Genomic DNA, 57671 nt, shown 5'->3' with positions numbered 1-57671 from the left:
GTTGTACGCTTCCAAATCATCAGGTTCCAGCCGCCAGCGCTGAATAAATGCTTTTTTGGTTACTTTTTGATCATTCGCACCAAAATCAATCTTGCGGTTAGAAAAATAACCTACTCTCTGATTATCATAACGTGGCTGCATAGGTACCTTTGGTAATAATACCATGGAAGTATTGAGTCCGAAAGTCATCGCTCCGACTGTCTTATCTGCAGGCAGATCAGGTGTTTTAAAGGTTTTAACAGTCCTTACCTCCACATTCTCCGGAAAAGCTTTGACTGTATCAATATAAGAACGGGAAGCATCTATACCTGCGATTTTATATGTTTTCTTCAGGTTCTCCGGCAATTGCATCCCCGGAATATCCCCGTTGTAGAAATCCGTTACATCAATCACTACATTGCGCCCCCCTTCATTAAACGCTTTTATATCAAAAGCAGCCAGAATAGGCATAGCATTGGAATTGGCCAATGCCTGATTGATGTCTGTATTTCCTGTAGCCATGTAGGCATAGCTCGGTACGCGGATATAGATTGTATTTTCTCTTCGGTGCCATTGCCAAAGCTGATCATTGATCATCTCCCCTCCATACTGTGAACGGAATTCTTTAAGGCCGACAGGCGTCTGTGTAAAGCGTGTGACCACTAACATGTCTCTGTTCAGCAGACTATCCGGAATCTCCATATAATACTTATCGCCAACACGGTAACTATTAAAGAGCCCCTTACTTTTAACAGCATCTTTACTGATCAGTTCATCAAATTTTTTGATCTTATCTTTTTTTGGTTTATCATCTTCCTTCTTTGAAGTATCTGATTTATCTGTCAGTTTCACCAGACCGGACCATTTGCCTGATTGGGCATAAAGAGATCCTGTCCCCATAGTCATCATCGCCAATGCGATGGTTATCTTACTTATATATCTCATTTCTGTCTTTATGTATATAGATTACCAACCCGGATTCTGCGGTTGAAGATTTGTATTGACACCCAGCTCTGTCAGCGGGATAGGCATCCAGTAATTTTTGTCCGTAAACACCCGTGTTCCGGCAGATTTTGCTACATATTTAAATGTCCCATCGGTATTCTTCGTAATCGTCACGCCATTTACAGACTTATTCAGTACCACATCTGCTGTTTTCCAGCGTCTCAGATCCTGATAGCGGATATTATCTTCAAAAGCAAGTTCTATCCTTCTCTCTTTCTGTATACGTTGACGCATTTTGTCTTTATCCAGACCTTTGGGCAATTCTGGCATTGCCACCCTTTTACGTATCGCATTTACAGCATCATATACACTCTGTACAGGCCCTTCTACTTCATTCTTTGCTTCTGCAAAATTCAACAGGACTTCAGCGTAACGCATAATTACCCAGTTGGTGCTGCTCCCTATACTTGCATCTTTATTGTAGTCGAATTTTTCATCAATAAATTTCTTCATATAGTATCCTGTCGGACTTGGATTTGTTCTTGGCATATCTTTACCACCGGTAAAAGCTTCTACTGCCCGATCCTTAAACATACTTCCATTATACAGGATAGATTTTTCAAATCTCGGATCTCTTCCTTTATAAGGATTTGATTTATCGTAACCTGATCCGGTTTCATCAATAGCCTTTCCATTGGCCATTTCATACATATCAATCAGATCCTGGGTAGGACAATTGATACCCTTGCCACCGTAACCAGTAGGGCTATTGTTTTTATCAAATGCATGTTGTTTTTCACCTTTCAAACCATTATATCTGAATTCGAGAATTACTTCCGGGCGCGTCATTACGTTTTTAACCAGGAATACGTCATTATATTCTTTCTGCAGTTGAAAAGCGTTACTGCTGATAACCGCCTCAGCTGCATCAGCAGCTACTTTCCAGCGGTTCATATTTTGTTCTGTGTTATTAAGCGGACTGGCTGCCCAAAGCAGTACTCTTGTCCGGAATGCCAAAGCTGCATCTTTTGTAATTCGTCCCCACTCCTCTTTGGAATAAGTAGCAGGCAATTCCGAAGCTGCTTTTTCAAGTTCTGAAGCGACAAATGCCATTCCTTCTTCATGCGACATTTTATGTGGTTTCTCTTCTGCTTCTTCTATAGGCTGAGCCTTTAATAAAAGGGGAACATCTTTAAAAGAAGAAAACATTTGAAAATATAAATAGGCACGCATAAAACGGGCCTGTCCCAATAACAGGCGTCTGTCATCCTCATTCAGTACTTTTGCCGTTTCAGCTCTGCCGATAAAATAATTAATCTTACGGATCTGAACATAGGCGTCTTTCCAGAGATTACGTTCCGGAAATGTGCTGTTGAAAAAATCACCCGTCAGGTAAGCTGTTATCTTTTTTTCTTCTGTACCGATCAACTGCAAATCATCTGTTACTGCAGCAGGTACATACGTATTGGTAAATCCGGTATTTAAAAATGTATAGAATTCATTGACCGAAAGTTTGATCAGCGCCGGATCTGACCATACGGTCTCTTCAGACACCAGATTGAGCGGCTTGCGATCTAAAAAATCCTTCTGACAGGATGAGAATCCTATCAGTCCTGATAATAATAAAATACGAAGTATAGTGTTGTTATTTTTCATGGATCAAATGCATTAAATGTTAAAGACCTACGCGAACTCCCATAGAGAAGATGCGTTGTGGAGGATATAAGTTGGCTGTTGCACCGGTAGATTCCGGATCATATCTTCTGTTTTTACTGATCGTAAACAGGTTTTGCCCCTGCACAGTGATACTCATAGATCTCAGACCTGCAGCTTTGATCCAGTCTTTTGGAATATCATAAGCCAGCTGTGCTGTTCTCAATTTGATATAGTTTCCGTTTTTCACATAAAAAGTAGATGGAAGTCTGTTATTCTCATGATTAGACAATAATCTTGGATAACTGGCGTCCGGATTATCCGGAGTCCATCTGTCTAAATGAAGTTCATAGAAATTAGCAATATCATTGGCAGCTGTATAATTGATAAATACATCTGTCGATGCCTGGAAAAATGCATCTACAGATAAACCTTTCCATGCTGCACCCAGATTGATTCCGTATACAGTCGGTGGATTGATATAGCGTGCCTCAAATGCACGATCCGGACTGCCACTATACAATTCGACTACCCCATCACCGTTCATATCTTCATACTTGATATCTCCCGGCTTCGGAGTAACAGGAGTGCCATTAGGACTGCTCAGATATTTAGGCCAGTTAGCTACATCTGCCTCATCTCTGAAGATACCTTTTGCATTCAGAATACGAACCATTCCAATGGCAGATCCTTCCTGACGTAAACCCGGTAATACCGCATCATTTTCTCCATAATCTACTGCACGGCTTTTCGTATACGTCATATTGATCCGGGCATTGATCTGTACATCTTTTATACGGCTTCTATGCGACAATGCCGCTTCATAGCCGTAGTATCTTTCTTTTGCAAAATTCTGCAAAGCAGGAGTCATACCAAATGACAATGGCACATCATATGATCTGGAACGCAGAATATCAAACTTATTCTTGTTATAGTAATCCAGTTCGAATCCCAGCTTACCTTTCCATAGAATGGCATCCACTCCGATATCAAAAGCATCTACTTTTTCCCAGGTAATATTCGTATTAGGAACAGTAAGATTTGAAATTCTGGTCAGTGGAGTAATCGCATTATTTGTCCCGAATACATATCCAGCTGGCATGATGGCATAATTATAAAAATAGGTATACAAGCTACCTCCATCATTCCCTAACCGTCCAAATGAAGATCTGATTTTCAGATTGTCAACAAATGAGAATCGCTCTTTGAAAAAGTCTTCTTCAGACACAATCCAGGCTGCTGATACTGCCGGGAAAAGTGCATTACGCTTTCCTTTGGGATAGTAAGGTGAACTGTCATATCTGAAACTTCCTTCTACCACATAACGCTGATCATAGCTGTATACAAGACGGCCAACGACACTTTGTCTTGCATTTTCTGTAGAAGAACCTAAGTTTTTCTGGGTACTGGCGTCTCCAAGGAAAAGCTGATCTAAGCTCGCTACAGGAAAGTTGCTTCTGTCGGCGGAGAACATTTCACTTTTAAACTCATTTTGCTCATAAAGTGCCATCGCATCGACATGGTGGTCTCCAAACTTTTGCTTGTAGTTTAATTTCACCTGTACATTGACATTGTTATTCTGGTTGTAAGACTGACTCAGGTAAGGTTTTTCCGAGCCATTCTGTAACGTATATTCTTCTCTGTCCTGTGCTAATGTATATTGCGGAACAGGTGTAGTAAATCCTTTCTGAAAAGCGTTGTTACGGTCTACAGTTACTGCAGCACTTGCGGATAATCCCTTGATAAAAGGAATCTGCTGTGTCAATCGGAATGAACCTGTAAATACGTTTCTTGTGGTCCGGTTATAGCCACTTTCGGCTAATACATCTGAATAGGGATTACCTGAAAATCCGGAATAAGCGTAATATCCGTTAGAGAACCTGGCCGGAGCTATAGATCCCAATGAAGCCAGTCTGCTAAAGATCGTCTCTGCATATGCGGCCGGATTATTTGCCGTTTCACTGATATAGTTAATACCTACAGATAAATTTGTATTTGGTGTGACATCATATTCCGTATTACTGACAAGGCCATATCTTTTCAATCCGGAGGTTTTCATCAGACCATCCTGATCTGTATATGTTCCGCTCACGAAGTAACGGGCATTTTTGCTGCCTCCGTTTACATTTACATTATGACGTTGCAGCATTGCGGTATTATTAAGCACTTCTTTATACCAGTCTGTATTCGGATAACGATCCGGATCGGTGCCATCTCTGAATTTCTGCAACTCCTCATTTGTATACTTACTCCGTGGTGAAGAACCTCTTTCAGCAACATCATTATCGTACATTTCATTATTCAGCATTGCATACTGATAAGAATCCAGAAAACGGGGTAATCTGGTACTCTGCTGAAAACCAAACTGTCCGCTATACTGAATATCCAGGCGTTCTTTATTACCTTTTTTCGTGGTAATGAGGATTACACCATTTGCACCGCGTGTACCGTACACTGCGGCGGCAGCATCTTTAAGCACAGTAACACTTTCAATGGAATTCGGATCCAACTTATCCATTTCCATACCAATGATTCCCTGACCTTCTCTGGCCACTCCGTCAATGACGATCAGCGCCTCACCCATTCCGCGTATTTTGATAGTAGCACGGTCACGGTCAGGAGCTCCCGAAGTCATCGTAGATGATATTCCGGGAGCCCTTCCCATTAAGGTGTTAGATAGATTGACTGCCGGAGATTTTGCAAGCTCATCCCCTTTGATCGTATTGATAGCTCCCGCGACCAATTTCTTTTGCTGGGCACCATACCCCACTACAACAATATCGTTCAGTTCAGTTATTGCTTTAGAAAGCACAACTGCAGCATTTTCATTATTTTTGACTTTGTACTCTGCCCTTTGATATCCAAGAAAACTGCATTCAAGAACATCACCTGCCTGTGCACGGATGCTGAACTCTCCTTCATTATTGGTAGAAACAATAAGCCCGCTTCGTTTATTACGGATAGTTGCACCAGGCAGTACAATACCCTGATCATTACGAATAATGCCTTTAATGACTTCTTCCTGCAACGTCAGGGTAGTGACCGCCACACCCAATTCTTTCTTTTTCTTAAGGACTATATTTTTATCAGTCACGACATATGTAATGTCTGTTTCATTGAAAATAGCATCCAAAGCCTGTTTGACAGATGCATTGACAATATGTACATTTTTAACATTTGTACGTTCGAGAAGCTGATCATCAAACAAAAAGTTATATCCTGATTGTTTTTGAATTTCTTTGATTAAATTTTCAATCCGCAGATGACTACCCCGGATATTAATGGTCTGTGCCTCACCCTTAAAGGATACCAGGACAAAAGCTACAGCCAGCATGAAGACAGTAATTTTCATTACCCATAATAATTTCAGGAGAACAGTACGCAGTCCTCCCAATCCCACATTATAATTCATATATTTGAAGAGTTTAGGTTTAAGCGAAGGGATAAGGTATTACTTTCGAAGGGTCTTACTTATTCACATCGCTTTTAATTTCATTAGCCTAGGTCAACCAGAAGTATTAATGCTTCTGGTTTTTTGATTAGTAGAGGTTATTTCATCAGGTAAACCCTCCTTTCTGTGATTTCAAACCTGATGGTTTCAGTGATTTTAAATAGATTTAATATTTCAGACAGTTTACTATTGCGGGATAATGAGCCGCTAAATGTTTTTTTCTTTAATTCTTCTGATCCGGGCTGAATAACAAAGTCAACATTATACCATCTTTCGAGCTTACGTATAATATCTTCCAGAGGTTCTTTTACAAATACAAATTTGGCATCTTTCCATGCCACAGCTGGCTCTACATCTACCTGCTTACTTTGAAGTTGCTGATCATTCGCAACACTCTGCATCCCCGGCGTCAATGCCACCTGTTTTCCAAATGCCGATACATTTACTTTGCCGGAAACCAAGGTCGTGACAGTAGGTTCATCCGGATATGCGGATACATTAAACCAGGTACCTAATACTTCTATCTGTTGTTCTGCACTCTTGACAATAAATGGTTTGGATGCATCCTTTGTCACTTCAAAATACGCTTCACCCTGCAGCTGAACCTGACGTTGCTGAGCTGCAAATTCGACCGGAAACTTCATTTTAGAGTCAGCATTCAACCATACTTTTGTTCCGTCGGACAAAATAACCGTATACTGACCTCCTTTCGGCACCTCTATACTCTGCCATGTTTCTCTGGACTGGCCATTTAACAGCATATTCCCTGCCCCGTCTTCCAGCCTGTCTCCGTTTACAATAAGTTCGCCCTGTGGACCGAGTTTCATTTCACTCCCGTCTTCCAGCTTTAAAATGGCTTTATTTCCTCCGGGAGCAACATCTGATTTAGCAAGATCTGCAATGCGATCTTGTGGAGCTGTCTGTGATGTATACTGATAAATTCCATACGAGGCAATACTTAAAAGGGCGGCTGCCGCTACGTATTTCCATTGTCTGAAAATGCGGAATATACTTTTATTGAGGGATAACGAAGGTGTGTCTGAAGAGGTATCTTCTGTATCAATTAATCTTTCAAATCTATGAAAAGCCTGCTTCGCTGCCTCGGGATCTTCCGGAACGCTGTAGCTCTCAAAAGTACGTCCGATCAGTTCAGTCAGGTATTGCTCATTTTCCGGATGCTGAAATACCTCTACCCATTCCAGCAGTTCTTCTGCGGAAAGAGATCCTTCTATATATTTGGCATACAGTATTTCGAACGCTTTTTTGTCCTTCATCAAAAGATTAATAAATGCTTTACATAACTATAGACGTAATCTGATCTTCGGGGAAGACAAAAAAAATCATTTTGTTTGGGATATGATTTTTTCTAACAATAATGCTGCTAACACCAGTACCTGGAGGTCTGTGTTTTTTGACATGTAGTGTCTTAATAATTTCAGCGCTCTGACGACATAGGTCTTTGAAGATGTGACAGATATATCCAGCCTTGCAGCAATTTCTTCGTGCGAGAGACCATCTATACGACTCATCACAAATACTTCTTTTACTTTGGAAGGTAATGTGGCAATACCTCTGGATATTATATTTTCCAACTCTTTATATTCCATGCGCTGCACCGGAGTGAGTGCGTGATCAGTAAAATAATGAATCATTTGCTCCAGATTTTCGGTAACGAGTACCTTTTTACGCAAATGGTCCAGCGTTGTATTCCGGGCAATAGTATAGAGATAGGCTTTAATGTTTTTAACTTCTCCCAAATCCTCTCTGCGGTTCCATACCTTAACAAATATCTCTTGTGAAATATCTTCTGCCTGTTCCTGTGATTTAACAAGTAGCTTGACTACGGCAAATACATGAGTCCAGTATCTGGAAAAAAGAAGTTCATAAGCATTCTGAGATCCTTCAGAAAGATGCTTCACAAACTCTTCTTCATGTTGTAAAGGATACATTATGCTCCGTTAGTTTAGTTGAGGATAGGTATAGACATATTTGCAGGTTTATGCCCTTAAAAGGCGTTACTTTTCAAAACCTTACGTGCAAAAGTAACTATTTATTTAGAAAATTACCGGAGAAACCCTTATTTCTTGACAATATCCAAACATGATCACAACAAAATAGTCTGAAAAAATACATAAACAGTAGAAAAAGAAGGAAAAACCCCGGTCTGTTTTTAAAAGACCGGGGCTCCGAATATATTTACCGTACGAATATTAATTAATAACCAGGATTTTGAACCAGATTTGGATTTCTGTTCAATTCGCTCTGTGGAATAGGAAGCCAGACTCTGTTATCATTCATACCATAATTCATTAATGTACCATTACCTCCACAGATGAGACGGTATTCTTTAAGATTGTCCATGGTGGATTGCAACATACCTGTCCGCTGCAAAGAATACCAGCGATCCCCTTCAAATGCAAACTCTAACCTCCTTTCATTCAGTATCGCACGCAACAAAGCATCTTTATTCTGAATATCTAGAGCCGGCAGATCTACCCGGTCTCTGATCTTATTCAACGGAGACAAAGCTTCTCCAAACCTTCCCAGAGCATTGAGAGCTTCCGCTTTGAGCAACAAAATATCATCAAATCTCAGAATGTAAATATGGTCTCCGCTCATCCAACCGCTGGCATGTCTGAATTTGTAGGCAAAAGGTATCTCTCCTGTTGTCGGACAAGGTTTCCAGAACTCATCAGACCAGCCTGCATCGTCAAATAAGATACTGGCATCCTTCCGGATATGATCTCCGGCATCATCAAACGCTTTTACAAGATCTTTGGATGGTGTAATGTATTTGCGCCAGTCATCTCCTGAGAGTGATGAAGGAAGCAACATCTGTGGTCCCCAGTTGGATTGATTTGTGCCTTCCTTGAATTGTATCAGCAATATGCTTTCTTTATTATCGTAGTGTGTTCCATCAAACAACTCATCAAAACTGCCATGTAAATCGTAGCCGAGACGTTCTACTTCATCTGTATATTGCAGCACTTTATTGTAATCACGATCCGGACGCTGAGCCCAGACTTTTGCCAGTAAAGCATAAACGGCACCTTTGGTCGCTTTAGACTGACTTAATGAAGAAGAACTGTAGGTAGCGGGTAATATCGCAGCTTCTTCCAGATCTTTAACAATAAAATTATAGACTTCCAGTTCTGTAGATTTTTTAATATTGGCCTCTTCCGGATTAATCTTTGCATAGGCTGTCACTATAGGCACTTCTCTAAATTGTCTGACCAGCTCATAATAAAACAGAGCTCTCAGGAACTTAGCTTCAGCAATTAGGTATTCCCTGCGGTTGTTGACATCTAAAGCCGGATCCTGAACCTCGGCTGCTTTGCCGATGACCAGATTGGCACGGGATATACCATTGTACAATTGCTGCCATGTGCCCAGTATACGAGAATTGAGCGGAGAAATATCGAGGTCGTCATACTGGTATATTTCATCCGCATCTCCGCCGGCATAGGCATTGTCCGAACGGACATCAGATACTACAAAATATTCCCAAATAAAGTATTCCGTATAGAATGTCTGGTAAGCACCGACCAGTGCCGCATCCAGATCACTTGCTGTACGGTAGGCATTGCCTGAAGTCGCTTCCGACATGGGGGCATTGTCCAGGAATTTCTCACAGGAAGAAAGTCCGGGGATCATCATCAAGATGAATATGATTTGTGTAAAATAATTCGTTCTCATTGCTTCAGGAGGTTAAAAGGTTAGATTCACACCAAAAATAAATTGTCTGGCCTGTGGATAAGTACCGAAATCGATACCGAAGGCTCCGTTAGAACCGTAGGCGCTGGATTCGGGATCATATCCGGAATACTTTGTTACGGTAAAGATATTCTCACCGGTCAGATAGCAACTCAATTCCGTTATTTTCAATTTGCTAAGCCAGGCAGATGGAAAACTATAACTAAGCGTCGCAGATTTCAACCGCATGTAAGATCCGTTTTCTACAAATCGGGAAGAAATATCTGAATTAGTAACATCTCCATAGATCGCTTTCGGGATATCGGTCTGCTGTCCTGCTGTTGTCCATCTGTTCAGGACTTTAACAGACTGATTTTTGAAATCATTCATTCCTTCAGTTTCAATTCGTGTAGCATTGAATACATCGTTGCCGGAAATACCCTGCAAAAAGAAAGACAGTCCGAAATTTTTATACCGGAAGTTGTTATTCAGACCGAATGCAAATTTGGGATTGGGATTACCGATGATCATTTTATCGGCGTCATCTATACTTCCGTCATTATTCAGGTCTTCATACTTCATCATCCCTGTAGCAGGATCTACTCCAAGTGAACGATATCCCCAGAATACACCTAAAGGCAACCCCTCACGAATCAATGATACCTCCTGGCGTAAAGGAATGTATCCGTCGAGGATATCCTGTCCTCCTATATATCCGACCTTATTTCTATTGAGTGAGAAATTAAAATCCGTATTCCAGATCAGCTTATCTTTCAGGTTTTTGGAAGATATTGTCAGCTCTAATCCTTTATTTTCCAGATCTCCGATATTCTGTAATGCTCCTGTAAAACCACTGGAAAGAGCCAGCGGTTTATTTAACAACAGATTCTTTGTCTTCTTTTGATATACATCAAAGGCAAATGTCAGCCTGTTGTCTAAGATAGTTACATCTAGTCCCAGGTTATTCTGTGTTGAAGCTTCCCACTTCAGACTTGTATTTTCCGGAGTGGATGGTCCCGTACCGGCTACGACCTGACCACCCTGAATCATATTGATTCCGGGTGATACGATTCCGTACCAACTGTAGGCGCCGATTGCATCATTACCTACCTGTCCCCATGAATACCTGATCTTCAGGTCGTTGATAGCCGACACGTCTTTAAGAAAATTCTCTTCAGACAGACGCCATCCTGCTGAGAAGGAAGGAAAATATCCCCAGCGATTGTCCGGACCGAATACAGAAGAAGCATCCGCTCTGAAATTACTGGACAGCAGATATTTGTCGTCAAATGAATAGCGTATACGGCCAATAATGGAGATGTTACTCCGCTGACTCTTAGCTGTTATCGGATTTGTAAATATTGTTCCGCCGTTGACCGTTTGTACAGCGGTACTGTTGAATCCTTTAGATTCAATACTGCTGGATTCTCCATATTTACGCTGACTGGTCACTCCTCCCAATACTTCGAGATTATGTTTATCCTGAAATGTCTGTTTATATTCTAATGTATTCTCTGACAACCAGTATTCACTCTGCTCATTGGAAAGATTGGCAATACCACGATTTACTCTTCCCCAATCTGTTTTAAACGGATCTAAAAAATAATTGTATTTACTGTTATAATTATCATATCCAAACATGGATCTGAATCTCAGATTTTTCAGCAAATCTATATTTGCAAAAATATTCCCGTAGAAACGGTTATTATTATATCCGTTTACGGAACCGTCTATATAGGCTACAGGATTGTTGAAAGATAGCCGAAGAGGATTAGCCGTAAATGTACCATCCTCATTGTAGATACCGATAACCGGAGAACTGGTCAGCACGTTCATAATCACGCCGGCATTGCCTGATCCCGAATTATCGATTATATTTTTATCAAACCAACGTGCGTAGCTGATACTTGTACCAACACTCAACCAGTCATTTACCTTCTGGTCCAGGTTCATTTTGACTGTTCCCCTTTTGATATGATTTGTTTTCACTACTCCGTTTTCATTTGAGTATGCTCCGGAAAGATAATATTTGGTTTTTGCATTGCCACCTTCTACAGTCATCTGATAATTCTGAAGCCGGGCTACCCGAAATACTTCGTCACTCCAGTTTGTATTGGCGGTATATTTACTCCAATCAGCAACCTGCCCGATTTCATTCATCAGAGATATATACTGATCTCTGTCCAGCACATCCATTTTCTTTGCGATCCGGCTGAAACCGGTATAACCGGAGAGTTTTAATCTGGAAGTTCCTTCTTTTCCACGCTTAGTTGTGATCAGAATCACCCCGTTTGCTCCGGAAGCACCATAGATAGCTGCTGATGCAGCATCTTTAAGAACAGACACACTTTCTATATCATTTGGATTAATATCGTATATCAACTGAGTCGGCACACCATCCACGATGTATAAGGGATTGCTGCCGGCAGTAATAGAGTTTGTACCACGTACACGTACGCTCATCCCATTCTGTGGTTTACCGGAAGGGCGCGTAATCATCACGCCGGCTGATTTACCTTCCATAGAATAGCCCAGATTGGTAGATGGTCTGTCATCAAAATCTTCTGATGTAACCGTACTGATTGCTCCAAGTACATCTTTTCTCTTTTGCTCCCCATATCCCACCACGACGACTTCATCCAGTGCACTATTGGATATATCAAGTACCACAGTCAGGTATCCCCGGCCTTGTACAGACACTTCCTGAGCTACGAATCCGACAGAACTTACCATGAGAAGATCACCAGGATTAGCTGTAATCTCAAATTCACCGTTATCCTTTGTAGCTGTGGCTTCACGTGTATTTTTCACCTGTACTGTGGCGCCTTTAATTGCCTGCCCGTCTTTTCCGCTGACCTTACCTTTTATTGTCGTTTGTACATCTGTCGTATTTTCGGCCTTGCTCATTTTTGCAACTGAAGATCGTCTTATAACAATAGCTTTATCTTCAATCACGAAATCTAATGCAAACGGAGCTAATAGCTGTGAAAGTCCCTTATCCAAAGACACTCTATTCAGATCGACTTCCTCCACCCGAAGACGACCAACGATACCGGATTCACTGATCACATCGTATCTGGTCTGTTTTTTTATTTCTTTTAAAATATCGGTGAGTCGCGCATTTTTTCCTTTGAGCGTGACTAACTGCGCATGTGTAAGAGCCTGTACCTGACAGAGCGCCGCCACCATGAATAATGTAATGAGTTTCATCACAATCAGTATTTTTCGGACAGAAGAGTATCTGCAATAGCCTTCCTTCCCATAATTAGAGGTTATTTTCATTATATTTGATTAGTGTAAGGTTTTACATTGGTAATACTTGTAGTCAGTACAATGTAGAATATATACTATCTCTGCTAGAGAAGCCTTCAACCTTCTCTAGCTTATTTTATATATATGCTAGCTGTTAATGGTTATTTTGGACTCATATATATCCTCCTTCCTTCTATTCGGTATTTTATATTTTCATTAGTTAGTTGTATCAGTTTTAAGACCTTATCAATCTGCTCAGATTTAGATATAGATCCCCAGATCAGTATTTTTGCGATCTCAGGATCGACAATTATATCTGCATCATACCAGCGGCCTACTTTAAGCATGACCTGATCCAGACGCTCATTGTTAAATATAAATTCTCCATTCTTCCATGCGATGCTTTCTTCTGTATTAAAAGATTCCACATTTATCGAATTGGAGGTGTTAACAGTCTGCTGTCCAGGCAATAGATGGGTTTTGTAGAGCCCTCTCTTAGCAAGAACTTCTACTTTTCCTTCCAATAAAGAAACACGAGATACCGGATCACCCTCATATGAATTCACATTGAAATGTGTTCCTAAAACCCGAACCTCTTCTTTTCCTGTTTTTACAATAAAAGGTTTCACCGGGTCTTTGCTGACTTCAAAATAGGCCTCTCCCTGCAATTCAACCATACGCTTATCTCCGACAAATGCTATTGGAAATCTGATCACAGACGCCGCATTCAGCCATATTCGTGTTCCGTCGCTCAATTGAATTTTATATTGCCCTCCATTCGGTGTGGATACGGTATTATCTACAATTTCATCTGGATTCAGGGCTTCAACCGAACGTACAGTATAATTAATTTCGCCTTTTCGGGTTTTGACAATTTCAACCCCGCTTCTTTTAAGAAAAATACCCGTATCAAGTTGTTCCAGATCATAGGCGTTACCATCTCCCAATTGCAGATTCCCTCTTTCTGAACCGGGAATAATAACAGCCGTTTTAGTATGTTGAAGCGGAACATTATCCTGTCTGATGTACAGAATTGCACCAGCACCTATCAGTATCAAAACAGAGGCTGCCCAATACAACATACGTTTAAAAGGATAAATTTTTGAAATTCGGGGCGGGACTGTCATTCCGGACCGAGACTGGATATCTTTATAAAGCCCGGCAGCGATATTATCCAGCTCTTCAGCAGTATGATCTGTTACAATGTGGTCTTCAAAAGAGAAATACCACTCATCAAATTCCTGCTTTTCAGCTGCTGAAATTGTTCCGTTCAGCCATTTTTCGGCCAAATACTGGAGTCTCTGCGGTTCCGGTTTCTGCTTCATAATAAAGGGTTATATAAGTAAGCCCTCTGAAACTGCAATATCCCTTAGTGGAAATTAAAAATTTTTTAAATAATGTACCAGATGTATAAATGCAAGAATGCCCAGATCATTACGGATATGCTTGCGGGCTTTGGTGAGGTGAGCTTCTACTGTTTTTTCGGATATATTGAGCTCTTTTGCTATTTCTTTCTGACTGTACTCCTTCTCCACCCGTAGTCTGAATACTAATTGACACTTTTCAGGAAGTACTCGGATAGATTGTTCCAATGATTCCAGCAGTTCCTTTGTTTCCAGTTGATTTACTGTAGAATCGTCTCTTTCAGAAACAGAAGTCCGTAATACATTCCGATACTGTTCGATATGCCCTTGTCTGGATAATGACTTCAGTACCTCATATTTAGTGGCTGTAGCAAAATACACAGCAAAGTTTTTGGTCAGTTCAAAAGAACTTCTTTTGCGCCAAAGACTGAGAAAGATATTCTGGACAATTTCATAAGCATCATCTTCATTAGACAGCCGGTTTTTCGCTGCCAGAAAGATTCCGGTCCAGTGACGTTTATAGATTTCATTAAAAGCATGCTGCTGGCTATCCTGCAATAGCGCTACCAGTTGTTCTTCCGATAAGGATGTCACATCAACCATACTATTTAATTCCATTTCTCTTGTGCATAAATGTAAGAGTTTTATTCGTATACAAGATAAATGCCTGCTACAAATATATTCTTTTGCTTTTTCACAGGCATTTCCATACCGTAGACTTTCGGTCAAAATAATTTCACCGACAGAAGCCCCGTTTTTGCCGAGTTTTTAACTGTATTGATCTAATCTCTATTCCCCACCAGCATATTCTACCCTACTTTTGATTCAAACAATAACACATAACAACAAAAACTAAAGAAACTAAATAACATGAAAAACGCAATCAAATCCATCGCAACAGCTCTGATCCTGGTTACTTCTCTAAGTGCTTTCGCAGGTGAAAACACAAACCCGGTCAAAGATAATTCTGTAAGTACTGTCAAATCATTTCTGGAGGCAACCACATCAGGCAACCTTAACTTCAGCAATCAGCTATTCGCTAAAGACTTTGAATACTATACGGCAAGTAAGCCCGATGAAAAATTTAACAAAAACCAATACACCGAGTTCCTGAAAAAGAACAAAGGATTGCAATACGACTGTATCACTTCATATCAGGTGCTGGATGAAAACAGTGATATCTGCCTGGCGAAAGCAACTATGGCTTTTAAGAATTTCACTCGTGTAGATTACATAACCCTTACCCGCAGTCAGGATGTCTGGAAAGTGAGTAAAGTGGTAACCACATACCCCTAAGAACTTGGGTATTTTTGTTTCAACCTAAAGCCTGCGTGGAGACGCGGGCTTTTTCTGTTTTATAAAATTTAAAAAAAATATAAAATCTGTTATGGAATTATAGAAAGCTCTGCATCCGTTACCAAAAATTGTACGTATTATTATAGTAGTAAGTCTTTAAAAGCGGATTATGAAAAACCTGTTATTAATTATCATTGCCTTATTCCCTCTTTTTGTAAAAGCACAAAAGAAAGAAAGCTCGCCCAAATGGAAAAAAGTAGAAGAGCTGATCAACATCAAAAACTATGAACAGACGCTACCGATACTGGCCGATATCAAGGCAGAAGCCCGCTCATCAAATAACAGTCCGGAGTGGGTTCGTGCTTTTCTGGCTGAAAACAGAGCACATACCATCAACCAGACTACGGAAGCTTCTTTTAAAGTGCTTCAGAACCATATTAAAAATAATATTAAACAGGCAAATCCTCTTGAACAACAGGTTCTCACAAATTTCTATGCAGTATTCTTATCTGCGAACATTCATCAGCTACTGGAAAAGAGTGCGATTGTCCCGGTACAGAGAGCTACCGAGCTCTATAAAATAGATTCCATATTCAGACAGTCCTTAGCAGATAAAGAGAGGCTGCTAAAGGAAAAGACTGAAGACTGGACGACACTTCTCACTTCTTCTCAGAATATAGAACTTTCGCCTACCTTATACCACTTATTAGCTTATAATTATCTGAGTTTTCTGGATGGACAGCGTGATCAAAGCATAAAAGTTGATTACTTAAAAAAAGAAATCACAGCGGTCAATACAAAATATCATTATGACAACGCAAATGCCTATCTCCAATACCTGAATGTATTAAACCAGAGTTATTGGGATATCAACAATAATTACAGCAGTATCAAAAAAAAGCTTGACTCCACTTATTCGGATTACAATGCATATGTAATAGCTTCCATTGCCCGAAATGCTCCGTCTAAAAAAGAAGCTGTAACATTATTGAAAAGCTCATTACAAAAATATCCAAACAGCCCGTGGCTAGGTAATGTAAAACAAATCCATAATGCTCTGACTAAAGCTGAAATAGATATTAGCCACCCTACATTTGCTCCTGCAAATCAATATACACCGATACAGATTAAACAGCGCAATGCAGACCAATTGTATATCCGGGTATATAACAGAACCAATACGCCCAAAAAATTCAGACAATTTAAAGTCAACAATGATTCTTTAACAAATTTAGTAACATTCGATGGACAGCTGGTTTATGAAGATAAAGTTAATCTAAAGGTATTTGATGATTACGAAAACCATACCACCACTTATAAGCTGAATCCTTTTTCAACAGGAAATTATACAGTGCTGGCATCCAATAATCCTGAATTTAAAGATGATGGCCTTTATCTTACCACTACATATTCTGAACTGACAATTAGTGATCTGTTTGTTTCAGCCACCAAAGAGAATGAGGATGAAAACAAGTCCCTATCGACTTATAAAGTATTACTGATCAACCGTATTTCGGGTATTCCTTATGCAAATAAGAAAATAGGAATATATCAGGATAAAAGAAGAGAGCTCATCCGGATAGGCGATAAGAAAACAAACTATGCGGGTGAACTTACATTTAACAGCAAGGATGATCTGAGCGATTTTCAATTATACATCCCTGAAGAAAACCAATTAGTAGATCTTCTGGAGCTTAATGATGTAGAAGATCATACCAGAAGAGGACAAGAGGAAGAAAATAACGGAGAAAAAATAAAGAGTCTGATCATGACGGATCGGTCTATTTACAGACCAGGTCAGACTGTATACCTCAAAGCCATTCTGTATAACAGTGCGGTACTCAACGGAAAAATCATGGCTAGTGAAAAAGTAAAGCTCTACCTAAAAGATGCAAATAATCAACTGATAGATTCGCTATTGCTCCATACAAATACTTTTGGCTCTGTAAATGGAGAATTCCGTTTACCGGTAAAGACTTTGAGTGGAAATTTCAGAATTGAACTTACACATAACGGACAACAGCTGGAATCCGATTATTTCAAAGTAGAAGAGTATAAGCGACCAACTTTTAAAGTATTTTTTGAACCGAATAAAGAAACATACAGCAGGACAGATACAGTAAAGTTTGAAGGAAAAACAGAAACATTATCCGGGGTTTCTTTGCCACAAACTACTATCCGCTACTCCTTGAAAGTAAGGGATCAAAATAACTGGAAGTATATTTTAACATATGACTCAACGACGGTTGCAGACCAGTCCGGCAAGTTCTATATCTCTTTTCCGTTAAGTCTGGACAGTTTAAAAAGCAGCACAAAATTTGGAATAGAGGTAACAGCTGAAGCAGTAAATACCACCGGAGAGATGCAAACTGCAAGCGCAAATTACAAATATGCGGATAAGCAAAGAGCACTCTCTCTGGAAATCGTTCCCAATGTCATGGTGGAGGGAAAATGGAAGGAAATCAAGGTTAATACAACTAATCTGAATTACCAGCCTTATGCTTTTGCGGGAGAAATTGAAATTTATCGTATCAAAAAACCTACTGTCATTCTTCCGGATTACCGATCCTACAACAATGAGCAGCCGGAATACCACCTGTTTACAGCAGATGAATATGAAAAATATTTTCCTAACACATTTGATCGGATCAAATTTGAGAATAAAAATAAGGAGCTGGTAGGAAAATATCATTTTGATACGCGTGACACCAATATTGTATTTATTGACAGCACTCGTTTTCCATATGGTCAGTATGAAGTCAAGGCATTTACAGTGGAAGGTCAGGACACGGTAAACTCTTTGTATATGGTTCAGATCTTACACCCGCAGACATTCAAGACAAGTAATTCAGATTTTTTAATCACCAAATTTGATAAGAACACATATGACCGCAATGAAAAAGTGACCTTACAGCTTCAGACAGATTTTATGGATGCAAAAGCTGCTTTTTTATGGGAAGTTATCGGCGGATCCAAGCAACCTACGAAAATCATTCCGCTAGACAAGGGTAAAGGACAATATGCTTTCCAACTTGACGGAGACCGAACCATAAATCCTACGATATTGCATATTGCACTTATTAAAGATAATAAAATACAACTCCTGACACAGAGAGTACCGGTGCTTACTTCTGACAGAAATCTGCAGATAAAACAACATACATTCAGAAACAAGATAACGCCGGGACAGAAGGAAAAATGGAGCTTCACCATTGCTCAAAAAGATAAACAGCTTCAAACAGAAGTACTCGCCACGATGTACGACAGTGCGCTTGATATGTTTACACCTCATTCTCTGCCAGGCCAGTTTAATCTTCAATATCCATATTTTTACGGATTTAGTTTTTATCATCTGAGTCAGGAATTTGGTCAGACATCAGGATCTATTCTAAGCCGTTACAACAGGAAACAAGATACATTAGTAAACGATGACATCCCTCAAATCCGTAATTACGGATTATGGAATACACGAATATTTTTCAATTATACAACAAGAAAATATACTGCCAGAAGTGTTGTTTCCAATATGATGATGTCAAATGATAGTTCTTTACAGGAAGTCGTTGTCGCCGGAGTGGCTGCCGGTGTGCAGATCAGAGGCACGTCTTCAGCCGCACCCGAAGCACAGTCTCCTCTGTATATAGTTGACGGAGAAATTATGGATGCCTTTAACTTACAAAGTCTTAAAGCTGATAAGATCGATAATATGGCTGTGCTAAAAGGAGCTGAGGCATCTGCATTATACGGATCCAGAGGAATGAATGGTGTAATTATTATTACCACAAAAGAGTTTAAAGCCAAAGAAGAAAAAATGAATACAGCTCAGGTGCGCACCAATCTGCAGGAAACAGCCTTCTTCTACCCTACTCTGTACACAGATAAAGATGGTCTCGTATCTTTCGAATTTGACAGTCCGGAAGCACTGACAAAATGGAAACTATTGTTATTTGCTCACGGACAGCATCTGGAAGCAGGATCAGCCACTTTTATGACACAGACACAGAAAGAGCTGATGGTCAGCCCTAATGTACCGCGTTATCTGAGAAATGGAGATAAAATAACGATCAAAGCTCAAATTCAGAATTTAGGCAAAAATACATTGTCCGGTGATGCAAAAATAGAAATTATCAATCCCGAAAATAATCAGGTGATATCCACAGCTTTTCTGGATGACAAAGCTTATCAGGCATTCAGTGTATCAGCCGAAAATAATACGATCGTGGAATGGAAACTAAAAGTTTCAACCGATATTCCTGTCGTACAGATCAAAATAGTAGCGGCTACAGATGCTTTCTCTGATGGAGAAGTACATGAACTACCGATACTTTCCAATAAGATCCTGATCACAGATACAGAAAAGATCATACTCAAACCGGAGCAAAGCAAAACTTATCAGGTAGCTTCATTTGGAAAAAACAATCTGTTGACCAAAATTCAGATTCAGAGCAATCCTATTGTTGAAATTATTGCAGCTTTAGATTACCTGAAAAATTATCCTTATGAATGCAGTGAACAGTTGAGCAGCAAATGGTTTGGGTTGAAAATGATCCAATATGTACAGAAGTACTACCCTGCCATATCTGATTATTTCAAAGCATTAGACCAGGAGAACAGCAAGGGTAAATTAGAAGAAAACAGCAGGCTGAGCACATTGACTCTCGAAGAAATGCCGTGGCTGCGCGATGTGAAGGGAGAGCAACAAAAACTCAAAGCACTGGCGAAGTTATTTCATTCGGATATTGCATCAGAATTAAATGATCTGGAAAAAAAGATTATCAAAAATCAATTACCAAACGGAGCATTTTCATGGTTTGAAGGTGGAAAAGAAAACACAGATATCTCGATTCGTATTCTCGAAATATTTGGAAAAGTACTCTATCTGGACAAAACATTAGTCAGCAATACGATTCAGAACAGCTCTAAAAAAATAGTGAGTTATCTGGATCAGGATAAGAATCTGATCAGTGAGAAGAATAATGTTGAACAAACACTAAGCTACCTCTTTGCCCGCCATTATTGGAATGCCTACACTCCCGGAAATAAAATCGAACTGGAAAAACTCAGTTCCAAATTGGCCAAATCAGCAGAAATTACAGCTAAAGGCTCAGCAGGATCTGCTGCTAAAGCCTGGATTGTAAATCAGTTATATGGAACAGGAACACAGGCCGACTTTATCAAAAACCGTATAAAACAGGAAGCTATCACAGATACTGCCAAAGGTATGTATTGGGAAAGTAACAGCAGACGCTATAATGCGACCAGTCTGCAGTCTTATATGACAGAAGCTTATAAACTCAATGACCCGGACAAGCTTCGTCAGATCAGTCAGTGGATCTATTATAATAAACAGGCCAACCATTGGAGAACAACCTGGATGACTGTGGATGCCATCTATGCACTGTTACTGGCAAATAACCCTGAAGAATTTTCTATGGTCAATACCACCGAAGTAATGATCAATGAACAAAAAACTGTGATGGATGAGCAGGTACTTGGGCAGATCAATAAAGAAATTCAAAAGGATGATTTAAAAGGCAATCAGCATATTACTGTTCGTAATAACAACACCAGCAGAACGGTTTACGGTGGTATATATCATCAATATTTTGTTCCTGTTGAAGAAATTAAAGCGACAGCCAACAGTCTGTCTGTTTATAAAAAATATTATGTGGAACGGGCAGGAAAATGGGTAGAAAGTACTAGTTTCAATCTTGGAGAGAGGGTAAAAGTCAGACTGACGATTATCAATGATACTGCACTGGAATATGTACATATCAAGGACAGTCGTCCATCCGGAACAGAGCCGGAATACCGGGCTTCAGGCTATCAATGGAGATCAGGTTATTATTTCACAATGAAAGATGCTTCAACAAATTATTTTTATGACATGTTGCCAAAAGGAAGACATGAGCTGGAATATGAGGTCAAAGCGAATAACATTGGTGTATTTAATGCCGGAATCAGCACAGCAGAATGTATGTATGATCCTTCTGTGAATGCCCGCTCAGAAAATCTGAAAGTAGAGATTAAGTAGCAATTCGAATAAACCGAAGTAATCTGTCCGGACAGATTGCTTCGGTTTTTACAATAAGATATGATTCAATTAGTTTTTATCTACAAATATTTACCCGATAGCTACGAATATGGATCACCTCTTTATAAGCTTCTATAGTAGTCATACATTTATTCTGACGTTATACAATACAGGAGACGCTTTCTAAATTGAACATAACTTAATATAACTTTTCAATGAAAAATCTTTTAATCTTTTTCCTGGCAGCCTTTTCGCAATATACGATTGCGCAGACCCTCACGGACTGTTCCTCTTGTGCTACGGAGATCGTTAAAGCAGATCAGATCAAGGAATTGAGTGTAGATGAATTACGTTATTTAACAAATGATCTTTTTGCCCGCAAAGGTTATGTTTTCCAGAGTTCTGAAATAGACAGCTACTATTCAAACAAAAGCTGGTACAAACCGGTTAATGCTAATTATACATTGGAATATAATAAGGTCGAAAATCAAAATATAAAGCTCTTTCAGGACAGAACTAAAGTCCTTCTGGCCGAAAGAGCACAGCTGATTGCAGAACTTAAAAAACTCAAGTCACTGGTGATGAGTAAAAATAAGGCTGCTCTTCAAACCCAGTTTGGTTACAAAACGGAAGACAACAACGATTATATCCTCAATGTTCTTGACGAAATTTTTCTGGATGATATTCATTGGTTTAAAAATGAAGGTTTGTACAAAGTCACCAAAGATAACGGAGATATAATTAAAGAATATACCTTACAGATTGTCGGTAATAGCGTCACATTCAATTTTAGTCTCCGGGGATATTCTGATATCGGCAATGGCAATACGATTTATCCTACAACATTCAGTCCGGAGTCCAGCTACATATATGTGTTCCACTTTGCTCAGGGGAAAATCAAATTTGACAAAGTAATCGTAGCAGGATAAATAAGTAATAAATTATACCATAGACAATCATATTTTAAAAAAAATAATTATGTACAAATACTCACTTTTCTTATTTATCGCTTTAGCTATGCTGAATAATTCGCAGGCGCAGACCATCAGCAACAAATCGAGGTCAAAAATAATAGCAGCCGATTTTGAACGAATAAAAGATGCTATCCCTAAAATGGAAAATCTGTATCGACCAGGGTCTATGAAGATAAAAGCGCTGCAAAGCAATGATAGTATTGCTGCTTTTCAAATTGAAGAAACAGCATATGGAGATGATTTCGTTGCAGACAATCAGAAAGAATGGAAGCAACTTATTTCACCTGCAAGAAAAGTAGAATATCCGTCCAGTATTTATATGCTTATCAGCTATACGCAGAAAGATAAAAGCTTAAGTGTGAAGCCTCCTAAAAAGGATTTTTATTTTCCAGACTATGGTGTAACATGGAACCTGACCGTTAAGAAAATAAAAGAGAAACAAACGGAATTGGTACTTACTTATGAATCTCTTTCACCGGAGTTTAAACAAAAGATAGATAAGGAATTTAAAGGTGATATATATTTCAAAAATGTGATCAATAAAATAGTCGTAAATGACAAAATGCTCCCTATCATTGAAAATTTACTGATAAAGGAGCTCCGGGTCGACAGAGAGTCCCCGGCGCCAATGGCAGTACCCCGTACATCAAATTAACCGGAGTAAAATCTATTGAACAACATATAAATTACTTCATTCATTAATATTGCATTAAAAACTAACGCTTATGCAAACCGTATTTAAATCAACAATTGTATTGGCCGCAGCCGGCCTGTTGCTTTTTGCATCCTGCAATTCGGACTCAAAAGACAATAAAAACAGAATCCGTGTCAGTGGAGAGGGAAAGATCAGAATTATGCCTGATCAGGTTACTTTAACTATAGACGCAGGTTTTACTAAACCACGTATGGTCGATGCTGTACGTGAAACTCAAAATACGGTTGACTCCGTGATTGCTATTCTTCAGAAATACGGCAGTAATAAAGAAGATATCAAGACCAGCAGTGTGTCTGCCAATAAAGCCTACGAATATATCAATAACAGCAATAAATTTGTCGGATACCAGGCGCAGCAGACTATCGATTTTGTGTTGCACGATCTGACTAAGTTTACGGAGCTGACAGGTAAATTGCTCGAAACAAAAATCAGTGGTATTTCCTCCGTTCAATTCAATCATTCCAAAGCAGACAGTATCTTACGTGAAGCTGACCTGATCGCTTATGATGATGCATTAAAATCTGCTCAAAAACTAGCCAAACGTGCCGATGTCGAAATTGGAAAACTGTTGTTTATTTCTAATGATGGCAGTGCTCCTGGTGATCCGGGAGGTTACCAGACCAGAATGCAACTGGAAACATTTAATAAAGCTTATGGAGGTGCCGGATTTAAGATTGCTCCTGAAGTACTCGAATTCAAACGTAATATCTATACCGAATTTGAACTAAAGTAAGCCAAATCTGTTACTTAAACATTTCCTTTCATGATCGTGAAAGGGAATGTTTAAGTATTTACATGTAATACCTCTCCCATTTCTCCTGTTGGAATTAATACATAAAACAGTAGATTCTACTGTATATCGCTATTTATAGCTACAGACAGCAACTGTCAGCACTCTGTATCCCGTTCATGAGCCCTCATATCCTTCAATTCAATTTGTACATTCCTTGTGAATTAAATTTTAAAACACGTATTTCGTATACGCTATATACTGAATATTAAAATATGAACAGAACTTATATTTCCAATCTGACAAAAAGTGCATTTGCAATAGTGTTTTTCCTGATTAGTATACCGATTTATGCGCAAAACACAAGTCCCTTCAGGGATGTATCTAAAGCAACATTAACCGCTATTCTGGAAAAAAACAGACATTATTATATTGATGGAAAAGTTGCCGATTATATTCCCGAACTGAGTAAGATGGATGCAAAAGCTGTGGCTATTGCGGTAGTAAATGAGAAAGGAGCTCTGATCGGAGCAGGTGATATACATAAAAAATTCACTATGCAAAGCATCTCAAAACCTATTGCACTAATGGTCGCGGTCTTGGAAAATGGGGAAGAATCTGTCTTTAAGAAAATGGGATACTTTGGTACCGATAAACCATTCAATCATTTTTCAAATCTGGAAACAATGGGCAAGCCGCTGAATCCTATGATGAATGCCGGAGCTATTCTGACTACGTCTCTTATTTCAGGCGAGGGACAAGTGCCCTTTGACAAAATATTAAACATGGTACGTTATATCACGGACAATCCTACATTGGATTACAGCAAAACTGTATATGCTTCTGAAAAAGAAACCGGGCACCGTAATCGCGGAATGTTCTATATCATGAAAAATGCGGGATTGATTTCAGGCACTGAAGACCAGCTGGACAACTATTTCCGCCAATGTTCTATTGAACTGACAACAGAAGATCTGGCCAAAATAGGCTATTTCTTTGCTCATCAATGTGTGCGTTTTGATGGTGACCAACGCTATAAAAACCCTGAAATGTCAAAATTAATCCAATCGCAGATGCTGATTGCCGGAATGTATGAATTTAGTGGTGAATATGCCCGTACAGTAGGATTGCCCAGCAAGTCGGGTGTAGGTGGCGGTATTATGATAAGCGTACCTAATGAAGCTGGTATAGCCGTCTTCAGTGCTCCTCTGGATAGTCATGGTAATTCTGTAGCAGGCTATCATATGATTCTGGATCTGGTAAAACAGTATAATCTGGGTATATTTTAGGATAGGATTCCGGACTTTTCAACTACTTATTTTATCTGTTTTTTGTACTTCAAAAATTATCGGAGAATAAATTTTAAAGTCATAAAGGAGAAATAATTCATGAACTTCCATAGGGCTTGCTGGTACTTTTTTGTATTTTAGCAAGCGCATATTTTTTCTGTATTAGTAGAATATCGATCCTGCTTTACGCGGAATTGACGATATGCTAAAACGCTAAATCATCAGATATAACCCTATGAAACAACTATTTGCTACTGTACTCTCCTTTTTAGTAATGAATATCGCTTTTTCTCAGAATACAAGGACTGAAATTTATGTAATTGGGAATATTCATGATAGTGTGCCCAATTATAATCCCGCCATATTACTTGGAATGCTAAATACGATAAAGCCGGATATCATACTGCATGAGGTGGATAGCGAAGGCATGAAAGATTATGAAAAAGGCGGCTTTTTTAAAGGAAACGAAATCCAGGCGAGTAATATGTATGTAAAACAGCATCCAAATACGTTACGGTTTCCCTTTGATTTTGAAGGCAGGAACAAATACCGTAAAGCAATGGGAATGGTTCCTGCTGATAATCTATCCGTTCAGCTTATAGATAGTCTTTATGAGGCAAAAGCACTTACAGATGAAGAAGCTGTTATCTACGAAACTTTCAATAAAATCACAAATGATCTCATAAAAATTTCGACCCTATCAGCAGAAAATTTTAATAATAAAAGAACGGATAGCATCTCAGAAATGAGGCAAAATTATCAGTATAAAGAGTTGCTCAAGATCACAAATTCAAGACCCGAATTTTCGAAAAAGTATGTCGTAAAGCCTGATGGAGACAGTATAAACTACAAAGATGGATTCAGATTAATGTCCGGTTTCTGGGATTTGCGGAATCAGACAATGGCCAAAAATATTTATAATATCGCGAAAAAGTACCCCAACAAAAAGATTGTCGTATTAACAGGTTTTCTGCACCGGTATTATTTAATAAAGGAATTGGCCAGACTAAATGACATCAACTATGTAATTAAGGAGTTTTACGAAAGTAATAACTAATATAAAATTCTTCTTTTATTTAACAATATTCTCTGAATTTCACCTTTTAATAAAAGAACTCTATAGGTTATTCCTGTGCTTCCGATCTAAGTAAAAAAGGATCTTTTCAGGTTGATTTAAATTTTAATTTGATTTTAGACTATAAGATTTCCAAAAACTTTCAGGAACCTGTACTGCACGGTAAGGTATGAAATGGCTATTTAATTCCCAGAGTACTTTACCATTTTTATCGGTGATAATAGCACTTCCGGTTTTGGAGCTGGTTTGCAGTAAATTTCCATTGGAAAGCAAAAATGCACTGCCCATTCTAGCTGTATATTGTTTTACAGGTAGAGGAGCTTGATAACTTTTTTTAGCTATCCTATTCTTTTCGTCTAATTTGAACGCAATTGCTCTGGAACGTTTCTGAAGTTTAGCTGTATCTTGAGGTGCATAATCTCCATTATCAAATAGTAAGAGATCGCCATCTTTTGTAATATATGGCATGTGCTGGAAATAAAAATAATCTTTAGAATCCATTTTAAAATCTCCATTCTTACCTAGTTTCCATATTATTTTTCCGGATTTAGGTTCTATTTTCCAAACTTGGTTTTCAATAGGAGTTGAAGTGATATAATTTCCTTGTTGATCGAAGGAAATAGTATTGAAATGAAAACGATCATGCTTGAAGCTATCCAGCCTATGGTCTTTTATTAAATCCCAGTCTTTCCATGGTGACCATTTACTTTTGATATTTCCCAAACTGTCGATCTTTACAATAGCATCTCCCCATAAGGTATCTTTTATTGAATTAGGACGATCATCGATTTTAAAGTCACGAACAATAGCATAGATTTCATTTAAATTGTTCATTTGCACATCATGATGCATTATTATGCCTTTGTCAGCAAGATTGCTACGCCAAAGAACTTTTCCGGTTTGCGAGATTTCCACCAATTGGGTTCCGCCCATAAATCCTAATCGACCACTCCTTAAGTAATAATTTTTAGGTAAAGGTTTACCTTCTTTTTTCTCGGGTTCTTTTTTAAACTCATCTTTATTTGCAGGAGCGAGCAACGCTAGAATTGTACCCCTTGGAGTGAGAGAAGCTAATCGTACGCCCAGTTTATCATCCTGCCAATACCAACGTACTGTTCCATTGCCATCTACAATAGAAATGTTGCCGGGATACCCACGATAGCATAATAAAATGAGGTCATCACCCAGTGCTTTTGGGTCATGAGGATTTCCCTCTTTAATCCAGTTGTGAACCATCCACGGAGATTGTGCCCTGGTTTCAAAAGTCAATACTTTGGAACGAACAGGAAACCATTGGTCAATGACCACTTGATATTGGTATTTTGTGGAAGGTTCCAGTAATAAAAGATGTACCAAATGGGAATCAGTTGCTTTAGCAATCGGACTTCTGAATCTTTGTTTTTCACCTTCTTTCCAATATTCAATAAAAATCGGAGCTTCTGAGTTTAATTTTACAGCGACGTCTTCTTTAATCGATTGGTTATCCGGAGAGCTAAGTTGAATTTCTAAAATCTGAACACGGTGACTGAAATAGTAGTAACCGCTGAAGGCGGCTACTACTATCAAGAACAGGAAAATAAATATTTTTGATTTCATAAATTAATTCGGAATTCTACTGGAGTTAGCACTGGACATTTCCTGATGTTGCCGGGCTTCATCAAGCGGGTATGGAAAATATCGAAGGGCTGCTGTTGCCACCGGCTTTAAGCCTCTGGATATTAAATAATCATTCGTTACTTTTTCATATTTTCCCAAACGAATTAAATCCTGACGCCGTTTGTATTCAAATACAAATTCAAATCCTCGTTCATCCACCAATGCATCTATCATTGCATCTTTTGAAGCAGGAACAGGGAAACTGGGGTGTTTACCATATTCCGGAGCACCGGCACGAGCTCTGATTTCATTTAAATAAGAAAGTGCTGCCTGAGGTCCATTCAATGCATTTTCAATTTCCGCTTTGCATAATATCACATCTGCGATTCTGAATACCTGAATCGTACGGCCATCCAAATAAGAATTATTGGTCATATCATACGAATACTTTTTTGTAGCTACGTTCTGAAGTAATTTTACGGTATCGCTGGGAGGAGTTGTCTGTCCGGCTTTAGGCATCATGTAAAAGAATCCATGCGTGGTATTTTTATCTCTGGCAGCCAATCCTTCGTAATCATAATAAAAGAATTTCTTGCGCGGGTCCAAGTCACTATACTTTCTCCAAAACTGAAGAGAAACACCATAATACTGCCATCTCTCTGGTACCTCACGATTATCAGATGGACCAAAATGATTTGTTATTTCACCACCATTTAATGTTGGTTCATGAAGGATTCCAAAAATAAGTCCCATATCAATCTTATTATTATCTGACCATTCATTTTTAAAATCAGGGTTCAGTGTATAAACCCCTTTGGACCTTAGGGCAAGAACTTCATCAATAAGAGGTTTTGCTTTGTCATATTTGTGCGAACGCATGTACATTTTCCCTAAAAGGGTCAAAGCCGCTCCTTTGCTTGCTCTACCAACACCTAAGTCCAGAGACCACTTCTCAGGAAGATTGTCAATGGCATACTGACAATCAGAAGTTATCAGGGCTTCTATCTCTTCTACTGGTGCCAATGGCAAATTATAACTTTCAGAAGGGTTTTTAACATCTGTAATTAATGGTACAGGTCCCCAAGCATCCGTTAGATCCATATAAGAAAGGGCTCTTAAAAACCGGGCTTGTGCCATTACTTGTTTTTTCTTACTATCAGCCATACTGACATTTCCAATATTCGCTAGCAACATATTAGCATTGCTGATGACCTGATACATATTTTGATAATTGAATTTGAAATAGCGATTATTATCATCATATGTCAGATTACTCATTTTTGTAGGATCACCAGCTGCTGTTGAATACCCCATATCTGTTGAATAGTCCGTAATCATGACCAGATATCCTGCATAGTATAGATATGCATCTCCGGGATATGGCGAAAGACTGGCATAAACCCCTGTCAAAGCTGCGTCAATATCACTTTCGGATGAATATGCATTTTTAGTTGTTAAGTCACTGTAAAGCTTGGGCTCTAATTTTGTACAACTACTGATAGTTGCTAAACAAAAGGAAGAAATACCGATTGCTGCAATTGTTTTATATATACTTTTGGAAAGATTTTTCATTTCATTCTTAAGTTTATGTTAGAAATTGGCACTGACACCGAAAGTAAATGAACGCATAGATGGGTAGGAATTGAAATCCAGTCCTGCTCCAGCATTTGCTGTTTGCGCATTACCACTGTATTTCACCAAACCATCATTTTCATAAGCCTTTGTATCAACTTCCGGATCCCATCCACTGTATTTGCTGATCGTAAATAGATTTTCTCCCATCGCATATATTCTCAATGAACGGATGGCTTTGGTCTTAAATGGTATGGTATAACCTAAAGTAACACTGCGAAGGCGCAGGAAAGAGGCATTCTCGATAAAATGGTCATTGATATAACCGCCATATTTCGAGAAGAAAAATCCGTTTCTTGGTATATCAGTATCTGTATTTTGTGGAGTCCAACGTTCCAGGGCATCAGCAGTACGTTTCCATTCCATATTCATCCTTGTCATATTCAATAAATCATTTCCCAGATTTCCATAAATAAAGGCTGTGAAATCAAAGTTTTTATAAGACAAATTGTTGGTGAATCCGAAAGTTAATTTAGGATATGCCGATCCAATAATTGAACGGTCTGCAGCATTAATTGTACCATCTCCATTGACATCTTTGAATTTCGGGTCTCCAGGTTTTGAGTTAGGCTGAGGTCCATAGTTTTCACCTTGTTGAATAACACCTAAATAAGTATAACCAAACAAAGAGCCCAGAGGTTGTCCTTCCCGGATGATAGCATAAGCTTCTTCAGAAACTGTTCCAATGGGTTTAGAAGAGGTTAATAAAATGTCGTTTTGACCACCTAAGGATAAAACTTTATTTCTGTTCATTGAAATATTTAATTTACTATCCCAGGAGAACGTTCCAACTAAGTTTTTGCTGCTTAAAGCAAATTCTAAACCTTTGTTTTCAACAGATCCGACATTACTTTGTCCAGAAGTATATCCTGTGTAATAGGGAAGATTAACCTTAATCAATAAATCAGAAGTTTTCTTATAGTAAGCATCCACTGTCAGCGCCAGGCGATCATTAAGAAAAGCCATGTCTATTCCTGCATTGAATTGAGAAGTTGTTTCCCAGCGTAGTTTGGTATTTTCGGGCGAGTTGGGGTTTAAGGTTGTGCCAGAACTATTACTTTTTCCATCAAAAGTATAATGCGAATTTCCAACTAATCCGTAAGAAGCGTAATCAGCAATCCTTTCATTACCTGTACGGCCATACCCCAATCTGAATTTTAGATCCTTGAAGAAAGTTTGGTTTTGCATAAACGATTCATTAATGACTTTCCAGGCAAATGCTGCTGAAGGGAAAGTTCCCCATTGATTGTCTGATCCAAAACGGGAAGAACCATCACGGCGAACAGTGGCCGTTAACAAGTATTTGTCTGCATAGGAATAATTTACTCTTCCAAAAAAGGATGCCATCATGTTTTCTGAGCGATAAGAATTCACACCAGTAATTGTCGAAGCAGCTCCCAGGTTGTAATATTTGAATAAATCTGTAGAAAATCCATAGACATCAATCCCTTTTCTATTGTTGGTGAACTTCTCATAAGCATATCCCCCCATTGCACTGAAATTATGCTTTTCGTTGAAGATCTTGCTGTACGTAATGAACAGATCAAAAAGGTTATGTGTTAAACTATAATCAGCAACTTTTGCCACCCCATTGTCTATACTTCCCTGATAAGATTCGCGGCTTAAGTAGGATCCTAATTCATCATTGGTGATTTCCGTTCCGGCATCCATCCGGATCGTAATATCCTGAATAGGTTTTATCTCCAAAAATAGATTACCATTTAATTTATCACGTTTTACATCATTTGTCCGTGACATTAAATTGGCTAAAGGGTTATCGCCTTTTCCGCCTGGAGGTCGACCAAAACTACCATCAGAGTTAAAAACGGGAACTGTTGGGTCATATGTTAAGATTCCATAAAGTACATTTGAATTCAGGATATTACCGTCATACAATTGAATATTAGAATTTTCTCTTTGTGCAAAGATGGTCGCTCCGGCTTTGATATAATCATTTACGGTTTGATCCACATTTACACGACCAGAAATACGGGAGAAGTCTGTATTTTTCAGAATTCCGGCTTGATCAAAATAACCGATACTACTTAAGACTTTAGTTTTATCACCTCCTCCAGTAAATTGAAGGTTGTGACTTTGGAGGACTCCTCGTCTTGTTGTAGCCTCAATCCAATCTGTATTTACATCCGATTCTAGCTGAGACTTGGTATAGACGCCGTATTCCTGATTTTCCTGACCATCAATTTCTTTATATAATTCATTTGCAAGCAACATATATTGCTGACTGCTCAACATATTGAATGGATTATATGGTTTTTGAGTTCCTACATATCCCGTGTATGCGATATTGTTTTCGCCGGCCTTACCTCTTTTCGTAGTAATCAATACGACACCGTTTGCCCCTCTTGAGCCATAAATGGCAGTAGCGGAGGCATCCTTAAGAATCTCCATAGAGGCAATATCATCCGGATTAATATTGACACCGTTGTTACTTGGAAAACCGTCAATAACATAAAGTGGTTCATTTGTACTACTAATCGAGTTAACACCGCGGATTCTGATCGAAATACTTCCTCCGGGAGCCTTTGAGTTTTGTGTTACCACCACCCCTGCGGCTTTTCCCTGTAAAGCTTGCCCCACGTTGCTGACAGCACCGCCTTTTGTAAGTTCATCACCTTTCAAGGAAGTAATTGCGCCAGTTAGATCCCCTCTCCTTTGTTGTCCGTAACCAACGACTACAACCTCATCCAGATTAGCTTCTGAAAATTCAAGTTTAATTTCCAAAGAAGAAGAGGAATAAGGCACTTCAATGGAGTTATAGCCTAACATTCGAATACCAATTATCGAAGAGGTACTTAAGACGGGTAGGGAAAAGTTTCCCTGAGCATCAGATTGAGCCGTATTGGAAGTGCCCTTTTCGGTTACAGTTGCACCAGCAATGGGAGTACCAGACTGACTGTCAATAATCTTTCCTTTTACCGTAAGCTGCTGATTTAAACCTGATGATTCACTAACTGTCGAACGGATGGCGTCTCTAATGACAACAGTGTTTTCATGAATAATAAAGTCAAAGTTATTTTCTTTAAGTAACTTATTTAATGAGGCTTTCAAGGTAACATTTTGAAAATCAATATCTGATTTGATATTATTCAAAAGTCCTTCTTCATAGATAAATCTATAACCGGTTTGTTTGGTTATGGTCTTCAGCGCCTGTTCAACTTTTAAGTTTTTACCTCTTAAAGTTATTTGAGCATTGGTAGAACCATATGAAACCATAAATGATGCTGCTAATAGTAGTCCGGTAAGTTTCATTTTAATTAGATTGGTCAAAAGCCTGTCCCTATTCTTGAAGCATAGGATTCCTTTTGAATAAAAAGAATTATTCATAACTTGCTAAAGATTTTAATGGTTTATTAATAAACTATGTAATGAAGCAGGGATATAGGAGTATCTCTGCTTTCTTATTTTTATTGGTTTTTTTTTAGGACCTCCTTGTTTTAAGTCTAGTGTGAGTTTTAGTTTTATTCAATAATCAAAATATTCCCCTCAATTTTGAAATTATGATTAGTTAGATCTTTTAGAACGTTACATACCTCAGCTAGTGAAGATTGCATAGAAATACCTCCAAAGTATCGGGTTTTATTAATTTTCTTTTCATATTTAATTGTAACTCCATACCATCTCATTATTTCTGCTAAAATTTGATTTAAGTCTTTGTTATCAAAATAGAAGTACCCGTTTTTCCAGGCAGTCGCTTCTTCAATATTCTCAATTTTGCTACGTATAAAAGCTTGGTGCTTATATTCTACCTGTTCCCCTGCCTCTAATTGAAGTTCTTTGGTCTTTTCAGAGACTTTTACTTTCCCTTCCACCAGCTTCACACATAAATCTTTAGAATAAGAGTCAACATCAAACTCAGTACCTACTGCCTGAACAGAGACCCCGTTGCTTTCCACGATAAAAGGTCTGTTTGTATCTTTTGCAACAGCAAAATAGGCCTGTCCCTCTAAAATTACACGCCTTTCTGTCTTGCTGAAGTTTGCCAAATATTTCAGCTTTGAATCTGCATTTACCCAAGCTTTAGTTCCATCACTCAATACCACTTCATAAGTCGATCGAATTGGAATAGTAAGCGTATGTAATGGATTGTTTGATTTATCAATTGAAGAATAGCTTAGTGATTTTGAATTTGCGATTAATCCATTCTGCAGGTTTAAACCGGTTTTAATACCATTCAATAAAATAGATTCAGAACCTTCAATCTCTAATATTGCACCAGATGTACCGGGTAGAATATCATTCTTCTGACCATATACTTTATCCTCAACAATATAATCCTTGTTGCTGTGCTTTTGGAACAAAAAGAAACCGATAAGTAGTATTGCTGCGGTTGATATTATCCATGTTATTACTTTAAAGGATATAGTCTGTTTCTTGCTTTTATAGAAGGCTGAATTATTTGTTCGAAACTTCTCTAACTCTTTTTCGACATCGACGCTATGTACTTCATAAGGAACTTCGAGGAAACCGTCTTGAACTACCTTTTCAATGATTGATTTTGCATCAGGATATTTTGTCAATAATTCTTGCAATAAGGCTTCCTGAGCAATTGTCAATTCATTGCCTTTTACTAATTCCGCAGCTAACTCTGCTAAAAGAATTTTGTCCTCTGATATCATAATTATTGGGTGAGTAACTTGAACGGAAGAAAAGGGTGAAAAAAAATAATATAAATTTTAAAAAAAATCATAAACAACTGTAGATCAGCCATAATATTTTTGCAAAAAGAAGAAATAGAAATTCCATTAAGAACTTTGATTTTAAATATTTTAAAGCTCTTTGCCTTTGAGTTTTAATGGTATTAATACTTACATTTAATTCTGCAGCTGCTTCCTCATAACTTTTTTCTTCCAGAAAGATTAATTCACAGATACGTTTGCATTTTTTTGGAAGGTTGGATAACTCTTTGTGTAATTCACCAAATATCTCTGCCTTTATTAATCCTTCCAAATGATCTGAATAATCTAATTTTTCATAAATTAAATTCTCATTTTGCACACGTTGACCTATACACCTTCTGCGAACATGATTTAAACAAATATATTTTACTGAGCTGTAAAGGAAACTTTTGATTGTAACTTCGGATTTATTGAGGATATCCTGATTTTGTGATAAAACGATAAATGCCTCCTGCACCATATCTTCTGCAACATCTTCAGACCCAATAATGGAACGTGCATACGAACATAGTCGAATAAAATAATTCTTGAATATTTTATCAAATTGTTCCATACCTTACGATGAGAAAAATAATAAAGACCGGTTGATTAGTTTAGTTTATAATGCCCCTAATTTAGGATACATTTTTGATTTTTAAAAATCCCCAAATAACAACAAGCCCCTGATCCGAAAAACGGACAGGGGCTTATTTACTTACTTTTCAAAAGGCTCCGTTTAAACCGGAAACAACCTTCACACAAACATTTTATGCTGCAGGATATGCCTTCCGGTCAAAGAAAAAATGACAATCTTTATGCTTTCTCAAAATAGTAGAAGGCCATTCTGTATTAATCGGAGAGTTCAGTGTATGTTTTACAGCTTCTCTTTTATGCTCTCCCACCACTACACAGAACAATTGATCTGCTTTCATAATGGTCGGGATTGTTAAAGTAAGTGCATACTTAGGAACATCTGCAATACTGGCGAAACACTCATCAACGACCTGTTGCATACGACAGACCTCATCCAGCTCAACCTGTTTGATAATATGACTATCTTCAAAATCAGCTACAGGTGGATCATTAAAGGCAATATGTCCATTCTGACCTATACCAAGACACACTACATCTATAGGTGCCAGGCTGATCAGTGCGGATATCCTTGCGATCTCCTCTCCTGCCGGCTGATCCGGATTTATGAAATATTTCCTCTTCGGATGAATATGTCTGAATAATCTGTTTTCCAGATAATTTGAAAAAAGCTGGGGAGCACCGGTTTCCAGTTCCAGGTACTCGTCCATATTAAACGCTACAATTTTTGACCATTCAATTTTTGTTGATTTAGCAAGGTAATCGAGCATAAAATCCTGTGAAGGGGCAGCAGCAAAGATTACCCGGATCTCATCCTTCTTTGTTTGCAATTCCACAAGTGCGGCTTCTATAGCCTGTCCTGCCCGTTCACCTATCTCCTGTGCAGTATCGGCAACATCAATATTCAATTTCTCTAAAAGCATATAATCACTATTTAATAAAAAATTACGTTCCTCCTAACTATTGTTTTACAAAACGAACACTATCAATCACAATTTCCTGTTCTTTAAGATCAGAAGGCATTTGTCCGCGGAACAACCACAGATTTAGTTTCAACTTCTCGTTCTTTTCTTTCGGAATCTGTTTTCCGGTATAGGTCCATTCATGAATCGGTTGGGATAAGCCCTTGCTATCCGTATAGCTGCTGGCAAAAGCAATATGCTTCTCCTGCCAGTCAAAGAAATGTACCGTTTGTCCCAGATCCGGGACAATATCAAACCGCACTTTATTTCCAGCTATTGTAGACGGTTGCGATACAAACTGTGTATTTACATTATCCGCAACAGACCATTTCGAAAACTCGATATCGATCTCTTCTTCATCATTCAGGTATGTAAAAAGTCCCGCTACAACATTCTTATCCAGCTGGTTGACATCCGAGCCAATATAAAATATGTACTTACCATATCCCATAGACTTTTTAGCTGTCACACCGGCACAATACCAATTTCCTCCCTCCTGTCTTATCTTGAGGTGTAAGCGATTTGTCCCATCTACCCAGACATTTTTATCTGAATCTGAAAACCGGTTCGGTCCGGGACCTTCCGTTTTGTTATTTGTAGTACGAACAATCCAATCCATACCTGAAAAACTAATCACCCGGTCCGTAGGCACAACAGGTTTGTCCACCTCTACAGATGACCCTCCGCAATTGACCAGAAATACGACAAATGCGAGGGCGCTGAATTTTAAGCTATACCATTTCATATTACTTCGCTATAATATTGATTTTGATATCTTCCAGCACAGCACCAGCCTTATCACGGGCAGTCAGCATCAGCGTCTTCGTTCCTAAAGTCTCTCCGTTATGGATAAACACGATATTTTTAAGATCTAAGTCTAACTGTGTAAAACGGCTACCTTTTTTCAATACCTCTGCACCTTTAATAAACCATCCGAAAGCAGGCAGTTCATCTATAGTATAGATAATATCACCTGCCGATGCGCCATCTACTTTAAGATTATCATTAGAAAGCACGTACATTCCACCATTGCTGACCTCAAAATCCTGTTGCTTTTCCAGCACCAGTTCCGAATCTCCGGTCGCCAACGTAGCAATCAACATCGGTTTGGCCAATGTAGGATGTTCTTTAGATGCAATTTCATCCGTTTCATCAGAACCTGCCTGACCATCCAGCATAAACGATTTTAATCCGGTAGGTTTACGTTCTTTGTAATAATCCGTAAGGTCAAATTTGAATGTGCTGATTTTACTTGTCTTGATAGATGCAATACGTGGTGATGTAGGGAACACAGCATTGGTGAAATTCAGCGAAGCCTCTACCCACGAAGTACTAGGTGTCTCAAACAAATTGAGGTCTACCCCTTTTGCAGCTGTAAAAGATACGGCAAGATGCAATTGAAGATCCGTTACAACTCCTTGTTTTTTGAAATCTGCGAAGTCAAACATCAGAAAAGCTTTACGGTCATAGTCTCCGTTATTGCTTACATTCTTGATTTTCAATAACGTATTAGTACCAAAGTTTTTGGTTGATTCAATTCCGCCGTTGACATAGCTATCGTGCTTTGGAAAAATAGTATCCTGCAACAAATTCGGATTGACAGCATTGGCATCACCCGTAGGTGCAGAATAGAAAACAACAAAATTTACAACATGAATAACACCGTTATCAGGAACCAGATTAGACGTCCGGATCTGCCATTGCCTGTTTGTACCTTCATTGATCAGTCCCACATATGTACTGGTATGTGACAAGTACATAATCTGGCCGTTTTCTGTAGTATAAGCTATCGGTCTGTTGCTTGGTGCTAAAGCCGGATCATTAAAATTAACTACACTCTTGACAATGTGGTAACGCAGTATATTTTTTAATATAGGAAGCGGAATAGCGTCTATGGTAGCATATCCATTTTCTTTCAGATAGGCTGTAAATGCCTGATTATTCGGAACAATAAACGTTGCCGGAGTCGCCCCTTCATAGAAGGATGCAAACTGAGTCCGTTCTACAGCTTCTGCAAACATGGAAAGAGATTCATTCCCTTTTATATAGGCCAATGCAGACATATTCAGTTTACTGTTATCGGGAGCATGCTCGTAGTCAAAGTTTTCCTGGATTTCACAACTGAAGAGCAAAACCAATATACTCATCCCCAACAGGGAATGCGTAATTATATGTTTTATCTTTTTCATATGATTACTTATAAAATTCATTTTGGTTAAGGTTAGGGTTTCTGAGAACAGCACTCTCATGAATAGGCCACACGAGATTACGCTCATCCGTAAGACCATTTATAGGTTTCATTGTGGAGATTGCTTTACCTGTACGTACCAGATCAAACCAACGGTGTCCTTCAAAACACAATTCGATCGAGCGTTCATGCAAAACAGCATTCACCAGACTACCGTACAGATTGTTTGCAGAAGCCTCATCCATGACCGAAAGTCCGGCACGGCGACGAATACGATTCAAGAGTTCCAGTGCTTCCGTTGGCTGCTGCAATTGGGCGTGCGCCTCAGCTTTCAACAGTATAATATCTGCCAATCTTGTCAGTACGATATTATTGGAAGAAGGGTCTGCACTCTCATCATTAAAACCCTGACCGAAGAATTTCCAGATTTTGCGGGGTTGTACTTCCGTCACATCATAGATACGCGCTTTACGTAAGTCTCCGGGTTCTATAGATGCAATAAAACGGGTACTTGGCACATAATCACTATCTGAACCGATAGCGTACAATATCCGCAGACTGTTTGTTTGTGTCTCGTTGTATCCAACCTCGAAAATACTTTCCGTACTGCTACCTTTTACGAAGATATCATTCCAGTCACTCATAGCTACCAGACTATATTGCGGGTCTCCCAGTATACTCTGTGCTGCAGCAATTGCTTTGTCGTATTTCTTTTGCCACATGTAGAGCTGTGTCAGATAAGCATAGGCAGCACCTTTGGTTATCAGCACACGGTTACGTGCTCCGGTATAACTGCTTGCGCAGTTTTCAGTAGCAAAGATCAGGTCCTCCTCCACTTTTGCCAATACCTCTGCGGCCGTATTTTGTTTTACAAACAAATCCTGCTCCACACTTTCATAAGGCTCCGTGACAAGAGGAACATCACCCCAGATGCGCACCAGATAGAAGTAAGCGATTGCACGCAGTGCATGCGACTGTCCCAGTAATTGTTTTTTAAGTTCACTCTCTCCTTCACCAAATACCTGTGGGGTATATTTGATGGCATAATTTGCACGTGATATCAACGTGTAGAAATTATCCCATCTTGCCGAATTGATGATTGGAGTAAGAACATTCTGTTGCAACGCAAAGGGATCACCCGAGTGACGGGTAGTCACATTGTCTGCACGGCCTTCACCCCAATAGGCGAAATTCAACCGAAACAGGGATTGCATACTGTTATATATACCGTTGACACCAGCTTGTGCATCACTCGGTTTCTTATAATAACCTTGTCCCGAAAAATTACTGATCGGATCCTTATCCAGAAGTGAATCTGAACAGGCCGTAGTCATCAGCAATACGAAACCGGCAAATATATATTTAAAAGATCTTTTCATGGCTAATTAATTAAAGTCCAAAGATTAAACCGAACATATAGGTACGACTCTGTGGATACGAACCTTCATCCAAACCGACACGAAGTCCTGAATAAGAATTTACATCGGGATCAAATCCGGTATACTTCGTCCAGGTGATCAGGTTAGTGGCTGTCACAAAGGCATCCAGCTTACGCATTCCGATCCTTTTTATCCAATCCGATTTGAAGGAATACCTCAGGTTAACATTTTTCAGTTTGATGTATGAACCATCCTCTACCCAGCGGCTCTGTACTCTGCTGTCCGATTGTTTGGGATCATCACGAATCAGGCGCGGAAAGTCTGTGACATCTCCCTGTTGGCGCCATCTGTTCAGGGCATCTGTAGATAAGTTGTTGTACCGTACAATAGAATTACGCTGATGATTCAGTTCACTGTAAATCTCATTGCCTACAGAATATTGGAAAAACACATTCAGGTGGAAATTTTTGTAACTGAAATCATTGGAAATACCTCCAAAATATTTAGGCTCGGCATAACCTATAATTTCTCTGTCATCCTGATTGATGATATTATCATTGTTTACGTCTTTCCAGATCGGATCTCCTCCAACGAATACCAGACCATTAGCTCCATTGGTAACTCCGTTGACGTTATCTTCGTCACGGGAATAAACGCCCTGAAAACGCCATCCATAAAATACACCTATCGGCAATCCTTCCTGCAGAATATGGAAATTACCATTCTGTATATAACCGTTGGTTAGCAGGTTTTTAGGTAAGGATGTTATTTTATTACGGTTAAGACTGACGTTAATATTGGTATTCCAGGTGAAAGCACCTTCCAGATTGCGTGTCTGTAAACTGAATTCAAGACCGCGGTTTTCGATAGAACCAATATTCTGTGTTATATATTCAAAACCTGTAGTGCTTGGAATAGGCACATTGTATAACAAGTCTTTCGTTTTCTTCAGATAAGCATCTGTAGAGAACATAATCCTGTTATTGACAAAGCCTAACTCTAAACCTAAGTTATATTGCTTAGTGGTCTCCCAGGTAAGACTTGCATTAGGCATTACGGTTGGTGACGCACCAGAGAATTCCAGATAATTGGTACCTAAAGTAAATTCGCCTCGTGAAGTGTAATCACCTATGGCCTCATTTCCGGTACTACCCAGACTGAAGCGAAGCTTACCATCACTTAACCATCCCAGATCTTTCACAGCCTGTTCTTCCACAAAACGCCATCCTGCCGACGCGGAAGGGAAGTAACCGAATCGCTTGTCACGTCCAAAACGGGATGAACCGTCCGCACGTAAGTTAAATTCTAACAGATATTTACCTTTGTAATCGTAAGTCGCTCTACCAAAATAGGAAAGCATAGCATGCTCTGAAGCTACGTTAACACCCTGATTCGAAATCACGGAAGCAGCATTCAACGTACGGATATCATCACTTGGGAAATACATTCCGTCTAATCCGGTACGGTCATAACGCCATTTCTGAAAACTCATACCCAGTACAGCTCCAAAATTGTGTTTGTTGTCAATATTCTTGGTATAGGTAAAATAACTTTCATTACCCCATGTAAGATTGCCGGAAGAACGCACACCACCTGTATTGTACCCCTCGCGGTAATCCAGGATAGAAGGCATAAATTCATCTTCCTTCATAGCAATGTAATCTAAATTCACATTACTTCTGAACTTAAGGTCTTTATAGATATCGATTTCCAGATATTGACTACCGATAATACGGTTACTCTTGTTGAGGTTGGTGGCATAGAGTGCCATCCCTACCGGATTACGCTGACCGATCATGTAGCCGTTCAGAGATCCGTCCGGCAGATACATAGACATATTAGGCGGGCGCACCAGCAAGCTCCGGATAATACTCAGATTGCCCGATCCTGCTGCATTAGTACGGTTATTTACCGCATTCGTATACGATACACTCTGTCCGATACGGATACGATCAGAAATATTGAAATCTACATTTAGACGGGAAGTGAATCTTTTGTAATTGGAATTGAGTATGACTCCGTCCTGATCCAGATACGAGGAACTCCAGGCATATTTGGTTCCCTGGTTACCACCCCGTACAGAAAGATCTATTTTATATTGCTTGGCACTTCGCATCAGCTCATCCTGCCAGTCTACATCTCCGTTGTTCATCGGATTTAGGGAATCAATAAGTGTATAATAAGGATCTTCCGGAACTGTCATTGCGTTGTACGAATCCAGAACAGCTTCGCGGTATTGTCTTGCATTCAATACGCTTAGCTTACGCGTCAGCGAACTCACCCCGGTGGTTGCATTCAGCAATACCTCTGGTTTACCCTCCGCTCCACGTTTAGTGGTAATCATAACCACACCATTCGCAGCTCTTGAACCATAGATCGCTGTTGATGCTGCATCTTTCAGAATTTCCATAGAGGCGATATCACTTGGATTGATATCTGCAAGTGGATTCAAACCAGAATTTTCGGTACCGTTCAGAGAAGAGATAGAATTTGACTCTATCGGAATACCATCCACGACAAAAAGCGGATTATTTCCGGAGTTCAGTGAGGAGTTACCACGTACACGAATAGTCATCTCTCCTCCCGGTGCTCCTGAATTGGAGGATACCTGTACACCCGCTGCCCGTCCCTGCAGAATAGATAAAGGATCCTGTAATGTGGTTTTCTCAATTTCGCTTGCCCCTACAGACACTACAGAACCGGTCAGATTCCGTCTTTTCTGCCGGCCGTATCCTACGACAACCGTCTCTTCCATAAGTGTGGAAAGACTGTTCAAAGAGATGTTGTACACATTACGGGAATCGACCTTTATGGTCTGACTGGTATACCCTAAAAATGAAAAAACCAGAGACTGCCCTTCACGGACATCTTTTAAGGTGAAATTACCGGAATTGTCGGTACTGATACCGGAGTTTTGCCCCATGAGCAAGACGCTCACTCCCGGAAGAGGCTCTTGGGTAGCTGCATCAATAACTTTTCCTGAAACCTGTTTTTGCTGTGCAAGTGTTACGCCCGGAACGGACAACACCAAACCCAAAAACCAAATCATCAGAAAAAAGGCACGATTGCTCCCTTTTGTTTTTTGATGGTTAGTAATAAATATCATAATTCAGACTTTAGTTTATAGCATCTGTTATTTAGTTTAAGCAAGGTAGATAAAAAACAAATTCAATGCAAATGTTTGCATAAAAAAACTTGCAATATTTTAATAAATACATTTAAAACTAAATAAACACATAATTATCAATGCAAATGTTTGCATAAAATTACACACATCACACAGTTTGAAATACGCAAAATTTGAACTAACTTCGGCAAAGCAAGTATAAAGGAAGTCAATATGAAGAAATCAGACGCGTCGCGCATTACTATAAAAGATATCGCAAAGGAGTTGAATCTCTCCACCGCTACCATTTCCCGCGTCTTGTCCAATCACCATGCTATCAGCGAAAGCACAAAAAAACTGGTCAATGACAAGGTGAAAGAAATGGGCTTTGCACTGGATCCTATCGCTTCCAGCTTCAGAAGTAAGAAAACAAAATCTATTGGAGTGATTTGTCCGCGAATTGACATTGACTTCCATTCCAAGGTGATCAGCGGAATCGAGGACTACGCCTACAATCAGGGATACCAGATCACTATTTTCCAGTCGCAGGACTCTTATAAAAAGGAAAAGGAAATAGTAAAGATGCTGGAAACCTCCCTTGCTGCCGGTATTATTATTTGTCCTGCTTTAGAAACGAACAGGTACGATCACCTCAAAAAAATCGACAAATCCAATATACCACTGGTATTATACGACCGGAATACAGATAGTCTCAAAGCAAGTAAAGTAGTGATTAACGACTTTGAAGCTTCCTATACTGCAACTCAACACCTTATACAGCAAGGCTGCAAAACAATAGCTCATATTTCGGGTAATCAGAATGTGGACATCTTTAAATCCAGAATGGAAGGTTTTAAACAGGCACTGACAGATCATCAGCTACCTGTACACCAGGAATTGATCAAAGAGACCCGAAATCTCAGCTATGATGAAGGAAAAATTCAGGCTGAAGCTTTACTGGATGAAAAGATAATGCCGGATGGCATTGTCTGTGCCAATGACTATACCGCTGTCGCAACAATGAAGGCATTCCGCAATAAAGGTTACAAAATACCGGAAGAGGTTGCTATCGTAGGGTTTAGTAATTACCCTATTTCCGCCATTATGGAGCCGCAGATATCGACCATAGATGACAGTGCATACGATATGGGGCGTGTTGCAGCCAAAATACTGATTCAACAAATAGAGGACAAAGATATGCAGGCACTGGACTATCAGGAAGTCGTGATAAAAACAAAGCTTATTATCCGGGATTCCTCTGACAAGGGGATAAAATAAGCTTTGTTTTAGTAAATAGTTCGCTTTAACGTTTCCAGCTTTTCAAACGAAATCCGTAAAAACTATAGAATATTAAATAAGCATAACACGGCAACAATACAACATAAGCTTCCTTGAGACCTATTTTATCTGCAAAAAAACCGTAAAACATAGGCATAATGGCATTGCCACAAAGTGCCATTACCAGCAGAGAAGCTCCTATCTTAAGGAATCGACCTAATCCTGATAAAGCCAGTGGCCAGATTCCCGCCCATATCATAGAATTGGCGAATCCGAGCAATACCAGAAACCACACGGAAATATCTGTCTGATATCCCAAAAAAGAAATCTCTCCGGAAAACAGCATAATCGCTATGGATAACAGCAGACCCAGTGTCGTACATATACGTAAGGCTGTGAGCTGACTCAGTACTTTGGGCACCATTATAATACCCAGAATATAACCAACTATTGTGGCCGTAAGCGTGTAAGACGGGAATGTCTTGGCTTGCGCAAAGGACAATCCCGAATGCTGTCCGTACGCAATAATACTATCCACAGCAATCACCTGAGAGCCTACATGAAAGAAAATAGCAATACTTCCTAGCAGCAGGTGCGGGAACTGCAATATGCTTGTTTTCCGGGACTTGGCCAGCCCTTCCCCCTCCTTTTCTTCTTCATCCGTATGAATTTCGGGTAAGGGAGAGAATTTAACCAACAAACCCAGTAACACCAGAATAACAGACACGACAGCATAAGGCACCACTACTCTGGCCAGCAAAGTTTCAATAGCTACGGTCTTTTGGTCGGGAGACAATGTAGACAAACTGTCTAACATACTCTGATCTTCCGGACGCAACACAATAGCGGCAAACAACAAAGGCGCTATTATACCGGCCAGTTTATTACTGATCCCCATAATACTAAACCGCTGTGCAGCGCGCTCTTTATCCCCCAGGATGGTAACATAAGGGTTGGCTGCCGTCTGCAAAACAGAAAGTCCGATACCCAGCGTAAAGAGGCCTGTCAAAAACAACGGATACAGCTGCATTTTCCCTGCCGGAACAAAAAAAGCTGCTCCTATAGCCATGACAAAAAATCCAATCATCATTCCCCGTTTAAATCCTACATAGCGCAGAAGATATCCCGAAGGAACAGACATCAGCAGATAAGCAATATAAAAAGCAAACGCGACCAGATACGACTCAAAGTGATTCAGTGTAAATGCGCCTTTAAAATAAGGGATCAGTATCGCATTGATCCAGGTTACGAATCCAAAAACAAAAAACAACAATACAATGATACCAATGGAAACGGCCTGATCCCGTTTAGAGAGCGTAGCGACAGCTACGGATTCATGTTTATTTTTCATGACTCCCCCCTGCTAAATCCGGAGATACAGGCAATCCGCCACGCCCCTGTTCATCAAAAGCTCTGAATACCATTCCTTTTACATAAGGTACAGGCTTGCTGTATATTGGATCTATGTTTTCAGGAACTGCTCCGTTTTCAGTATAACGGACTACAAATCCCGGAAGTTCCATATTGACATGTATTTTATTTTCCAGCTGTCTCACTCCGGGTGTAGGAATACGGTATTCTACGCCCAGATGCTGCAATCGTTTTAATTCCTGCTGGCCGACGATAGAAAAAAAATGCTTTACTTGTTTTTCATACTGAGCTTTTGAGGCTGCACTTTCACCATCTTGCTCCCACACGCCAGGCTTTGCCCAGGCTCTCTCACTAAATGCAAGCAATCTGGGGAACAACATACGTTCCATTTCCTTTTCGGATTTGATGGTTTCGGACCACAGCAGCGCCTGCAATCCTACGATATTGCGTTCTCCTTCCGGTGTCAGTTTTTCTGCGCCCGCCAACACGCGCTCAGGTAAGGGTCTCCCCAGCCAGTCCTGTTTCTGATTACTCAAATAGTGAAACGGCACAAAGCTGTATGGTTTTTCCAGATCGATAAAACCTCCCCAATAAAAACCTTGCTCATCAAACTGTTTATGGTAAGCCATATCGAAATAAAAATTGCTCACAAAGGATAGCTTCACCTTGTATCCTGCATTTGCCAGACGATAGGCCAAGTCTTCATTTCCACCGAGATTGTTCCATACATTGAGATGGATCCCTTTATCCTTAAATCCTTTATAAGGAATCCATTTTTTCTTTCCATCCTGAGTGATCTTTTGCATTCCGACCTCTTCCCAGCCCGAAAGAAGCAGCCCTTTCTTCTTCAGCATAGTGTACAGCTTATCAAAATGACGAAGCCACAGATCTTCTGTACTTTTTATTGCAGGATCTGTCTGTTTTAATTTAGCAAAAGCAGGTGATCCCTCCCAGACGCCATTCGGCACCTCATCTCCTCCAAAATGAATAGTTTCCAGTTCCGCACCAGCCTTTTTATACATAGCGATAACATCGTCCGTCACCTGCTCGAGGAAAGTGTACACCGACGGCATAGAAACGTCCATGACATTATCATTCCACTTCTGTACCGAGCGGAATACGGATGAATCTCCTGATGACTGCAACAGGAAAGCTTCCGCAGTGGCTTTGTCTCCGCTTTTCAACAATTTACGATAGCGGCTGTTCATTGCCTGAATAGCAGCACGTGCGTGTCCCGGAGTTTCAATTTCAGGGATCACTTTAATATGCCTGCGTTTGGCATATTGTAAGATCTCCATAAAATCTGCCTGACTGTAATATCCGCTTCCACGTCCCTTGTCAGCAAATGGACCGGATCCATACGAAGGCGGCAGATTATTGTATTCCTTTCCTTCTTCCCAATGTGCCCTGTGTGCACCCGTTTCAGTCAGTTCGGGAATAGACGGGATTTCCAGTCGCCAGCCTTCATCGTCATTCAGGTGAAAATGAAAGGTATTCAGTTTATAGAGCGCCATTATATCCAGCATCTTAAGAATCTGCTCTTTAGGCTGAAAATTGCGGGCAACATCCAGCATCAAACTCCGGCTGCCAAACCGCGGCTCATCCGTAATGGTAACTAAAGGCAATACGATTTTGGAACTTACCCCTTTGTTGTAATTCGCCGGATCAATTAACAGCTTTAAAGACTGTATACCGTAAAAGAGTCCTGCTTTTGCAGAAGCTTTTACGGTGATTCCCCTGGACGTGACCTCCAGTTTATAAGCCTCATATCCCAATCCGTCTTCTTTCAGCAACCGGATATCTTTTACCCCGGAAGATGTACGGACAGCGGTTTGCGCAGTAATACCGAAGTAGCTTTTCAACGTCCCGGACAGTAGATCGGCTTCTTCCTGAAAACCTTTGTCATAAGAAATATGAAGTTTCCTCTTAAGTGTATAGGTTCCGGAATGCCGCTCCATAGATACAGGCGATGGTAAGATCTGTCCGCGCTGTAATACTTCATTCTGCTGATAACGCAGATTTTTTTCATACAACATATCTGCATTCATTTCCTTATCACCTGCAACCCTGAAAAACGCTTTCTCATCTGTTGGCGGCATATAATTCACCGGGCCCAGCGGTTCCAGTTTAGCATTGTCCCATCGAAGATAAAATCCCTGCGGAGCATCATTATAATTTACAACCCATGATTTGGAAACCATTGTATAGGTGACCTTCTCCCCCGGCTGCAATTCTTTTCCTCTGGCATTAGGAAGGAAATAAAAGTAGTCACCGTTTATATGAACAGCATCTAAGGGTTGTGAAGAATCGACGGGTTCCAGCAACCGGATAAAATTAAAATACAAACGCCAGCCCTTCCACGGAAAGGGTTTGTTACCTGTATTTTGAATGGTTAATGTCGATAGTGCCTGCTCCTTGCCATCATAATTGTTCATGAGTGGCTGCCAGCTCACAGACAACGGATAGTTATTTTCCGTTTGTCCTTTGACAGTATGCACCGTCAGCATCAGGAAACAGGCTATAAAGAATAATTTCGTTTTCATAATTCTTGTTTTAATTCTTACCCAATCTGTTTAATCGTGCTTCCAGCAATCTGATTTTACTGTTACGCAGTTCATTTTCCTGCTGTATCTCTGTTGTGTACATAAAATCAGCATTTAGTTTTTTAAATGATTTATCAAGCTTTTCGTCCCGAAGCAATTTTAATTCAGCTTTCAGATGCGCTATAGTGTTGGGGTCAAAATTTGGATTATTCAGCGCCATTTCAATATCCATGTACCGCAGGTAACGTTGTCTGATCTGTGCCATCAGGATATAATGTGCAAATTCATTCTTGTTCTTTTTAGGCGAAAGCGATTGCAACTCCTTTAAGACCCAATCCGCACTGTCCTTCATTTGTGTGATGGAAACTGCCTGCGAACTGATAACGCCCTGATTTATTTCATAAGGGTTTGCACGAAGCGCATTCCAGAATCTATCGGTTTCATGCTCTCCGAATCCATACTGATTAGTTCCGTATTGCTGTATAAACGCTTTGATATCGAGCGGTTGCTGTGTGCGTAAAGCTGAGAAATAAGCTTCAATCAGCATATTAAATCCGAATAAAGGATACACGCGGCGTATAGGATACAAGTCAACCAGATCTTTGGGACTCTCCCATGTACTGCCGTAAAGTCCTGAAGTAGACCAGGAAGTCATGATCATGCCTTTGTAACCAAACTGCCTTGCCAATGGAATGAAATCATGTATATTTTTAAAATGCTTTTCCCACTGTGTCAGAAAATAATTGTCCGGATGACTGCGCAATGAAGGTGCTCCCCAGATTTCGTAACCCGAATGCAACAGATTACTATGCTTGCCAAACATATCTACATCCCAGCCATAGTTCCAATCTATGAAAACAGTTTCCTTAGGAATGCCTTGCAGTGCATCCGGATATTTCATGGCTATATCCGCCCATACTACAGGTTTCTTCCCCAGCTCTACGACCAGCTGACAGAGGAGCTTAATATAATCTCCGTACAACCGTCCCTTTCCAACCGCAGCAACCTTAGCCTGCGATTCTTTAGAATGTCCCAGCAGATACGTTTCATCTCCTCCGATATGGATATATTCGGATTTATGTGTGCTGATCAGATCTTTGTACAGATCCGTAAAAAGGGCTTTTGCTTCCTTTTCTTTCAGTGGATTGATCTGCGAATAGTCTTTCTGATCTTCACGCAAATCTTTGTAGCGGTAATGGCGCAGGATATACTCTACATGTCCGAAACTTTGCTGTAAAGGAATCACATCTATTCCCATATTCTCGCAATAATCTACAAATTCACGTACTTCTTCCCGGGTATAGGCAAACTGATTGGGAATCAACGGGTGATTTTCAAAGGGATAGGTAGCTTCCCATTCCATGATCAGGGTATTGACACCTCCGTCGTGTAGCTGTCTGGCAATTTTTTTCAGTGCCGGCATTTTCATAACCTGTACCCGCAGGTCCAGGTGAAAACCACGAACGGCAAAATCGGGATCAATCTTATCTGCAAAAGAGAACAGCTGACTCATGATTAAGAGGGTGAAAATTAATAAGTACTTTTTCATAGTAATACGTTTATTCGTTTATAGCATTGGTGCTGGCTGATTTTAATTTTCGTAATAGCGGTAATTTTCTTTACTGATGACGTCAATAGGCATATAGTTTATTTTTTGCGGTTCCTGCTGGGCTTCCAGTAATTGAAACAGAGACATCACTGATTTATAACCCTGCGCTATAGGTTTGTGACACAGCAAAAAGTCTATAATACCTTTTTCCAGATAAGCGATATTGTCCGGCAGATAATCAAAGCCGATCAGACATATTCCTGCTATCTGCTGCTCTTCAATAAAACGAGCTACGGATGCCACTCTTGAGTTGGTCACAAAGAGTACTTTTACGGTCGTGTCTTTTAATTGCTGTGTCAGTGCCTGCTCTATTGCGCTGTATGCGGTATCCCGGATAACCAGCTTATGCAATTTCTGCTTCATGCCGTTATTCTGCATATACTGCAACAGCCCTTCTTCCTTACGTAAAAGGTGATGCTGCATTTCCATTTCCTTGGAAATATGAACCAGCAATATTTCATCCGCAGGATTGCTGATATAATTTATGAGCTGAGCGGTCATACATCCACTCTGAAAAAGATCCGGGCCAAAGTAAGCAGCACTATCAGACCCCGGAATATCGGAGTTGATGAATACGTACGGGATCTTGTTTTCATCACAATGTTGCAGCAGTGGCTGCGCTTCCTGATGGAACATGGGCGCCAATACGAGGGCGTCAAAGTCTTCCTCCAGCAGTTGTGCAGCCAGGGGAATAAAGCTGTGTCTGTCATTCTGATCAAACAGCAATACATCCAGTGTAAAACTGTACCGCAAAATCTCGCTGCCTGCCGTGCGGACTCCCTCAAGCGGAGCTTTCCAATAAGCAGATTCGGGAGAGGCAGAGGGAATAAGGACAACGATACGACGGGCTTTGCGGCTGGCAAGGGCACGTGCGATCATATTGGGCTGATAGTCATGCTCCTGCAAAACGGCCAGCACCCGCTCTTTGGTTTTAGCGGCAACTCCCGGACGGTCATGCAGTACCCGGTCAATGGTACCGATAGAAACATTAGCCAGTTTCGCCAGTTCCTTAATACCTACCAGACTATTATCTTTTTTCATTTGTTTATAATTTGTTTTTATCATCAGTCTTTCAGAGACAGTTGATTATTCAACGTACGCAGACAGTTGTGTATTTAGCAATCCACAAGTCTTTACCCTGTAAGCCATTTATACCTGAAAAATCATCAGTGTTTATGGCTGTCAATATATTTCGTACTAACCCGTTGTCAAACGATCATATCTGATCTCACCTTCCACTACGGTCATGTAGACTTCTATATTCTGATCAAACACAACGATATCCGCATCTTTACCTGTTTCCAAACTTCCTTTCCGATCCTGTACTCCCAGAATACGGGCAGGTACCGCTGTCAGCATAGATACCACTACTTCGAGCGGGATTCCGGCCAGATCCCGGTAGTTTCTGATCAGCTGATTACAGGTCGCTACACTTCCTGCAAATGCGGATCTGTCCGGCAGTTTGGCTACGCCTCCTTCCACCAGCACGGACAATCCATCCTGCACACGCCCAAGAACACTAGGCCCTTCGGGCATAGCGGCAGCACGCATCGCATCTGTTACCAATGCAATACGAGTGGGACCTTTGATCTTGTAAATTAATTTTAACAGCGGAGCGGGAACATGAATACCATCTGCAATAATCTCTACATCCATGCCGTCTAAATAGTATCCGGCCTCTATCACGCCTGCATAACGCTTTGCATTTTTGCGCACAATGGTAGACATGGCTGAATAAAAATGAGTCGCCAGGCGATAACCGTGATCATAGCCTTCCACGACTTCCTCAAACAGGGCATCTGTATGTGCCAGCGAGGCAATAATGCCTCTGGACTGCAGATAATCTCCAAAAGCCAAAGCCCCTGGAAGTTCAGGAGCAGCACTCCAGCGTGTAATATGCGGGCTGTAATCCAGTATAGCACTGTATTCCTTTACATCCGGATTCCGGATATATTTCGGATCCTGCGCTCCCCGCTGGTTCATGGCCAGATAAGGACCTTCCAGATGTAAACCTAACCAGGCTGCACCCTTCTTATTCTGAGGAAGAGCCGCTGCATAGGTATCTAATACAGCATACAGGTTTTCACTGTCAGCGGTTAGAGTTGTCGGACACATGGCTGTGGTTCCATAGCGGACATGTGTTTCGGAAACCCCTAGAAATGCTTCTACTGTTGCATCCATAAAGTCATATCCTCCACCGCCATGAACATGCATATCGATAAAACCGGCGGAGACATACCGTCCCTTCAAATCGATAATTTTCAACTCATCATCCTGTATTTCGGGCATCCCCTGACCAACTCCCGCAATACGTTTATCTACCACATACACATAGCCGTTTTCAAGGAGTGATGCAGGTAAAACAAGAATACAATTATGTAAAAGCAGTTTGGTCATGGTTACTATAATTTAGCTTTATTGCAATTGTTAACGTACACAATAATAACAAAAATGTTTTTACGATCAAATTTTTAATACTGATTTTTTACTTACTATACTTCTGGAGCATAGTAACAGACCTGTATCCGAAAACTGATTTTTCTTTGATAAGCGACCTGTACAGGCACTTTTTTGCGATTGAAAATCAATCCCGATTTACTTCCGCATAAGCACAAAAAAAAGCACAGTAAAAGATGATCTTTTACTGTGCTTCTGTTATTTTCAAGTCCCTGCCTGAAAAGCTTGTGAACTTATTTTTTAATTTTCAGTTCTTTGCCGGCTATATCTTCCCATCTGTAGAAATGAAATGTTTTATCATCACTCATCGCTACAAACAGTCCGTTTTTGAAGGTATCATTCAGCGGTACATTTACCACATCAGAACCATCGCTCTGACGAGCCGCTACAGGTACTGTTTTGAGTAACTGATGGGCATATGGGTTTTCTTTTGTCCCTTCACGGCTAAAGATCTGAAAACGATTTGCTCCCTGGTCAGATACCAGAATATAGCCGGTACTGTCCGTCAGCTTATAAATCGATATCCCTTCATGATCTTCTGCAAATCCGCTTGTAGCAAATAGAGCAAGCTGCTTATTTCCTTTTTCAGGATCAGCGTAATACTGACGCACTCCTGTCTGCTCATCCGAGTAGTAGATATAGCCCAGTTCATTATCTACAGCTATAGCTTCGATTTCTTTTTTACCCGAATATTCGCCAAACTTACGTACCAGCGTTGCTTTCACCTGTCCCTGACCATTGTCCTCCAGCAAATATTGCCACAGATATCCGTCCTTCGGACCGTTTTTACGGCCTACGATAGCATACATTTTACCTGTGGGTGCCGTGTATATAGCAATTCCCATCAGATCGCGGTAATCCGTACCTGTCTCTCCTTCAAATACCGGAATACCGCCGTTGTCCACTGCTTTCATATCCGGCAATGAGAAGATCCGCAGTTTATGCGTAAAACGCTCTGTCGTGATCGCAATATCCGTTGGTTTACCGTTCAGCATCAATCCGTAGGCCAGGTCTACATTATTCGGACGCTTTAAGTTGCGAACCACCTTATCTTTCACAATCTTTCCCTGCAGATCAAATACATAGAGCGCACCGTTTTCATCCTTGTCTGTACCCAGCACTAGACTTTTTGAAGGATCCGCCTTATTGATCCAGATTGCAGGATCATCCGAATCAAATTGTACAGCTTCGGAGATCACCGCAGGTTGTACTTCTGTACTATCTGTGCTGCCTGTATTGTGTTTACCGGGTTGCTGACAGGCGTATTGACTCATAAGTGTCAGTGCCAGTACAGCTAAATTTATCTTTTGTAGTTTGTTCATGATGTTGTTTATATCTCTGTTATAATTTTACGCCGTACGCCCCTACATATAATGCAGGCTCCGGAGAACTGTATCTTGTTCCGTTTTCCAGAACGATTCCGTCTTTATAATGACGCTTAAAGTTAGTAGTACCTTTTGTCAATGCAGGTGAATTGCCCTGCAAGTGAAAATCCCATGCTTTGTTGTAATCCGGCAGCGTCATTGCTGTATTGAGCGGATAGTTAACAAATTTAGGATCATTCTCCCCTGCCTTCGTTCCTTTTACATCGTTCACTCCGCCGATAACGTCATTCTTACCCGGTTGAAACTGATCTACTGTTGTCTGGTCAAATCCATAGTACCAGTTGTTACTGTATACAGAGCGGGTATCTTCCGGTTTCTTCGGGTCCCGTTTGATGCCAAAGCGAGTATTTGCGAACAGGTTATTGTACAGATCGGCACGTACTGTCGCTTCTACCCATACAGATCCGCCTTTGGCAGTAGGACGTCTCCAGCCGGTATTGACCATTGTATTGTTGTACGCGATGATGTAAGCCTGTGGTGTTCGGTCCCCTGTGTTGGACAACTTCAGCGCATTGGAATTCATGCTGTATACGATATTGTAAGCAACATCCGCCAGCGATCCTGACTTAAAGTTCATGGCATCACCACCGGTTATTCCGTTGGTATAGAATTCATTATTAGAAAAGATAATTTTACCGCCATCGATATACGTACAGTCTTCCTGAAAATGACGGATAATGCTGTGCTGTACAATCAGTTTGCCATTTACATTTGAAAACCAGATAGCCGGCAGATTTTCTCCGGGCTTGTTTTTATACAATCCCATTTTTACAGAAGTGGATGCGTCCGAAGTGGTACTGCCTCCGTATTCTAGAATGGTATAATCCAGTACCAGTTCCTTACAGGTTGGTGCAGCCAGAATTCCGCCCCATAATTTTCCGAATTTATTAGCTTCGGTTCTGTAAGGTTCAGAGATTGTAAACTTTACCGGATTTTCCGCTGTACCCAGGGAATACAGATTGCCTTTGACAATAATTTCAGGTTTGGCGATCGTATCCATCACAATGGTAACTCCCTCTTCAATAGTCAGCGATTGTCCTTCCGGAATGATAATATCACCTTTGATGACCTGTGTGCTTCCTTTAGCCCAGATACCCGATACTTCTCCTGTAGCTGATCCGTCTACGGGACGTGTATCGACATCAATATTTGCTTTCTCACAGCTTATGAACCCTGTCATAATCAGAAAAAGAGCTGTTAATTTGATATACTTTTTCATATGTATGTAATTTGATTTGCAATGGTTATATGGAATATCCAAACTATATTCATGGATGTTTGTGCAGTCTGTACTACATGGATATTTCATATATATTGTATTTATAAGGATTAGTTTAATTTATAACGAACACCAACCAGATAACTCTGACCGTAATAATCACTGCGGATTAAGGTCTGTCCACCGGAAACCAGATTTTCAGCAATTTTATCGTTCTCCGGATTCGTGCCTTTTATAAATAATTTCATCGGTGTATCTAATATATTATTGGCTTTTGCAAAGACCGTTAAACCATGTTTAAATCTTTTTTCTGCCGAAAAATCCATCTGAATAAATCCTTTTTGCCACAGATCATTATTCAGAAACTGAGATACTGTATTGATACGCGGACCTGTGTAAGCAGCGGCTACCTGTGCGTCCCATCCTGTTTTAGTATCCTTAAACAATAGCGCCAGATTGGCAATATGTTCGGACTGTCCGTATAAAGGTCGCGTCTGCTCTACTGAAATCGCTTCGATATCACCTGATGTTGGATTGATGCGTCGCTGTGTTTTGGGGGTGGTAATACGGGAATGCGTGTAGGTATAGTTTGCTTTCACCCCAAATTTATTGACGTACTTGATATAATCTACCTCAGCTCCATAATTATTGGCATTCCCAAAATTTCCCGGACTGTAGTAAATATCCTGTCCCCGTGTGGCATCTGCCTGAAAAGTATACTCAATCGGGTTTTTGATTTTCTTATAAAAAACTCCCGCTAAAAGCTGTTCCGAAGCTCCCGGAAATAATTCATAACGTAAATCAAAGTTATCCGCCAGAGCACGCATCAAATTAGGATTTCCACGTTCCTGATACTCTTCATTGACAACCTTACTTGGCACCAGTTCATAGAACCCCGGTCTGTTGAGAGACTTGGCGTAAGAAGCATGCAATTGGGATTTGCTGTCAAAAAGATATTTTACGGTCAGGCTCGGCAGGATATCCGTATACACCTGACGACCTGCAGGTGAGTTTTCACCGGCTGGAAACAACAGGTTATAACCCTGATTATTATGTTCCATACGTGCCCCACCGATGGCCTGAAGGCGTTCGGCCTGATAATTAAACATGGCATAGACAGCTGTTGTCTTTTCCGTAGCATCGTAGGTCAACGGATTACTTACCGCTCCTGTAGGATTGGTGACCCGAAGATTTAATTCGGTATAATTCTGATAATCCACGCCATACAACTTACCAATATCGGATTCAGAAGGTGCCAGGGTGTAGTTATTATAGAAACTGCTTCTCTGTTTGTCCCGGTAAAGACCACCGGCAGACAGTTCCAGATTAGCATCTTTCAGCTCCAGTTTATATTTCAGGTCCCAATAGGCCGCCATATCATCGTCAGTATTGCGTTCCCAGCGATAATTTACCGGAGCAGTATTGACTAGAGTAGTTCTGCGACGTTCGAAATTCTGTTCCAGACCATTCAGCGTGATTTGTGTATTCTGCGGAACATCATTTAAAGCCGATGAATATACCGCTGCCCAACGAATGCTGAATTTATCATCCAGCAGATTGTGTGTTCCCTGCAATGTTCCGTTGTATATCTTCTGATCAGTCTTACGGCTACGGGTCTGATAGACCAGTTCCGCATTGCCCAGATCAGGCTTATACTCTCCGTTGTAGTTCGTAGTCACCGCTTCCCTCACCTGCTCATTCAGCAGGTTGACATACATATTATAAAAGCTGAACTTGTTGTTCTGATCCAGTACATAGTCTACCTTTGAGTGAAGTCCCAAACGCTTTTGCTGTTCGGAATACTGACGTTCTACTTTATTGGTGATAACGGCATACTCGTCTGTACCTGTCACGGCATTATTGTAAAGGGTACTGGTACTTCCGCGATAGGTATTCTGGTAACTTCCGGCTACAATAACCCCCAGTTTATTATTAAAGAAACGTTGTCCAACGGACAGACTGCTCAGAATATTCGGTGCCGGTTGTTTGCTGCTGTAGTCCAGGGTGCCTTTGCTGAAATCTGCCTGTGAAGCTTTATAATCCCGGCCATTCAGTTCATAAGGGGATTTTGACTGTATACTGCCACTGTTGTAGGAAGTAAATTTATTATCAAAAAACAGCTGGCTGTATCCGGTAGATACATTGGCATTGATCTGTAATCTTTCCGGTGCATTTTTCATAATCATATTCACCGCACCTCCTATTGCATCGGCCTCCATATTTGGCGTCAGACTTTTATAGACTTCCAGTCTTTCCAGCAGATCGGAAGGAAAGATATCCAGTGGAATGTAGCGGTATTTATTGTCCGGAGAAGGTAATTTGACACCATTCACTAAAGTATAATTGTAGCGCTTATCCATACCTCTGAGGATAGCATACTGACCATCCCCGTTGCTGTTGCGCTCCAGCGATACCCCGGAGACACGTTGCATCACATTTGCGACTGTCAGGTCCGGAGAAAGCTCAATAGCTTTGCCGGAGATAATGTTCATGACCTGTGAAGCATTCTGTTCTATGCGTCGGGCTTCTCCATCTCCCGAACCGGCTCCTTTGCTCTTGATGGATACTTCCATCAATTGGGTGGATTTGGATAACAGGTAGAATGCAAATGGCGGCGTATCTTCTTTCAAAACTGTGATCTCCTCCACTACGCTTTCATAATTCAGATAGGAAATCTGTATGTTTTCCTTTCCGGCAGACAACCCTTTGATCTCAAACGATCCGTCAAGACCTGTACTTGCGGATTTACCGCTTTTTTCTAAAACTACAGTAGCACCGACAAGGGCTTCACCACTGAGTTTATCATAAACTTTACCTTTTATTTTTGTAGCATGGACCAGTCCCGCACAAAATAATAATGGAATCAAAATTGCAAATAATTTCTTCATTGCTTTTCAAATAATAGTCTGATTAAACGACAGGACAAAAGTGAAAAAACATTTGAAACAGCAAGAATTCTGAGCGTTACAAGAAGGCAACAGCGTTACAAACAGCGTAAACAAAACAACAACATAAAAACATAAATAATTGAAAATTAACAACTTAAAACAAAGTCAATTCTCCATTATCGTTACATCATCATTACATTAAGAAATTATTAAGCAGAACAGATTGGGAATTCAGAAAAATCTTTTGGATACAAAAATGACCTAAAGGGACTGGATAAAAAAACTAAGGTTATCCCCTTGTGCTATATGGAGTTTTTTCCTTAACCGGTACCTGGCCACAC

The 57671-nt window shown here is 40.1% G+C and carries 36 protein-coding genes (2 of these 36 only partly in view); 8 read left to right on the top strand and 28 right to left on the bottom strand.

The window, feature by feature from the left end; all coding sequences use genetic code 11:
* The 9 genes from B4B65_RS10220 to B4B65_RS10180 form a co-directional block, all read right to left on the bottom strand.
* Positions 1–924: the beginning of a zinc-dependent metalloprotease gene (locus tag B4B65_RS10220; RefSeq protein WP_293915559.1), read on the bottom strand. The gene continues 1569 nt to the left of window position 1, outside the view; only the first 924 of its 2493 coding nucleotides appear in the window; it begins with the start codon at positions 922–924; its stop codon lies off the left edge, out of view.
* Positions 925–945: 21 nt separating this feature from the next.
* A complete protein-coding gene (locus B4B65_RS10215) occupies positions 946–2580 on the bottom strand; it encodes a RagB/SusD family nutrient uptake outer membrane protein (protein WP_293915558.1) in 1635 nt (544 codons plus the stop codon).
* Between the two features lie 19 nt (positions 2581–2599).
* Positions 2600–5989: a TonB-dependent receptor gene (locus B4B65_RS10210; RefSeq protein WP_293915557.1), complete on the bottom strand. Its 3390-nt coding sequence runs from the start codon at positions 5987–5989 to the stop codon at positions 2600–2602.
* A gap of 137 nt (positions 5990–6126) precedes the next feature.
* Positions 6127–7302, bottom strand: a complete 1176-nt coding sequence (locus B4B65_RS10205) for a FecR family protein (RefSeq protein ID WP_293915556.1) — start codon at positions 7300–7302, stop codon at positions 6127–6129.
* A 66-nt stretch (positions 7303–7368) separates the two neighbouring features.
* A complete protein-coding gene (locus B4B65_RS10200) occupies positions 7369–7977 on the bottom strand; it encodes an RNA polymerase sigma factor (RefSeq protein ID WP_293915555.1) in 609 nt (202 codons plus the stop codon).
* 265 nt (positions 7978–8242) lie between these two features.
* Positions 8243–9724, bottom strand: a complete 1482-nt coding sequence (locus B4B65_RS10195) for a RagB/SusD family nutrient uptake outer membrane protein (protein ID WP_293915554.1) — start codon at positions 9722–9724, stop codon at positions 8243–8245.
* A gap of 12 nt (positions 9725–9736) precedes the next feature.
* Entirely contained in the window at positions 9737–13003 is a 3267-nt protein-coding gene (locus B4B65_RS10190) for a SusC/RagA family TonB-linked outer membrane protein (RefSeq protein WP_293915553.1), read from the bottom strand.
* A gap of 131 nt (positions 13004–13134) precedes the next feature.
* Positions 13135–14298, bottom strand: coding sequence for a FecR family protein (locus B4B65_RS10185; RefSeq protein ID WP_293915552.1), 1164 nt, complete (start codon positions 14296–14298; stop codon positions 13135–13137).
* A gap of 54 nt (positions 14299–14352) precedes the next feature.
* Positions 14353–14955 (bottom strand): RNA polymerase sigma factor, encoded by a 603-nt coding sequence (locus B4B65_RS10180; RefSeq protein ID WP_293915551.1) that lies wholly within the window; start codon positions 14953–14955, stop codon positions 14353–14355.
* Positions 14956–15207: 252 nt separating this feature from the next.
* Here B4B65_RS10180 and B4B65_RS10175 point away from each other — a divergent pair, with 252 nt between their 5' ends.
* The 7 genes from B4B65_RS10175 to B4B65_RS10145 all read left to right on the top strand — a co-directional run bounded on the left by B4B65_RS10175 (position 15208) and on the right by B4B65_RS10145 (position 26432).
* Entirely contained in the window at positions 15208–15633 is a 426-nt protein-coding gene (locus B4B65_RS10175; protein ID WP_293915550.1) for a nuclear transport factor 2 family protein, read from the top strand.
* A gap of 169 nt (positions 15634–15802) precedes the next feature.
* A complete protein-coding gene (locus B4B65_RS10170) occupies positions 15803–21667 on the top strand; it encodes an MG2 domain-containing protein (protein WP_293915549.1) in 5865 nt (1954 codons plus the stop codon).
* A gap of 215 nt (positions 21668–21882) precedes the next feature.
* Complete coding sequence (locus tag B4B65_RS10165) at positions 21883–22596, top strand: YARHG domain-containing protein (RefSeq protein WP_293915548.1); 714 nt, start codon at positions 21883–21885, stop codon at positions 22594–22596.
* Positions 22597–22645: 49 nt separating this feature from the next.
* Positions 22646–23296 (top strand): transcriptional regulator, encoded by a 651-nt coding sequence (locus B4B65_RS10160; RefSeq protein WP_293915547.1) that lies wholly within the window; start codon positions 22646–22648, stop codon positions 23294–23296.
* Between the two features lie 70 nt (positions 23297–23366).
* Positions 23367–24089: an SIMPL domain-containing protein gene (locus B4B65_RS10155; RefSeq protein WP_201678931.1), complete on the top strand. Its 723-nt coding sequence runs from the start codon at positions 23367–23369 to the stop codon at positions 24087–24089.
* A 272-nt stretch (positions 24090–24361) separates the two neighbouring features.
* On the top strand, positions 24362–25375 hold the full coding sequence (gene glsA, locus B4B65_RS10150; protein ID WP_293915546.1) for a glutaminase A: 1014 nt from the start codon (positions 24362–24364) through the stop codon (positions 25373–25375).
* A 235-nt stretch (positions 25376–25610) separates the two neighbouring features.
* Positions 25611–26432, top strand: coding sequence for a hypothetical protein (locus tag B4B65_RS10145; protein WP_201678929.1), 822 nt, complete (start codon positions 25611–25613; stop codon positions 26430–26432).
* Positions 26433–26555: 123 nt separating this feature from the next.
* On the opposite strand, the gene B4B65_RS10140 is transcribed toward B4B65_RS10145, so the two are convergent.
* The 10 genes from B4B65_RS10140 to B4B65_RS10095 all read right to left on the bottom strand — a co-directional run bounded on the left by B4B65_RS10140 (position 26556) and on the right by B4B65_RS10095 (position 42580).
* Positions 26556–28046 carry an aryl-sulfate sulfotransferase gene (locus B4B65_RS10140; RefSeq protein WP_293915545.1) on the bottom strand — a complete coding sequence of 497 codons (1491 nt, stop codon included), beginning with the start codon at positions 28044–28046 and terminating at the stop codon, positions 26556–26558.
* A 3-nt stretch (positions 28047–28049) separates the two neighbouring features.
* Positions 28050–29618 (bottom strand): RagB/SusD family nutrient uptake outer membrane protein, encoded by a 1569-nt coding sequence (locus B4B65_RS10135; RefSeq protein ID WP_293915544.1) that lies wholly within the window; start codon positions 29616–29618, stop codon positions 28050–28052.
* 18 nt (positions 29619–29636) lie between these two features.
* The gene (locus tag B4B65_RS10130; protein WP_293915543.1) at positions 29637–32948 is read right to left on the bottom strand and encodes a TonB-dependent receptor; all 3312 of its coding nucleotides are present in this window, start codon (positions 32946–32948) and stop codon (positions 29637–29639) included.
* A 209-nt stretch (positions 32949–33157) separates the two neighbouring features.
* Positions 33158–34315 carry a FecR family protein gene (locus B4B65_RS10125; protein WP_293915542.1) on the bottom strand — a complete coding sequence of 386 codons (1158 nt, stop codon included), beginning with the start codon at positions 34313–34315 and terminating at the stop codon, positions 33158–33160.
* 67 nt (positions 34316–34382) lie between these two features.
* The gene (locus tag B4B65_RS10120; RefSeq protein ID WP_293915541.1) at positions 34383–34928 is read right to left on the bottom strand and encodes a sigma-70 family RNA polymerase sigma factor; all 546 of its coding nucleotides are present in this window, start codon (positions 34926–34928) and stop codon (positions 34383–34385) included.
* Positions 34929–35121: 193 nt separating this feature from the next.
* Positions 35122–35868 (bottom strand): 6-phosphogluconolactonase, encoded by a 747-nt coding sequence (locus B4B65_RS10115; RefSeq protein WP_293915540.1) that lies wholly within the window; start codon positions 35866–35868, stop codon positions 35122–35124.
* A gap of 37 nt (positions 35869–35905) precedes the next feature.
* Positions 35906–36652, bottom strand: coding sequence for a glycoside hydrolase family 16 protein (locus B4B65_RS10110; RefSeq protein WP_293915539.1), 747 nt, complete (start codon positions 36650–36652; stop codon positions 35906–35908).
* Position 36653: 1 nt separating this feature from the next.
* Positions 36654–38096 carry a DUF7594 domain-containing protein gene (locus B4B65_RS10105; protein ID WP_293915538.1) on the bottom strand — a complete coding sequence of 481 codons (1443 nt, stop codon included), beginning with the start codon at positions 38094–38096 and terminating at the stop codon, positions 36654–36656.
* Positions 38097–38100: 4 nt separating this feature from the next.
* Positions 38101–39474, bottom strand: a complete 1374-nt coding sequence (locus tag B4B65_RS10100; RefSeq protein WP_293915537.1) for a RagB/SusD family nutrient uptake outer membrane protein — start codon at positions 39472–39474, stop codon at positions 38101–38103.
* A gap of 10 nt (positions 39475–39484) precedes the next feature.
* Positions 39485–42580 carry a SusC/RagA family TonB-linked outer membrane protein gene (locus B4B65_RS10095; RefSeq protein WP_293915536.1) on the bottom strand — a complete coding sequence of 1032 codons (3096 nt, stop codon included), beginning with the start codon at positions 42578–42580 and terminating at the stop codon, positions 39485–39487.
* 234 nt (positions 42581–42814) lie between these two features.
* On the opposite strand from B4B65_RS10095, the gene B4B65_RS10090 reads away from it, so the two are divergent.
* Complete coding sequence (locus B4B65_RS10090) at positions 42815–43858, top strand: LacI family DNA-binding transcriptional regulator (protein WP_293915535.1); 1044 nt, start codon at positions 42815–42817, stop codon at positions 43856–43858.
* 25 nt (positions 43859–43883) lie between these two features.
* On the opposite strand, the gene B4B65_RS10085 is transcribed toward B4B65_RS10090, so the two are convergent.
* The 9 genes from B4B65_RS10085 to B4B65_RS10045 form a co-directional block, all read right to left on the bottom strand.
* Entirely contained in the window at positions 43884–45209 is a 1326-nt protein-coding gene (locus B4B65_RS10085; RefSeq protein WP_293915534.1) for a sugar MFS transporter, read from the bottom strand.
* Complete coding sequence (locus tag B4B65_RS10080; protein WP_293915533.1) at positions 45199–47772, bottom strand: family 20 glycosylhydrolase; 2574 nt, start codon at positions 47770–47772, stop codon at positions 45199–45201. The genes B4B65_RS10085 and B4B65_RS10080 overlap by 11 nt, the downstream gene beginning before the upstream one ends.
* Positions 47773–47782: 10 nt before the next feature.
* Positions 47783–49321: a beta-N-acetylhexosaminidase gene (locus B4B65_RS10075; protein WP_293915532.1), complete on the bottom strand. Its 1539-nt coding sequence runs from the start codon at positions 49319–49321 to the stop codon at positions 47783–47785.
* 42 nt (positions 49322–49363) lie between these two features.
* Positions 49364–50422: a substrate-binding domain-containing protein gene (locus B4B65_RS10070; protein WP_293915531.1), complete on the bottom strand. Its 1059-nt coding sequence runs from the start codon at positions 50420–50422 to the stop codon at positions 49364–49366.
* Positions 50423–50578: 156 nt separating this feature from the next.
* The gene (gene nagA / locus B4B65_RS10065) at positions 50579–51778 is read right to left on the bottom strand and encodes an N-acetylglucosamine-6-phosphate deacetylase (RefSeq protein WP_293915530.1); all 1200 of its coding nucleotides are present in this window, start codon (positions 51776–51778) and stop codon (positions 50579–50581) included.
* 293 nt (positions 51779–52071) lie between these two features.
* On the bottom strand, positions 52072–53160 hold the full coding sequence (locus B4B65_RS10060; protein ID WP_293915529.1) for a phytase: 1089 nt from the start codon (positions 53158–53160) through the stop codon (positions 52072–52074).
* A gap of 19 nt (positions 53161–53179) precedes the next feature.
* Positions 53180–54442, bottom strand: a complete 1263-nt coding sequence (locus B4B65_RS10055; protein WP_293915528.1) for a right-handed parallel beta-helix repeat-containing protein — start codon at positions 54440–54442, stop codon at positions 53180–53182.
* Between the two features lie 110 nt (positions 54443–54552).
* Positions 54553–57330, bottom strand: a complete 2778-nt coding sequence (locus B4B65_RS10050; RefSeq protein WP_293915527.1) for a TonB-dependent receptor — start codon at positions 57328–57330, stop codon at positions 54553–54555.
* Between the two features lie 261 nt (positions 57331–57591).
* Positions 57592–57671: the final stretch of a tetratricopeptide repeat protein gene (locus B4B65_RS10045; RefSeq protein ID WP_293915526.1), read on the bottom strand. It continues 1522 nt past the right edge of the window; 80 of the gene's 1602 nt are visible here — the last part of the coding sequence; the start codon falls outside the window, past its right edge; it ends in the stop codon at positions 57592–57594.

Source organism: Sphingobacterium sp. UBA5789 (genome assembly GCF_002418355.1).
Classification (GTDB): Bacteria; Bacteroidota; Bacteroidia; order Sphingobacteriales; family Sphingobacteriaceae; genus Sphingobacterium.
Note: the sequence above shows the minus strand (reverse complement) of the source record. Positions and strands in the feature narration are given on the sequence as shown.

Bases quoted from the DNA above. Each gene is read 5' to 3' on its own strand.
- nagA (WP_293915530.1), bottom strand. From the start codon at position 51,778: ATGACCAAACTGCTTTTACATAATTGTATTCTTGTTTTACCTGCATCA.
- B4B65_RS10120 (WP_293915541.1), bottom strand. From the start codon at position 34,928: ATGGAACAATTTGATAAAATATTCAAGAATTATTTTATTCGACTATGT.
- B4B65_RS10190 (WP_293915553.1), bottom strand. From the start codon at position 13,003: ATGAAAATAACCTCTAATTATGGGAAGGAAGGCTATTGCAGATACTCT.
- B4B65_RS10145 (WP_201678929.1), top strand. From the start codon at position 25,611: ATGAAACAACTATTTGCTACTGTACTCTCCTTTTTAGTAATGAATATC.
- B4B65_RS10110 (WP_293915539.1), bottom strand. From the start codon at position 36,652: ATGAAATGGTATAGCTTAAAATTCAGCGCCCTCGCATTTGTCGTATTT.
- B4B65_RS10200 (WP_293915555.1), bottom strand. From the start codon at position 7,977: ATGTATCCTTTACAACATGAAGAAGAGTTTGTGAAGCATCTTTCTGAA.
- B4B65_RS10060 (WP_293915529.1), bottom strand. From the start codon at position 53,160: ATGAACAAACTACAAAAGATAAATTTAGCTGTACTGGCACTGACACTT.
- B4B65_RS10115 (WP_293915540.1), bottom strand. From the start codon at position 35,868: ATGCTTTTAGAGAAATTGAATATTGATGTTGCCGATACTGCACAGGAG.
- B4B65_RS10160 (WP_293915547.1), top strand. From the start codon at position 22,646: ATGTACAAATACTCACTTTTCTTATTTATCGCTTTAGCTATGCTGAAT.
- B4B65_RS10140 (WP_293915545.1), bottom strand. From the start codon at position 28,046: ATGAAATCAAAAATATTTATTTTCCTGTTCTTGATAGTAGTAGCCGCC.
- B4B65_RS10050 (WP_293915527.1), bottom strand. From the start codon at position 57,330: ATGAAGAAATTATTTGCAATTTTGATTCCATTATTATTTTGTGCGGGA.
- B4B65_RS10210 (WP_293915557.1), bottom strand. From the start codon at position 5,989: ATGAATTATAATGTGGGATTGGGAGGACTGCGTACTGTTCTCCTGAAA.
- B4B65_RS10095 (WP_293915536.1), bottom strand. From the start codon at position 42,580: ATGATATTTATTACTAACCATCAAAAAACAAAAGGGAGCAATCGTGCC.
- B4B65_RS10090 (WP_293915535.1), top strand. From the start codon at position 42,815: ATGAAGAAATCAGACGCGTCGCGCATTACTATAAAAGATATCGCAAAG.
- B4B65_RS10125 (WP_293915542.1), bottom strand. From the start codon at position 34,315: ATGATATCAGAGGACAAAATTCTTTTAGCAGAGTTAGCTGCGGAATTA.
- B4B65_RS10175 (WP_293915550.1), top strand. From the start codon at position 15,208: ATGAAAAACGCAATCAAATCCATCGCAACAGCTCTGATCCTGGTTACT.
- B4B65_RS10085 (WP_293915534.1), bottom strand. From the start codon at position 45,209: ATGAAAAATAAACATGAATCCGTAGCTGTCGCTACGCTCTCTAAACGG.
- glsA (WP_293915546.1), top strand. From the start codon at position 24,362: ATGAACAGAACTTATATTTCCAATCTGACAAAAAGTGCATTTGCAATA.
- B4B65_RS10155 (WP_201678931.1), top strand. From the start codon at position 23,367: ATGCAAACCGTATTTAAATCAACAATTGTATTGGCCGCAGCCGGCCTG.
- B4B65_RS10180 (WP_293915551.1), bottom strand. From the start codon at position 14,955: ATGGAATTAAATAGTATGGTTGATGTGACATCCTTATCGGAAGAACAA.
- B4B65_RS10185 (WP_293915552.1), bottom strand. From the start codon at position 14,298: ATGAAGCAGAAACCGGAACCGCAGAGACTCCAGTATTTGGCCGAAAAA.
- B4B65_RS10080 (WP_293915533.1), bottom strand. From the start codon at position 47,772: ATGAAAACGAAATTATTCTTTATAGCCTGTTTCCTGATGCTGACGGTG.
- B4B65_RS10170 (WP_293915549.1), top strand. From the start codon at position 15,803: ATGAAAAACCTGTTATTAATTATCATTGCCTTATTCCCTCTTTTTGTA.
- B4B65_RS10070 (WP_293915531.1), bottom strand. From the start codon at position 50,422: ATGAAAAAAGATAATAGTCTGGTAGGTATTAAGGAACTGGCGAAACTG.
- B4B65_RS10105 (WP_293915538.1), bottom strand. From the start codon at position 38,096: ATGAAAAAGATAAAACATATAATTACGCATTCCCTGTTGGGGATGAGT.
- B4B65_RS10055 (WP_293915528.1), bottom strand. From the start codon at position 54,442: ATGAAAAAGTATATCAAATTAACAGCTCTTTTTCTGATTATGACAGGG.
- B4B65_RS10195 (WP_293915554.1), bottom strand. From the start codon at position 9,724: ATGAGAACGAATTATTTTACACAAATCATATTCATCTTGATGATGATC.
- B4B65_RS10075 (WP_293915532.1), bottom strand. From the start codon at position 49,321: ATGAAAAAGTACTTATTAATTTTCACCCTCTTAATCATGAGTCAGCTG.
- B4B65_RS10205 (WP_293915556.1), bottom strand. From the start codon at position 7,302: ATGAAGGACAAAAAAGCGTTCGAAATACTGTATGCCAAATATATAGAA.
- B4B65_RS10130 (WP_293915543.1), bottom strand. From the start codon at position 32,948: ATGAAACTTACCGGACTACTATTAGCAGCATCATTTATGGTTTCATAT.
- B4B65_RS10135 (WP_293915544.1), bottom strand. From the start codon at position 29,618: ATGAAAAATCTTTCCAAAAGTATATATAAAACAATTGCAGCAATCGGT.
- B4B65_RS10165 (WP_293915548.1), top strand. From the start codon at position 21,883: ATGAAAAATCTTTTAATCTTTTTCCTGGCAGCCTTTTCGCAATATACG.
- B4B65_RS10215 (WP_293915558.1), bottom strand. From the start codon at position 2,580: ATGAAAAATAACAACACTATACTTCGTATTTTATTATTATCAGGACTG.
- B4B65_RS10100 (WP_293915537.1), bottom strand. From the start codon at position 39,474: ATGAAAAGATCTTTTAAATATATATTTGCCGGTTTCGTATTGCTGATG.